This window comes from Microvirga tunisiensis (assembly GCF_009296175.1).
Classification (GTDB): domain Bacteria; phylum Pseudomonadota; class Alphaproteobacteria; order Rhizobiales; family Beijerinckiaceae; genus Microvirga; species Microvirga tunisiensis.
This window is the reverse complement of sequence record NZ_VOSK01000009.1, coordinates 1-57,032: the sequence shown is the minus strand read 5'-3', so window position 1 is coordinate 57,032 and position 57,032 is coordinate 1. Positions and strand designations below refer to the sequence as shown.

The following is a 57,032-nucleotide window of genomic DNA, read 5'->3' as shown; positions in this document are numbered from 1 at the left end:
TGCTGTCGAAAAGTGGCGAGTTGAGATCCATGATTCAGCGATTATGAGTGGCTTGGGGCCTTGAGCCAAGGCCTGAACGCTTTTCGCCGCAGACCTGTTCAAAAAGGTTTACAAAACAGCATGACCCTTCAGCACTGGATCACACAAAATTTGCAGGAGAGCCTGCAGCCGACCGAACTGACCGTCACCGACGAATCAGAAAAGCATCACGGCCATACCGGATGGCGGGAGGGCGGAGAAACTCATTTCCAGGTTTATATCGTATCGGAAGCCTTTTCCGGCAAGAGCCGGGTCGAGCGCCACCGCCTCGTCAACGACACCCTGAAGGGTGCCTTCGACAGGGGTCTCCACGCCCTGGCCATTCAGGCCAAGGCGCCGGGGGAATAGGGATAGCGCCGGGCGCGCCTCCCCGCCGGGGAGGGAAGAAATGCGGCGCCTATTTGATCCGCTCGAGCACGCTCACGTAGTTCGCCACCGCGGCGCCGCCCATGTTGAAGATGCCGCCCAGCACCGGGTTCCTCACCTGGATGCCGCCGGCCTCCTCGCAGAGCTGCATGGCGGACAGGGCATGCATGGAGACGCCGGTCGCCCCGATGGGGTGACCCTTGGACTTGAGGCCGCCGGAGGGATTCACCGGCAGCTTGCCGTCGCGATTCGTCCAGCCTTCCTTGATCGCGGTGGCGCCCTGGCCCCGGGGGGTCAGGCCCATCGCCTCGTATTCGATGAGTTCCGCGACGGTGAAGCAGTCGTGAGTCTCGACGAAGGACAGATCCGTCAGCTGAATGCAGGCCTGGGACAGGGCCCGCCGCCAGGCCTCGGCGCAGCCCTCGAACTGGATGATGTCACGCTTCGACATGGGCAGGAAATCCTGCGCATGGGCTGTGGCCCGGAAGGCGACCGCGCGCTTCATCCCAAGCGCCGTTTCGGTATCGGCCAGGACCAGTGCTGCGGCACCGTCCGACACGAGCGAGCAGTCGGTGCGCTTCAAGGGGCCTGCGACGAAAGGATTCTTCTCGCTCTCGGCGCGGCAGAAATCAAATCCTAAGTCCTTGCGCATCTGAGCGTAAGGATTGTCGACGCCGTTCTTGTGGTTCTTGGCGGCAATCATCGCCAGCGCATCGGACTGGTCGCCGTGACGCTGGAAGTAAGTCCCTGCGATCTTGCCGAACACGCCGGCAAAGCCGCCCGGCGTATCGCCGTCCTCGGGCAGGTAGGAGGCCTTGAGGAGAATGTTGCCGATCTCGGGACCCGGCGTCTTCGTCATCTGCTCCACGCCGACCACCAGCACGGTCTTGGCGCGCCTGGCCTCGATAGTCTTGATCGCCTGATGCACGGCGGCCGAGCCCGTCGCACAGGCATTCTCGACCCGGGTCGCCGGCTTGAACCGGAACTTGTCATTGGCCTGGAAGACGAGGGAGGCGGTGAAATCCTGAGCCGAGAAACCGCCGTTGAAGTGGCCGAGCACCACCTCGTCCACATCCTCGACGGCCAAGCCCGCATGCTCCAGCGCCTCGTTGGCGACGCGGACGATCAGGCTCTCGACGGTCTCGGTATCGAGCTTGCCGAAGGGGGTGTGCGCCCAGCCGACGATGCAGGCAGTCATGGATGTCTCCTCGAGGATTGTGTTGTTGGAAGACAAAGTGGCCCTCTTTGGGGCATTCAGCAAGCCACATGAGCGCATGTCAGACACGCCCTTGAACATGGTCTTGAGCTTGGCCTCGTCCTGTCGTTCATCGATACATGACGCGAATCACGAAGGAAAATCCCATGCGCCTGTGTGTCTTCTGCGGTTCCAGCAGCGGCCAGGATCCGATTTATCTCGAGACGGCGCGGGCGCTCGGCGAGACCATGGCGGCCCAGGGGATCGAGCTGGTCTATGGCGGCGCCTCCGTTGGCCTGATGGGAGCGGTCGCCGATGCGGCTCTCGCCAAGGGCGGCCATGTGATCGGCGTGATGCCGCAGGCGCTGGTCGACAAGGAGATCGCCCATGGCGGATTGAGCGACCTGCGGGTGGTGGGCTCCATGCACGAGCGCAAGGCGCTGATGGCGGAACTCGCGGACGGCTTCATCGCCCTGCCCGGCGGCCTCGGCACCTTCGAGGAATTGTTCGAGGTCTGGACCTGGGCGCAGCTCGGCTACCATCGCAAGCCCTGCGCGCTCCTGAACGCCGGCGGCTTCTACGACAAGCTGACGGATTTCCTGGACGACGTGGTCGCGCGCGGTTTCGTGAAGCCGATTCATCGGGCGATGCTGATCGTCGAGAACGAGCCTGCCGGCCTGATCGAGGCTGTTCGTGCCTATGAGCCGCCGAAGGTCGACAAATGGATCAAGGCCGGCGAGCGGTGATCGAGATCGTCACGGCCCTCGTCCGCAACGAGCGTGGCCATGTTCTGCTCGTGCGCAAGCGCGGCATGGAAAGCTTCATGCAGCCCGGCGGCAAGCGCGAACCGGGCGAGAGCGACCCGAATTCGCTCGCGTTCATGCCTTGTAGGCGCCCACGCCCTCGCCGAGATGGGCATTGTTCGCCTCGCGGATCCTGGCGGCCTCCTCGTCATAGAGGAAAGGCAGGAAGGCGAAACGGCGCCCTTGCGTGACGCGGGACACCGCATGAAGAAGCGGGCATGAGAACACCACGGCGCCGCCAGCGGGAGCCTTGTAGCTGCGCGGTCCGTATTCCGGGAAGCTGACCTCGCCGCCCTCGAAATCGCCGTTGAGGTTGATCGAGACCGCAAAGCGGCGATGAGCCGTGCCGCTCGTCGTGTTGTCCCGGTGCGCACGGAAATGCCCACCGTCTTCGGCCGCGTAGCAGGAGACGATGTAGCGCTCCATGCGCGAGGGCTTGAAGAAATGCACACGCTCGATCTCCGGATTGATGCGGCGGACGATGCGGTGCTGCACCTGCCGGACCAGGTTCGGATCCGTGATCGTGTAATCCTTGCGCCGCTTGTGGTTCGGATCGTGGGTGGCGACGGTCTTGCCGTCGATCTCGCGCATGAAGCCCGATTCCTCGCCGCCATGCTGTTCATAGAGGCCGATCAGATGGCGGCAGAATTCAGGCTCGAACACGTCCGGGATGACCAGCACGGGGGCGGGTATCTCGAAACCGGCGAACTGGCTCACCGGTGGCAGGGCGCGCAGGTAAGCGATCACCTTCCCACGATCGCTGCCATCCTGTTCGAACGGGAAGATGGCGCGCACGCGCAAGGTGGGGTTGAGCACCATCCAGAAGCGGCGGATCGGGATCTGCGACTGGGCCGGCAATGCATTGCGCGGAAGAGCTCCGTAGAGGCGTCCGACCGCGCCGTCGAAATCCCAGAAATGGCGGATGCCGGGGATGATCTGCTTCGCCCGCATGTCCGACTCGTCCGCCGGATCGACGCTTACGCCGAACAGGGCGATCCTGTCGTCGTCGAACAGGTCGCGATGCTCCTCCTGGAATGAGGCCAGGGTCGCGCGCCCGATCTCGTCGGAGCCCGTTCCGTAGAAGCACAGGACCACGTAGCGGCCGGCCGCGGTGTCGAAGCTGTATTGCGGATTGCTGGTCGAGTTCTGCTTGAACCACGGAACCGGATCGCCGACCTGGAGGACGCGATAGGCGGGTTGAGCAGTCTCAGGGGCAGCGGCATCGGTCATGAAAGGTGGACCCGAACACGTTCAGATAAACTGTAACTTTGTTCGTTATCATGCGACTGCCGCACCGACAAGCTACCGCTGCGCCAGCAGCAGCAGGCCGACGCCGGCAAGGATCAGCAGCATGCCGGCCAATTCCCGTCGGGTCGTCGCCTGCGCCAGGAATCGGTGAGACACGGCCTGCGCCATCAGCACCTCCACGAGAGCAAGCGTGCGCACATTTGCGGCCGTCGTGAGCGCGAAGCCAATGAACCAGAACTGGGAGGCGAGCGCGCCGAGAAAGCCCGCTCCCAGCGACGGACGCCAAGCTTTGAAGCTCGCCATCAGCGCCTTGCGGTCGAACAGTCCGAGCCAGATCAGGAGAATGGTCGTCTGCAGGCCCAAGCCCCAGACCAGGGTCGTGGAAGCCCGGATCAGGGGGGAGCCCTCATCGAGCGACAGGATGGCGCCGCGAAAGCCGATCGCCGCCAGAGCGAAGAAGGCTCCCGACGCGAGGCCGAAGAAAATCGGCTTCACGCCCGATGACGTGAGGCTCGTGCCCGGCTTCACGGACATGAGCAGGACTCCTGACGTCGCAACGGCAATGGCCAGTCCCATGGCCGGCGTCAGATGATCCCCGAGCAGCACCAGACCGAACAGGGCCACCTGGACCGGCTCGGTCTTGGTATAGGCCGTGACCACCGAGAAGGCACGCTCGCGCATGGCCGCAAGCATGAGGGCCGTGGCAAGGATCTGGGTGACGGCACCGGTGAGGGCATAAGTCAGGAAGGTTGCGTTGGGCCCGGGAACAACCTCACCGGTCACAAGGTTCATCACAGCCAGGGCGAGAAGCGCGAAGGGAAATCCGTAGAGGAACCGGACCTGGGTCGCCCCGACGGTCCCGATGGTCTCGGTCAGACGCCGCTGCGTCGCGTTGCGGCCGGTCTGCGCGGCCGCGGCGGCCAGTGTTACCGGAATCCAGAGAAGGGATGTTGTCATATCGATTTTCAAACCGCACCGCTCTTGCCACTCTCTTGCCACGGATTTCGTTAAGAAGGGCGGTACAAACAAGCAAAAAGCCCCCCAGCCTAGCCAAGGTCAAGGTTTGGGACTAAAAGTAGCCCAGCTGACAGGCGGGGCTTGATCGAGATCCTCTCCTATCGTTGGACGAAGCCAAGGAGTCGTTCCGCATGAACGTTAGCCGAGCCCTCCGCGTGACAGCCTTTGCCTTTGCCGCTCTGATGAGCGGTTCGGCTCTGGCCGCCGGCGGCCCTGCTCTTGTCGTTGAACTCGAATCCGGCCGCGTGCTGCACGTGGAGCGGGCGACCGACCCCTGGTTTCCGGCCTCGATCACCAAGCTGATGACGGTCTATGTGGCCCTCGACAAGGTCCGCTCCGGCCAGATGAGCATGGAGACGCTGCTCACCGTGACCGACGGCGCGGCGGCCCTGCCCCCGTCCAAGATGGGCTTCAAGCCCGGCACGGAGATTCGTCTCGACAACGCCCTCAAGATCTTGATGGTCAAGTCGGCGAACGATATTGCCGCGACCATCGCCGAGAACATCGGCGGCTCGATCGACGGCTTTGCGGAATTGATGAACGCCCAGGCCCAGCGCCTCGGCATGGTCAGCAGCCACTTCGCCAACCCCCATGGCCTTCCCGACGAGCGCAATCAGACCTCGGCCCGCGACATGGCGATTCTGGCCCGCGCGCTGCTGCTGGAATTTCCCGAGCATAAAGATCTGTTCGACATCGGGGCGGTCCAGTTCGGCCGGCGCATCATGCGCAACACCAACGGGCTCATCGGCCGCTATCCCGGCGCCGACGGCATGAAGACCGGCTTCATCTGCTCGGCCGGCTTCAACGTGGTGGCGAGCGCCACACGCAACGGACGCCATCTGATCACGGTCGTGCTCGGCGCCCAATCCGCCAACGAGCGCACGATCAAGGCCGCCGAGCTGTTCGACCGCGGCTTCAACAGCAAGGTGAACTTCACCAATCCGGAACTCACGGCCCTGCCCGCCTCGGCCAATACCACGCCGCCCGACATGCGCCCCGTCATCTGCGACCGACGCGGACCGATGCCGCAGGAAGAGGACGCTCCGGCTGTCGCCGAGACCGACAGCAACATCCCGAACCTGTTTTCCTCCGAGGTCATGGCCTTTGCCGGGAGCTCGGCCGAGAAACCGGTGCGCACCGTGCTCGGCCCCCGCACCACTGTCCAGCCGGAACGCGTCTGGATCGGGCTTAATCCCCCCTCCGAGGCCGAGCTTGCCGCTCAAGCCGCAGCGGAAGAGGCTGCCGAGCAGGCCCGCAAGGCGAAGACCAAGAAGGCCACTGCTTCCAAGAAGACGCCGGCCAAGGATGCCAATGCCAAGGACGCTGATTCCAAGGACGCCGATTCCAAGACGTCGGACGATAAGAAGGCGGCCGACAAGGAGCCCGTGAAGGCCACGGCGAAGGGCAAGGAGCAGCCGCGCGCCAGCGTCGCCGTCAAGCCGGTGACCGGCAGCGCCAAACCCGCCTCCAAGCCTGCTGCCAAGGCCCCCGCCGACACGAAGGCAAAGGCTCCTCAAAAGGCCGATGCCGCCGCGAAGCCCAAATCCGTCGCGAACTGATCGGCGAGACAAAAGATCTTCCGCAACGCCCGGTCGTCGACCGGGCGTTTTGCTTGCTCCCTTGCTTTCGCAGGCGATCCGCGCGAACGGTGCAGCGTCCCAATCCAAAATGTCGTGATGACTCGCTCCTCCTCTCCCGCCAACGGCCTCCTCTTCGCCCTTGCCTCGGCCAGCCTCTACGGCTTCAACATCGTCTATGCGCGCATCGCTTCCTTCGCGGGCGCCAGCGGCTCGGCCATCGTGGTCTACCGGGTCTTCCTGATGCTTGTGCTGGTCGGCATCGTCGCCGCTGTCACGAGAAGCTCCCTGAAGGCGGCGCGGGAGGAGCGTGGCACACTCCTTCTGCTCGGGGTTTCCACCGCCTTCGTGGGCCTCTGCTATCTCTCGTCGGTGGCCTTCATCCCGGTCACCGTGGCAGCGGTGGTGTTCTATACCTTTCCGATCCTGATCGTGCTCGCGAGCCCCTTCGTGGAGGGAACCAGGCTCACGCCCGCCCTGCTTGGCGTGGTGGCGCTGGCCACCCTCGGCGTCGCCCTCGTCGTCGGACCCGCCTTTGGAGTTCTCGACTGGCACGGTCTGGCGCTGGCCTTCGCGGCAAGCATCGCCACGGCGATCCAGTTCTTCGCCGCTGCGCGCTGCTGCAGGACCGGCATCATCGCCAAGACCTTCTGGATTCATCTGCTCGTTTTCCCGACCGCAGCCCTCATCAGCCTGGCGGCGGGGCAGCTCGCGCCACCTTCCGCACTGGCTCTCGCTCCCTTCGCGGTCGCCATGACCATCGGGGGCTATATTATTGGCTTCGTGCTGCAGTTTGTGGCGCTCGGGCGCATCACGGCGGTGGCGGCCGGGATCATCTACTGCGCCGAGCCCGTGGTGGCGGCTCTGTCCTCGGCCCTCATCCTGAACGAGACCCTGGCTCCTCTGCAGGTTGCGGGCGGGGCTCTTGTGCTGGCAGCCATCATTGCCAAGGTATTGTTGGACCAGCGACACCTGAAGGACGCACCTCTGGTGCCGATTGCGGATTGATATGACGACGACCATGACCCCTCCCGCGCCGATTCCGCTCACCATCCTCACCGGCTTCCTGGGCTCCGGGAAAACGACGCTGCTCAATCGGCTCCTGAAGGATCCGGCGCTGCAGGACACGGTGGTCATCATGAACGAGTTCGGCGAGATCGGCCTCGATCACCTGCTGGTGGAAACCATCGACGAGGGCATGGTGCTGCTCTCCGCCGGCTGTCTCTGCTGCACCGTGCGCGGCGACCTCATCGCGACGCTCGAGGACCTGCTGCGCAAGCGCGACAACGACCGCATCCTGCCGTTCAAGCGCGTGATCATCGAGACCACGGGCCTCGCCGATCCGGCACCGATCCTCCACGCCGTGCTTTACCACCCCTATCTTTCGATGCGTTACGCGGTCGAAGGCGTGGTGACGGCGGTCGATGCGGTCAACGGCTCCGCCACCCTGAATGCCCATCGTGAAGCCGTGAAGCAGGCCGCCGTTGCCGAGCGGATCGTTATCACCAAGGCCGATCTCGTTCAGGACCAGGAGAGCCTCACGCGGCTGCGTGAGAGATTGCACCAGCTCAATCCAGGCGCTGCACTTCTGGAAGCGAGTGCCCCGGCCGAGGCGGTGATTGCGGGCGGCCTCTTCGGCCTCGACGGCAAGATCGCCGACGTGGCCGAATGGCTGAAGACGGAGGCCGTGGAGGCGGCGGAACGCGAGAGCCATGCGCACCAGCACGGACATCACCCCCATCACGACCACGATCACCACCATCATCATCACGACGTGAACCGGCACGACGAGAGAATCCGCGCCTTCTGCCTCACCAGCGACCAACCGATCCGCCAGGGCACGCTCGACATGTTCCTGGATCTCCTGCGCTCGTCTCAAGGATCGAAGCTGCTGCGTGTGAAGGGCCTCGTGGCCTTGGCAGAGGATCCCGAACATCCGGTCGTCATTCACGGCGTCCAGCATGTCGTCCACGTTCCCGCCGTACTACCGTCCTGGCCGAGCGAGGACCGGCGCAGCCGCATCGTCTTCATCGTCGACGATCTGGAGCGCGAGACGGTGGAAAAGCTCTGGAACGCCTTTCTCGGGCGCCCCGCCGTCGATCAGCCCGATGCGGCGGCATTGTCGGACAATCCGCTGTCGTTGAGGAGGTAAGACTTGGATCGCGTCTTCGCAGAAGGCAGACCCTCCGCACGTCATCATCGGCCTTGTGCCGGTGATCCCGATTGCGAAAAGCCCAGGGCTCTTCCGATCGGGACGGGCGGGACGAGCCCGGCCATGACGTGACAGCCTAAGCCGCTCGATAGCTCTTTAAAAGGCGAGAGCGTATTTCACGCCGCCATCTGCGAGCGCTGCGCCCAGCCGGTCATGGAGCGCTCCGCATAGGCCGTGATCGCGTACATGACGACGCCGAGCACCGCGAGCACCAGGAGGGCTGCCCAGACGAGGGGCACCTCGAAGGCCGCGGACGCGCGGGTGAGCAGGTTGCCGATGCCGACATTCGAGGCGTTCTGCTCGCCGATGACAGAGCCCACATAGGCGAGCGTGATCGCGACCTTCATCGAGCCGAAGAAATACGGCATGGCACGGGGCAAGCCGACCTTGAACACGATGTCGCGCTTCGAAGCGCCGAGCGCTCGCAGCACGTCCTCCATTTCCGGCTCCACCGTGGAAATGCCCGTGGCGACGTTCACCACGATGGGAAAGAACGAGATCAGGAAGGCCGTCATGACCGGCGGCACCCAGCCGACGCCGAACCAGAACACGAGGATCGGCACCACGGCCACCTTCGGGATCGAGTTGAAGCCCACGAGCAACGGGTAGGAGCCGGCATTGATGAGGCGCGAGGAACCAAGCACCATGCCGAGCAGCAGGCCAAATCCGACCGCAAGGCCGAAGCCTGCCAGCGTCATCCAGAGGGTGTGCATGGCATGGTAGGCGAGCTGGCTCCGGTACTCCCACACGGCGAGAAGGATCGTAGAGGGCGCCGGCAGGATGAAGCTCGACACTTTGAGCCCGCGGCAGACGATCTCCCAGAGCACGAAGAACCCGATGGTGAAGACCCAGGGTGCAAGGGCGAGCTGATTCTTGGTTTTCATGGGTCTCTCAGGCCGCCTTGCGCGCCTGCGCGATGTGGCCGCGCAATTCATGGACGAGAGCGGAGAATTGCGGCGTGTAGGTGATTTCGAGATCGCGCGGCCGCGGGAACTCCACCTCCCGCTCGGCAACGATCCGGCCCGGCCGCGCGCTCATGCAGAAGATCCGGTCCGACAGGAAGGCGGCCTCGCGCAGATCGTGGGTGACGAGGATGATCGTGACATTCTGCGCCGCGTGGAGATCGCGCATCACGCACCACAATTCCTCGCGGGTGAAGCTGTCGAGCGCACCGAAGGGCTCGTCGAGCATCAGGAGCTTCGGCTCATGGATCAGCGCGCGGCAGAGGGAGGCACGCTGCTGCATGCCGCCGGAGAGCTGCCAAGGAAACCTATGCCCCTGCCCTTTCAGGCCTACCTGGGCAAGAAGGCTCTCGGCCTTGGCGACATATTCCGCCTTGTGACGGCGCAGCCGTGAGCGGTGCGGCTCCACGATCTCCAGCGGTAGGAGAATGTTGTCGAGAGTCGTGCGCCAGGGCAGCATGGTGGGATTCTGGAAGGCCATCCCGGCGAGTTTGACAGGAGCTCCCACTTCCCTGCCATCCACGATCACAGTGCCTTCGCGGGGAAACTGCAATCCGGTGGCGAGCTTCATGAGCGTGGACTTGCCGCAGCCTGAGGGGCCGACGATGGCGGCGAACTCGCCCTCGTTCACCTTGAGGTTCAGGTCTCTGACAGCGGGCAGGCCGTCTTCCGCCCGCGCATAGACGTGGGTGACGTCGTGAATGTCGACAAAGGGTTTCATGAAATAAAGCCGGTGAGCCAAAAGAAGAGCCCGGCTGCCGTGACAGCCGGGCTCGCGATATCAGTCTATTTTGCGCTGGTCGGCAGCCGGGAGGAACTCCTCCGTAAACACGGCGCCGACCTCAGGCTTGGCCTTGTAGGCGAAGGTCAGGCCGATCTGGTCGAGGGCCTTGGCGAAGCGGTCCTTGTCGATGCCGCCGAAGCCATTCTCCTTCACCCAAGGAGTGATCATGTTCTGCTCCAGCACCATCTTGAGGCGCTCGAGTTCCACGTCCTTCTTGGCCACGTCGTTGCGCTTGATCACCGAATCGACCGCACTCGACGGGTCCTTCACCGTGTCCTGCACACCCTTCATGATCGCGCGCAGCAGGCCCTTCACGGCCTCCGGCTTCTCCTGGGCGAATTTCTGCGAGACGATGATCGTATTGCCGTAGAGATCGACACCATAATCGCTCATGAGCATCACGACGATATCTTCCCCCGGCACGCCACGGGATTTCAGGTTGATGTAGGAGGACATGGAGAAGCCGAACACCCCATCGACTTCGCCCTGCGCCAGCATAGGCTCGCGGACCGGGAAGCCCACGTTCTCGAACTTCATGGTGGAATCGTCGATCTTGTTGACCGTCTTGAAGATCGGCCATTGCGCATAGGCGCCGTCGGCCGCGGGAGCGCCGAGCTTCTTGGCCTGAAGGCTCGATACCTCCTTGGTGATGCCGCGGCTCTTGCGCCCGATGATGGCAAAGGGCGGACGATCGTAGATCACCATCACGGCCTTGATGTCGGTGCCCGGGTTCTCGTCGCGGAAGCGCACGAGGGAGTTCACGTCGCCGAAGCCCACATCGTAGGTGCCGGAAGCCACGCGGGAGATCGGCTCGCGGGAGCCCGCCGCCGGATCGATCGTCACATCGAGCCCCTCAGCCTTGAAGTAGCCCTTGTCGATCGCAACGGCGAAGGGGGCCGCCGGCCCCTCCCAGCGCCAGTCCAGGGAGAACCGCACCGGCGTCTGAGCCTGGGCGGCAGCGGACCCGAGAAGCGCTGCCGCACCTGCCAGCATCCCCCTGATCCACGTCGCCTTCGTCGAACGATCCGCAAACATCACCGTCACCTCTGTCTTTATGGTTTGGAGCCTCGTGGCACTCTTTTTGGCCGCCTGCCCGGTTCTTAACCATGCAATCAGATCGGCTCTCCGGGTCAAGTCTCTTGCCCGGGCATCCCTGCCCTCGGGGCGGGCACTTGACGCAAAATTGAGCAGAAGTTCTCAGGTTCGAGACCCTTGAAGGCTGCGAGAACGCTTCCCACGTTGGACCCATCGGCGCCCGGGCCCCTCTGGCAGGACGTAAGCATGCGACTGTGATGTCGGAGCCGATGCTTGAACAGAAGCAATCAAAGGTCCGGTTATGCCAGAATTCCTACTCGTGGAATGGCTGGGAAAGCCCGTCTGGATGTGGACGGCTTTCCTGAGCCTTGTCGTTTTTCTCCTCGCTTTCGATCTCGGTGTCCTGAACAGAAAGGACAAGGAGCTCGGCGTGAAGGAGAGCCTCCTGCTGTCCGCCTTCTATATCGGCATCTCGGCGCTTTTCGGCGCCTATATCTGGTGGTCGTTCGAGACCGGCCTCCTGGTGACCCAGGACGGCAGCCATGCGGGCATCGCCTACTTCACGGGGTTCTTCATCGAGAAGTCCCTGTCCATCGACAACGTCTTCGTGATCTCGCTGATCTTCAGCTACTTCGCGATCCCTCAGAAATACCAGTACCGCGCCCTTGTGTGGGGCATCATCGGCGTCATCGTTCTGCGCGGCATCATGATCGCGTTGGGCGCCGCCTTGGTGCAGGAATATGCCTGGATTCTCTACGTCTTCGGCGCCTTCCTGATCGCGACCGGCATCAAGATGCTGGTCGTTCCCGAAAGCGATCCCGACATCGAGAAGAACCCGCTCGTCCGTTCCCTGCGCAAGCACATGCGGGTGACGAACTGCCTTCACGGTCAGCACTTCTTCGTGCGCGAGCCCGATCCGAAAACGGGCAGGATCGTCACCTGGGCAACACCGCTCTTCCTGGCCCTGGTTGTGATCAACGTCGCCGACCTGATCTTCGCGGTGGACTCGGTGCCGGCGATCTTCGCCATCACCACGGACACCTTCGTGGTCTATACGGCCAACATCATGGCGATCCTCGGCCTGCGGGCGCTCTATTTCGCCTTGGCCGCCATGGTGCACCGGTTCCACTACCTGAAATACGCTTTGGCACTGGTGCTCATCTTCATCGGTGGCAAGATCTTCTGGAACCAGATCGTGGGCAAACTCGATCCCACCATCTCGCTCGGCGTGACTCTCGCCCTGATCGCCGGCGGCGTCGTCTTCTCCCTCTGGAAGACGAAGGACGAGGAAAAGACCGCTACCGGCTAAATGCGCCCTTTTTGATCGTCATCACCGGCCTTGTGCCGGTGATTCCCATCTGCATTTCCAACCCCTCCGCCCTCATCCTGAGAAGGTCACGGAGCGACCGTCTCGAAGGAACATCCAGAGTGCACCGGATCCTCCTTCGAGACGCAGCCTCACGGCTGCTCCTCAGGATGAGGTAAGAGGACGCAAAAGCGGCAAGGCGAAGATGGCCGGGACTGATCCCCGGATCGAGTCCGGGGATGGCCACGACATGGTGCGGAGGTCACACCGGCAGCATCCCGTCGCTCTTCACCTCCTCCATCACCGCATAGGTGCGGGTCTCCTTCACGCCCGGCAGGGCGAGGAGGATCTCGCCGAGAAAGCGGCGATAGGCGGCCATGTCGGCCACACGGGTCTTCACCAGATAATCGAAGCCGCCCGCCACCATGTGGCACTCGAGAACCTCGGGGGCCCGCTTCACGGCAGCGGCGAACTTCTCGAAGACGTCGGGCGTCGTCTTGTCGAGAGAGACTTCGACGAAGACCAGGAGCTCGAGGCCGAGCCGGTGCGGATCGAGCCTCGCGCCGTACCCGGCAATGACCCCCTCGCGCTGGAGACGTTTCACACGCTCGCCGGTGGAGGTGGGCGACAATCCCACCTTTTCGGCAAGCTCCACAGTGGCGATGCGGCCATCGGCCTGAAGAGCTTTGAGGATCTTGCGATCGATCCGGTCCAAATCCGTCATTTTCACGGTCTTCCTACAGTCTTACCGCCGCTCCTAAGGCAAATCCGGCAATTTTGCCATCGAAACGCGGCCATCAGCCTCATATATTCCGGGAACCATCCAGAGGATTTCCGATGAGCCCTGCCCCCAGCGCCGCCCTGCCCTTCAACCCGCCCTTCGCGGAAGACGACAAGGCCATTGCGGCCCGGCTTCTCGCCGGTTCGCGTCTCTCGCCGGAGCGGGAGAAGCGCGTGGACGATCAGGCCGCCCGCCTGATTGAGGCGATCCGCGCCAAAGGCGGCGGCCTCGGCGGCGTCGAGGAGATGCTGCGGGAATACGCGCTCTCCACCAAGGAAGGCCTTGCCCTGATGGTTCTCGCCGAGGCCCTGCTGCGGGTGCCGGATGGGGCCACCGCCGACCGGCTGATCGAGGACAAGCTGGGTCAGGCCGATTTTGCCGGTCACGAGTCGAAGTCGGATGCCTTCCTTGTCTCGGCCTCGGCCTGGGCGCTCGGCATTACGGCGCGCATCATCCAGCCCGGCGAGACGCCGGAGAGCATTCTCGGCCAGCTCACCAAGCGCCTCGGCCTTCCTGCCGTGCGCACCGCCACCCGTCAGGCCATGCGGGTCATGGGCAACCACTTCGTGCTCGGCCAGACCATCGAGGAGGCGTTGAAGCGCGCCACGTCGTCCAAGGGCCGCCTCTACCGCTATTCCTTCGACATGCTGGGCGAGGGCGCCCGCACGGCCGAGGATGCGCGCCGCTATTTCCAGTCCTACGCCTCCGCCATCGACGCCATCGGCCGCTCGGCCGGCAACGAGCCGCTCCCGCATCGTCCCGGCATCTCGGTGAAGCTCTCGGCCCTTCATCCGCGCTATGAAGCCACGAGCCGCGACCGGGTCATACGCGAGCTGGTGCCGCTCGTGATCGAACTGGCTCGACAAGCGAAGTCCTACGACCTCAACTTCACCATCGATGCCGAGGAAGCCGACCGGCTCGAACTCTCGCTCGAAGTGATCGAAGCCGTGCTCGCCGATCCGTCCCTCGCCGACTGGAAGGGCTTCGGCCTCGCCATCCAGGCCTATCAGAAGCGCGCCGGCTCGGTGGTCGACGCCATTGCCGCCATGGCGGAGCGCTACGACCGTCAGCTCATGGTGCGCCTCGTGAAGGGCGCCTATTGGGATACGGAGGTGAAGCGCGCCCAGGAGCGCGGCCTCGACGATTATCCGGTCTTCACCCGCAAGGCGATGACGGACCTGCACTACATGGCCTGCGCCGAGAAGATGCTGAGCTTGCGCCCGCGCATCTACCCGCAATTCGCCACGCACAACGCGTTGACCGTCGCATCCATCATCGAGCGCGCCGGCGGCACGGAGGGCTACGAGTTCCAGCGCCTGCACGGCATGGGCGAGGCCCTCTACGCGCGCCTTCTGGAGGACAATCCGGGCTTGGCGTGCCGCGCCTACGCGCCGGTGGGCGGCCATCGCGATCTTCTCGCCTATCTCGTGCGCCGCCTGTTGGAGAACGGCGCGAATTCCTCCTTCGTCTCGGTCGCGGCCGATACCAACGTTCCGATTCAGTCCCTCTTGAAGCGTCCGGCCGACATCATCGTGTCCGCCGACAAGGCGCGCCATTCCAGGCTTCCCCTGCCGCGTGATCTCTATGGCCCCGAGCGTACCAATTCGAAGGGCGTGGAGTTCGGCCGCCATGCCTCGCTCGATGCGTTCCTCGCCGAGATCAAGCGCAGCGCGCAGCAGAGCTTCAAGGCCGAGCCGCTGATCGATGGCAAGGCGGCATCCGGCTCGTCACGTCCTGTCATCAGCCCCATCGACGGCACGACGGTGGCCGGCCAGGTGACGGAAGCCTCACCTGAAGTGGCCGACCGCGCCATGGCTGCGGCCAGTGCCGGCTTCGCCAAGTGGAGCCGCACGGACGCAAATGCGCGTGCCAAGGTGCTCCAGCGCGCCGCCGATCTTCTGGAGGAGCGACGCGGTGCGCTGCTGCACCTGCTGCAGGTCGAAGCCGGCAAGACCCTCGACGACGCGCTCTCCGAGGTACGCGAAGCGATCGATTTCCTGCGCTACTACGCCGTTCAGGGTCGCAGTCTCTTCGGCACAGGCGAGGCGATGCCGGGGCCAACGGGCGAGAGCAACGTGCTGCGCCTGCGCGGCCGCGGCGTGTTCGTGGCGATCTCGCCCTGGAATTTCCCCCTTGCCATCTTCCTCGGTCAGGTCGGCGCCGCGCTGATGGCCGGCAATGCGGTCGTGGCGAAGCCTGCCGAGCAGACGCCGCTCATCGCGGATCTCGCCGTGCGCATCCTGCATGAGGCGGGAGTGCCGAAGGCGGCGCTTCATCTTGTGCCCGGCGATGGACGCGTGGGTGCGCGTCTCGTGGAGCACAAGGATGTGGCCGGTGTGGTCTTCACCGGATCGACCGAGGTGGCCCGCATCATCAACCGCACGCTCGCGAACAAGGATGCGGCTATCGTGCCGCTGATCGCCGAGACCGGCGGCATCAACGCCATGATCGTCGATGCGACCGCTTTGCCCGAGCAGGTCGCCGATGATGTGGTGATGTCCGCCTTCCGCTCCGCCGGTCAGCGCTGCTCGGCCCTGCGCCTGCTCTGCGTGCAGGACGATGTGGCCGATCGCATGATCGAGATGATCGCCGGCAATGCGCGCGAATTGAAGATCGCCGATCCACGCGAAATCGCGACCCAGGTTGGTCCCGTGATCGACCGCGAGGCGAAGGACAAGCTCGATGCGCATGTCGAGGCCATGAAGCGCTCCGCCAAAGTGCATTATGCCGGCGAGGCTCCTTCGGTCGGGACTTATGTGGCGCCGCACATCTTCGAACTCAACAAGCCCCACGATCTCGCGCAGGAGGTGTTCGGACCGGTTCTGCACGTCGTGCGCTACAAGGCGGATCGCCTGGAGGACGTGCTGCGGGCCATCGAGGGCTCCGGCTATGGCCTGACGCTCGGCGTCCACTCGCGCATCGACGCGACCGTGGAGCGCGTCGTGCAGGCTTTGTCGGTGGGCAATGTCTACGTGAACCGCAACATGATCGGTGCTGTCGTCGGCGTGCAGCCCTTCGGCGGTCACGGGCTGTCCGGTACCGGCCCTAAGGCCGGCGGTCCGCACTACCTCCTGCGCTTTGCGACCGAGCAGACGGTGACGATCAACACGGCGGCCGCCGGCGGCAACGCGAACCTAATTGCGATGGGGGAGTGAGGCGTAGCGCCTTTCCCCGATCCTTCGGTGTTCTATACCTGTTTCACGTCATCACCGGCCTTGTGCCGGTGATGACGATTTGTCGGACACCGGAGCTTTTCCTCGTCGAGATGGCCGGGACAAACCCGGCCATGACATAATGGACTCATGGTGTGAACCGGAAAGCTCGCACGCGCTCCCAGGGCCCGCCGCGATACCACCACAACTCCAATCCGACGGCCTCGGCCCGAAACGGCTCGAAACTGTCGCTCAGCTCCTCCAGAAGAGCCCTCGCGGCAGTCGGATCGACCTTGTTCTGCACCGTCACATGCGGCAGGTGGTTCTGGCGATCCTGAGGTTTGAGCCAGTCATTCCATTGCATGGCAAGATGCCGGCGCATCTCAGCCAGCTCAACGGACTCAAGCGTGTAGGCGACACCGCGTCCGAGGGAGCGCAGGCCTTTCACATGGAGCGTGAAGGGATGCTGACGTGATGCATAAGCCTCGACGTCCTGCCGGATGGTTCCGGCGTGCTCGCCGGGCAGATGATGGAACAGTGTCAAATGCGCCGGGATGAAGTTCCGTTCCGGCGGAAAGTAGCGCCGCCTTTGCTCGTCGAAGAACGCGAAGGAGGGTTCGTCGAACTGGAGCGTCAGGATGAGCGGTGCGGCGTGGTCCATCAAAGAAAAACCCGGCTCGGGGCCGGGTTGTTTCAAGCTTTAGAAGTTCAGGGCAGCCTTCGCCTCGCGCAATTGCGCGACCGCCGACTCCGCCGCGTGCTTGGCGGCCGGATCATTGGTGGCATCGTAATGCATTTCGGCCGTCAGGATTTCCTGGTCGAGGATATCCTGGGTCAGCTCTTCCTCAGGAAGAGCGCGTTCGGCGAGAACCGTCAGGCCGTTCTGGTTCACGTCGGCGAAGCCGCCGCGGACGAGAACCCGCCGTCCATTGCCAGGGGTGCTGGTAATGACGAGGAACCCGGTCTTGAGGGCCGTCATCACGGGCGAGTGGCCGGCCAGAACCGTCATGTCGCCCTCGGTCGCCGGCAGCACGACGGCATCGACGTCGCCGGAGAACAGCACACGCTCGGGAGACACGAGTTCGAAGTTGAAGGTAGCCATCTGAGCTCCTCGTCATCCCGATGAGTGATCGGGAATCGTTTGGGAGATACGCTTTGGACAAAGTGATCCCGGAGTGTGCAGGCACGACTCCGGGACAGCACGAACTTTGATTAAGCCGCTTCGGCCGCGAGGCGCTGAGCCTTCTCGACCGCCTCTTCGATGCTGCCGACCATGTAGAAGGCAGCCTCAGGCAGATGATCGTACTGGCCTTCCACGAGACCCTTGAAGCCCTTGATGGTGTCTTCGAGAGCAACGAGCTTGCCCGGCGAGCCGGTGAACACTTCGGCCACGAAGAAGGGCTGCGACAGGAAGCGCTCGATCTTGCGGGCGCGGGCCACGGTCAGTTTGTCCTCTTCCGACAGCTCATCCATGCCCAGGATCGCGATGATGTCCTGAAGCGACTTGTAGCGCTGCAGGATCTGCTGGACCGAGCGCGCCACGTTGTAGTGCTCCTCGCCGAGGATCGCGGCGGAGAGCATGCGCGAGGTCGAGTCGAGCGGATCCACCGCAGGATAAATACCCTTCTCGGCGATCGAGCGCGAGAGCACGGTCGTGGCGTCGAGGTGGGCGAAGGAAGCGGCCGGAGCAGGATCGGTCAGATCGTCGGCGGGCACGTAGATGGCCTGCACCGAGGTGATCGAACCCTTGTTGGTGGTGGTGATGCGCTCCTGCAGCATGCCCATGTCGGTGGCCAATGTCGGCTGGTAGCCCACCGCCGAAGGAATACGGCCGAGGAGCGCCGACACCTCGGAGCCCGCCTGCGTGAAGCGGAAGATGTTGTCGACGAAGAACAGCACGTCCTGGCCCTGGTCGCGGAAGTTCTCGGCAACCGTCAGGCCGGTGAGCGCGACGCGGGCGCGGGCGCCCGGGGGCTCGTTCATCTGACCGTAGACGAGGGCGCATTTGGAGCCTTCGCCGCCGCCATGCTTGTTCACGCCCGACTCGATCATCTCGTGATAGAGGTCGTTGCCCTCGCGGGTGCGCTCGCCGACGCCGGCGAACACGGAGTAGCCGCCGTGAGCCTTCGCGACATTGTTGATGAGCTCCATGATGAGCACGGTCTTGCCGACTCCCGCGCCCCCGAACAGGCCGATCTTGCCGCCCTTGGCGTAAGGAGCGAGCAGGTCGACGACCTTGATGCCGGTGACGAGGATCTGAGCCTCGGTGGCCTGCTCGGCATAGGACGGAGCGGGCTGGTGGATGGCGCGGACGCCTTCCGACGGGATCGGACCGGCTTCGTCCACCGGCTCTCCGATGACGTTCATGATGCGGCCGAGCGTTCCGGCGCCGACCGGCACCGAGATCGGCGCGCCGGTGTCGGTGACCGGCTGGCCGCGCACGAGGCCCTCGGAAGTGTCCATGGCGATGCAGCGCACCGTGCTCTCGCCGAGCTGCTGAGCCACTTCGAGCACGAGGCGGTTGCCGCCGTTGGTGGTCTCGAGAGCGTTCAGGATCTCCGGCAGGTGGCCTTCGAACTGCACGTCGACGACGGCGCCGATGACCTGGGTGATGTGTCCGGTTGCGATGCCGGGGGTAGTGGCGGTGTTGGCCATAGGTGGCTCCTCTCGGATGTCGTCAGAGCGCCTCGGCGCCCGAGATGATTTCGATCAGTTCCTTGGTGATCATCGCCTGACGCGACCGGTTGTAGGTCATCGTCTGCTTCTTGATCATTTCGCCCGCGTTGCGGGTCGCATTGTCCATGGCGCTCATGCGGGCGCCCTGTTCGGAAGCGGCGTTCTCAAGCAGCGCGCGGAAGATCTGCACGGTGAGATTCCGCGGCAGGAGCGTCGTCAGGATCTCGCCTTTATCGGGTTCGTACTCGTAGACCGCGTCGGTGGCACCGGCGCTGGCCTCGAGCTGGGCCGGGATGATCTGCTGCGCCGTCGGGATCTGGGCGATCACCGAGCGGAAGCGCGAGTAGAACAAGGTCGCCACGTCGAACTCGCCGGCCTCGAAACGGGCAAGCACCTTCTGGGCGATCATGTCACCCTGCTCGAAGCCGAGTTGGCGCACAGAGCGCAGGTCGATGAGCTCGATGATCTGTTCGGCGAACTGCCGACGCAGGATGTCGTAGCCCTTCTTGCCGACGCAGATGATCTTGACCGTCTTGCCCTCGGCGAGCAGCCGGTTGGCATGGTCGCGGGCAAGACGCGCGATCGAGGAGTTGAAGGCACCGCAGAGACCACGCTCCGCGGTGCAGACGATCAGCAGATGAACGCGGTCGGAACCGGTGCCGGCGAGCAGGCGCGGCGTCTCGGGTCCGACGGTGATGCCGGACGCGAGGTTGCCGAGCACCACAGCCATGCGCTCCGCGTAAGGACGCGCGGCTTCCGCCGCGCTCTGCGCGCGGCGCAGCTTTGCGGCGGCCACCATCTGCATGGCCTTGGTGATCTTCTGCGTCGCCTTGACCGAGGCGATGCGGTTACGAAGGTCTTTTAAGCTCGGCATCGAGCGGCCCTACCCTCTCCGGTAATCCGGCTGGATCTTGCGAGAACGGAAGTCTTTACGAGAAAGACTTGGCGTAGTTCTGGACGACGTCCTTGAGCTTCGCCTCCGAGTCGCTCGACAGGTCCTTCGAAGCGCGAACGGCTTCGAGAAGATCGGTGTGCTTGCCGCGCAGGAGCGAGAGCAGGCCGCCCTCGAACGCACGGACCCGGTTGAGAGGCAGGTTGTCGAGGTAGCCGTTCACGCCGGCATAGATCACGGCGACCTGCTCTTCCATCTTCAGCGGCGAGAACTGCGGCTGCTTCAGGAGCTCGGTCAGACGCGAACCGCGGTTCAGCAGGCGCTGGGTCGTGGCGTCGAGGTCGGAGCCGAACTGGGCGAAAGCCGCCATCTCGCGGTACTGGGCCAGCTCGCCCTTGATCTTGCCCGCGACCTTCTTCATCGCCTTCGTCTGGGCCGAAGAGCCCACGCGCGACACCGAGAGGCCGACGTTCACCGCCGGGCGAATGCCCTGGTAGAACAGGTCCGTCTCGAGGAAGATCTGGCCGTCGGTGATCGAGATCACGTTGGTCGGGATGTAGGCCGACACGTCGTTCGCCTGCGTCTCGATGACCGGCAGAGCGGTGAGCGAACCCGAGCCGTTGTCCTCGTTGAGCTTCGCCGCGCGCTCCAGGAGCCGCGAATGCAGGTAGAACACGTCGCCCGGATAGGCCTCGCGGCCCGGCGGACGGCGGAGCAGCAGGGACATCTGGCGGTAGGCGACGGCCTGCTTGGACAGATCGTCATACGTGATCACGGCATGCATGCCGTTGTCGCGGAAGAACTCACCCATGGCGCAGCCGGCGAAGGGCGCCAGGAACTGCATCGGGGCCGGGTCCGAAGCGGTGGCCGCGACGATGATGGAATATTCCAGCGCGCCGTTCTCTTCGAGAACCTTCACGAATTGGGCAACCGTGGAGCGCTTTTGGCCGATGGCCACATAGACGCAGTAGAGCTTCTGGCTTTCGTCGTCGCCCTGGTTCAGCGGCTTCTGGTTGAGGATCGTGTCGAGGGCGATGGCGGTCTTGCCGGTCTGGCGATCGCCGATGATCAGCTCGCGCTGGCCGCGGCCGACCGGGATGAGGGCGTCGATGGACTTGAGGCCCGTCGCCATCGGCTCGTGAACGGACTTGCGCGGAATGATGCCGGGAGCCTTCACGTCCACGCGGCGGCGCTCGGTGGCCACGATCGGACCCTTGCCGTCGATGGGGTTGCCGAGCGCGTCGACGACGCGGCCGAGCAGGCCCTTGCCGACCGGCACGTCAACGATGGCGCCCGTGCGCTTCACGGTCTGGCCTTCGGCGATCTCGCGGTCGGAGCCGAACACCACGATGCCGACATTGTCGGTCTCGAGGTTGAGGGCCATGCCCTGCACGCCCGACTCGAACTGCACCATCTCACCGGCCTGGACATTGTCGAGGCCGTAGCAACGGGCGATGCCGTCACCCACGGACAGGACCTGCCCGACTTCGGTGACTTCAGCCTCGGTGCCGAAGTTCTTGATCTGCTCTTTGAGGATCGCGGAGATCTCAGCGGCTCGAATGTCCATCAGTGGACCTCTTTCATCGCTAGACGAATGGAATTGAGTTTGGTGCGCACCGAGGCATCCACCATGCGGGAGCCCATCTTCACGATGAGACCGCCGATGAGGCTCGGGTCGATTTTGACGTCGACGGAGACGTCAGCCTTGGCGACGTCGCGCAGCGCCGCCTTGATTTCGTTCAGGACTGTGTCGGACGGCGCTTCCGCCAGGGTGACCTGCGCCCGGACAATGCCCTTCGCATCGGACACGAGGTCCTGATAGGCGCGGATCATGTCGGGCAGCACGAAGAGCCGGCGCTTGGCCGCCACGAGGCGGATGAAGTTGCCCGCAAGACCCGAAATGGCGGCCTTGTCGAGAATGGCTCCGATCGCGTTCGACTGCTCTTCGACCGTAAAGATGGGGTTTTGGATCAGGCGCTGCAAGTCGTCGCTGCCGCGGATCAACTCACCGAAGCGGGCGAGATCGCCGGCAACGGCATCCACGGCATTCGCTTCCCGAGCGAGTTCGAACAGCCCCGACGCATAGCGCAATGCTACGCCCGACAGGAGGGGTCCTTCTTGCGAACCGCTTTGCGCCACGTAACCGTCTCTCTCGTGTCTTAACGGGCCTCGGACCGGGAAAGCCTGCGAACGAGGCCCTCGGGAAACCCGTCAGGTGTGGAAATGAGCCCGGAGCGAAAGCCTTCTCCGCCCGTCAGGCGAGGGTGCACTAGCATGGGTTTTTCCGAGGCGCAAGGCGAGCTGGGCCCTGTCTGGCCGGGAAAAAACCAGGCAGCCGGTTAAGGTAAAGGTCCAGAGGAGCCCCTTCGCCGAAAAATGCTCTAGAGCTCCAGGGTGGCAACTTCGCAGTTGTTCAGAAATCGTCCGGTGAGCTTGCTGAAGAAGGTGCCGTGCCCGACGACGGCGATCATGCTTTCCGGCCGCTCGGCGAGCCAGCCGCGGAACCGCTCGACCCGCTCCTCGAACACATGGGCCGGCTCGTAGACGAAGCCCCGCTCGTTCACCTCGCCCTCGTTGTGCCACCAGACCTCGTCCAGGTGCCCGAAGGACAGATGGGGGAACTCCTGCGACAGATGAGAGACGGCCCGCCCCACGTCGCAGCTGCTCTCCAGATACTCACGGTGGAGGCATTCCACGAGGATCGACGGAGAGGCGGGATGGTCCCCGAACAGACCCATGGTGGTCTGGATCGCCCGGGTCAGCGGCGAGGTCACGACGAGCTCATAGGGATGCTGGCGCAGCTCGGGCGCCCGCTCGGCCACCTGGCGCCGGCCGAGCTCGGTCAGGGGCGCATCGATGTGGAGCGGATCCTCGCCGTGTTCGGCCCAGTGCGCGTTGAAGGTGGACTGGCCGTGGCGGATGCAATGGACGATCTTGGTCATGGTGCCTTGTCTTGATGATGCGCTTTCGCTTGATCACAAAAAGCTCTGCGGGTCCACGTCGATGGAAACGCGGGTGTTGCCGCGGATCTTCGGGCTGCGGGCCATCCAGCCGCGCAAATAGGCTTGGAGATCCACCTCCCGCTCGGTCTTGACCAGGAGCCGGAAGCGGTAGCGGCCGCGGATCAGGGCGAGCGGCGCTTCGGCGGGGCCGAGCACCGTGACGCCGGGCGGCGGCTCCGCCACCAGGGCCATGGCGCGGGCATGGGCTTCCGCCGCCTCGCGCTCGGCGGCCGAGACGATGAGGGACGCCAAGCGCCCGAACGGGGGCAGGCCCGCCATTTCGCGGACGCGGGTCTCCTCCGCGTAGAACCGCTCCGCATCGCCGGAGATCAGCGCCGCGATCACCGGATGGTCCGGCTGCCAGGTCTGGACGAGGGCCCGGCCCGGTTTCTCCCCACGCCCGGCGCGGCCCGTGACCTGCTGGAGCATTTGGAACGTGCGCTCGGCCGCGCGCGGATCGCCGGAGGTGAGGCCGATATCGGCGTCGAGCACGCCCACCAGCGTCATGAGCGGGAAGTTGTGTCCCTTGGCGACGAGCTGCGTGCCGATGACGATGTCGAACTCGCCGGCGGCGATGGCGGCGAGTTCCGTCCGCAGGCGCTCCGTGCCGCCGGGAAAGTCGCTTGAGAGCACGATGCAGCGCTTGTCCGGAAACAGCTCCGCCGCCTCCTCGGCGATCCGCTCGACTCCGGGGCCGCAGGGCACCAGCGAATCGACGCTGCCGCATTCGACGCAGGCGTGCGGCGTGCGCTCCACATGGCCGCAATGATGGCACACGAGGGAGCGCCGGAAGCGGTGCTCCACGAGCCAGGAGGAGCAGTTCGGGCATTCGTAGCGATGGGCGCAGGCCCTGCAGAGGGTGAGCGGGGCATAGCCGCGCCGGTTGAGGAAGAGCAGCGCCTGCTCGCCTCGGGCGACCGTGTCCTCCACGGCCGTCACCAGGGCCGGCGAGAGCCAGCGCCCTTTCGGGATGGCTTCCCTGCGCAGGTCCACGGCCCGGATCTGCGGCATGGACCGCCCGCCGAACCGCTCGGGGAGGCGCACATGACGGTAGCGCCCGCGCTCCACGTTGACCCGGCTCTCGATGGAGGGCGTCGCGGAGGCCAGCACCACCGGGGCATTCTCGATCTTGCCGCGCACCACCGCCATGTCGCGGGCATGGTAATGCACTCCGTCGTCCTGCTTGTAGGCGGTCTCGTGCTCCTCGTCGACGATGACGAGGCCGAGATCCGCGTAGGGCAGGAACAGGGCCGAGCGGGCGCCCGCCACGACCTTCACCTCGCCCGCCGCGATGGCCGCATAAAGCCGCTCGCGCCGGCGGCCGGTCACGCCGGAATGCCAGGTGGCGGGCTTGACGCCGAAGCGAGCCGCGAACCGGTCGAGGAATTGCGCCGTGAGGGCGATTTCCGGCATGAGGATCAGCGCCTGCCGGCCCGCCCGCACGGCCTCGGCGACCGCCTCGAAATAGACCTCGGTCTTGCCGGAGCCCGTGACGCCTTCGAGCAGGATTACGGGCGGGTGCTCCTCGCCCATGGCGGCGACGAGTTCGTGCGCCGCCTCGCGCTGGCCATCGGAGAGGGCCGTGTGGCCGAAGGCGGGATCGGGCATCTCGGCGACGGGCTCGGCCAGAAGCGCCACGGTTTCCAGGGTCCCCTCGTCGATGAGGCCGTTGACGACGCCGCTGCTGACGCCCGCCGCATGTGCCAGCTCGCTTTTGAGCCGCACGATTCCATCCTGGGCGATCTCGACCACCTTCTGCCGCGCCGGCGTCATGCGCTTCGGCAGGGCGCCCGCCAGCCTCACGCCGACGCGCGCCACCTCCTGCCGGTCGGGATCCGGGATCTTCAGCCCCATGGCGAGGGCCGAGCCCTTGGGCGCCAGGGTGTACCACGCGATCCAGTCGAGGAACTTGCGCATCCGGGGCGACAGGTTCGGCGCCTCGATGACGCCGGTCACCTTCTTGAGGTTTCCCCCCTGCCCGTCCCGCAAGCCCCAGACGACGCCGGCCACCTCGCGGTTGGCGAGCGGCACCTGCACCACGTCGCCCTCCTCGAGGGCGAGGCCGTCCGGCACGGCATAGGAATAGGCCGTGTCCAGCGCCAGCGGGATGAGGACATCGGCGATCTTGGAAGCCATCAGCGAGAGAGCACGAGCAACAGGGACATGGCGACAGCTTAGACCCGATTTTCCTTCTCGAAAGCAAGCATGGTCCAGCTCACATCCCTGCGGCCAAGCATATCGCCGAATTCGTACTTCCGACGAAGCGCAAGTCCCATCGATTGCGCCTGCGACACCAATGGATCGATCGGAACCTCGAACATCCTGCGGCCCGTCGGCACCGGACCTTTGCGGATGGTCATGAATATCCGGCCTCCCCGGGCGAGCAGCCCGGCAATCCGAGTCAAAGCATGACTTCGCTCGCGTTCGTCGAGATGCATCCACACGGCCGTCATCAGGACGAGATCGAAACGCTCGCCGCTGTCGTAAACCTGCGCCAGATCCGGTAGGCCATCGTCGATCCAGACGATGCTCGGATCGGGATGGAAGCGCTGCGCATGATTCCGCAGTTCTGGCGTCGGCTCGACCGCATAAACCTGAAAGCCGCGCCGCGCCAAGGCCGCCGCGTCGCGGCCCGTACCGGCACCGATATCGAGGGCCCTGCCGGTCTCGGGCAGTAGCTCCAGGAGGGGACGATACAGGTCGTCGAAGACGATGCTTTCATATGAATCGACGAGTCCATCGGCCTGCTCTCCGTACCCCTCCGTTCCCGGAACGCTGCCTCCTGCTTGGCTCACGCTGTTTTCCTCACTCAAGCTCATCTGGTCCGAACATTATCTTGTCCAGTCGCATTTGGCCTTTCCGGTTTCACACTTTGGCAAGGTCATGAACAGATAGTGTGGTTGTGTCGGACGCAAAAAAACCATCCTCGATCCTCGATCTCGTCCTTCCCGGCGCGGATGACACCCGCCGCGAGGCGATGGCGTGGCTCGCCTCGCTCGCCAAGGAGCGGCGGCTCTCAGGCAAAACCGTCGAGGCCTACGGGCGGGATCTGCGCCAGTTCCTGGCCTTCTTGACCAACCATCTCGGCGAGCCGCCGAGCGTGAAAGGCATCCTGGGCCTCAAGCCTCTCGACATCCGGGCGTTTCTCGCCGCCCGTCGGATGGATTCGGTCGGCAGCCGCTCGCTCATGCGCCAGCTCGCGGCCCTGCGCTCCTTTGCCCGCCATCTGGAACGGGAGGGCTTCGGGACGGCCTCGGCCTTTGCGGCGATTCGCACGCCGAAGGTGGACAAGAACCTGCCGCGCCCCCTCTCAGCCTCCTCGGCCGTCGCGGTGACGGATGCCGGGACGCGGGCGTCCGAGAACCGCAAGCCCTGGATCCTGGCGCGCGACGCCGCCGTGCTCTCTCTGCTCTACGGCGCGGGCCTGCGCATTTCCGAGGCGCTGGGGCTGCAGCGGCGCGATGCCCCGGTCAACGGGATCGACACGATCACGGTCACCGGCAAGGGCGGCAAGATGCGCAGCGTGCCGGTCATCTCGGCCATCCAGCGCGCCGTGGAGGAGTATCTGCAGCTCTGCCCCTATGCGATCCCGCCCGAGGGTCCGCTCTTCGTCGGGGCGCGGGGCGGTCCGCTCTCGCCGCGCATCATCCAGCTCGCCGTCGAGGAACTGCGTGGCGCGTTGGGTCTGCCGGACAGCGCCACGCCTCATGCCCTGCGCCATTCCTTCGCGACACATCTTCTCGCCAAGGGCGGCGACCTGCGCGGCATCCAGGAGCTCCTGGGCCACGCCTCGCTCTCGACCACGCAGCTTTACACGAAGGTGGATGCCGCCCGTCTGATGGATGCCTTCAACGCGGCCCATCCGCGGGCGAGGGTGAAGCAGGACGTTTCGTAATGCCGGCCATCGGACAGACGGGGATGGCATCTCCCGCTTTGTCATCACCTCCCCGGGCTTGATCCGGGGATCGGTGCCGGTAATCCCGATGGATGGCCGGCGTCTGGTTCCGCTAGCGGTTTCATTGGGGCCCTCGCACCCTCCGACAGCCCCCTCCCCGTCATCACCGGGCTCGTCCCGGTGATCCCGATGATGAGAAGCGCCGCGCCTCACCGCATCGGGATGGCCGGGACAGGCCCGGCCATGACGGGAGAGGGTGTCACGGGCCGTGATCCCGATCGTCTCGCTCGGCCTCATCCTGAGGAGCCGCTGCAAGCGGCGTCTCGAAGGAGGAGTTCAGCGCTTTTCCGGACCCTCCTTCGAGACGCAGCCTCACGGCTGCTCCTCAGGATGAGGGCGATGGGTCTGGAAGCGTCATGGCCGGCACAAGCCCGGCCATGACGAAGGAGAGGATGCACGGGGACCAGCGGATGTCCTTCCCGCCAGACGCGCAGAGGAGGGAACGGAGTCCATCACGCAGGTCGCAGCAGTGGATCCCGTCCCGGCCTGCGGACCACCGGAGACGACGCGCATCGGATGACCTTCGGGACGACCCGGCGGCGCGGTCGTCTGGCCCACGTGGGGCGAGGGCCGGTCCTTATTCCGCCGCCACGGGCTGGGCCAGCAGCTGCCGCGCGGCAGGGCCGATATCGCCCTTCGTCCAATGGGGGCGGCAGACGGAGACGTAGCGGCCCTCGCCGCCGATCTCGACCACCTCGCCCGAGCGCACGGCCTCGCCGTTGCGGGCATATTTGAGAATCATCGTCGCCTTGCGGCCGCAATGGCAGAGCTGCTTGATTTCCTGGAAATCGTCGGCGAGCGCCATCATGGCGATGATCGCGTCGCTGAACAGCGTGCCGTAGACGTTGTTCTTGAGCCCGTAGGCCATGACCGGGATCCTCAGCTCGTCGACGATCCAGGCCAGTTGGCGGACCTGGTCCGCCGTCATGAACTGGACCTCGTCGATGAGAACCGCCGTCACCGGCCGCCTCGCATGCTCCGCCGCCACGACGTCGTGGATGGCGTCTTCCTTTCGCAGCGGGATGGCATCGGCTTCCAGGCCGAGGCGTGACTTGACCTTGCCGATTCCGAAGCGGTCGTCGATCACACTCGTGAACAGCAGCACGTGGCCGCCGTTCTTGATGTAATTGTAGCGAACCTGCAGGAGATGGGTGGTCTTGCCTGCATTCATCACCGAGTAGAGGAAGTGGAGCTTTGCCATCCGGCGATCTTACATATGGATCGCGCGCTTTTCGACCGCCAGCGCCGCTTCCTTCACAGCTTCCGCAAGCGTCGGATGCGCGTGGCAGGTGCGGGCCATGTCTTCGGACGATCCGCCGAACTCCATGGTGATCGCGGCCTCGTGGATGAGGTTGCCCGCCTCCGCGCCGATGATGTGGACGCCCAGCACCTTGTCGGTCGTCGCATCGGCCAGGATCTTCACGAAGCCGTCCGTGGTGCGGTTGACCTTGGCGCGTCCGTTGGCCGTGAAGGGGAACTTGCCGATGTTGTAGGCGATGCCCGCGCTTTTGAGCTCCTCCTCGGTCTTGCCGATGGAGGCGACCTCGGGGAACGTGTAGACCACGCTCGGGATCACGTCGTAATTTACGTGGCCCGCCTTGCCGGCGATGATTTCCGCAACGGCAACGCCCTCGTCCTCGGCCTTGTGGGCAAGCATGGGGCCGGCGATCACGTCGCCGATGGCGTAGATGCCGGTGACGTTGGTGGAGAAATGCGCGTCGGTCTGGATGCGGCCGCGATTGTCGAGCTGGACGCCCACATGATCGAGGCCGAGGCCCTGCGTGTACGGCACGCGGCCGATGGCCACGAGCACCACGTCGGCCTCGATGGTCTCAGCCGCACCGCCGGCAGCCGGCTCGAAGGTGAGCGTCGCGCCCTTGGCCGTCTTCTCGACCTTGGTGACCTTGGAGCCGAGCTTGAACTGGAAACCCTGCTTGCTGAGGATGCGCTGGAAGTTCTTGGCGACCTCGCCGTCCATGCCGGGCAGGATGCGGTCGAGATATTCCACCACCGTCACCTCGGAGCCGAGGCGGCGCCACACGGAGCCGAGCTCCAGGCCGATCACGCCGGCGCCAATGACCACGAGGCGCTTCGGCACGCTCTCGAGTTCGAGCGCCCCGGTGGAGGACACCACGATCTTTTCGTCGATGTCGATGCCGGGGAGGCGCGTCACGTCCGAGCCCGTGGCGATGATGATGTTCTTCGTCTCGAGCATCTGGTTCGAGCCGTCCTCGCCCGTCACCTCGACCTGACCGGCCGCCGCGATGCGCGCGGTGCCGATGAAGGCATCGATCTTGTTCTTCTTGAGCAGGAACTCGACGCCCTTGGTGTTGCCGTCGACGCCTTCCTGCTTGAAGGCCTGCATGGTCTTGAGGTCGAGCGTCGGGGCGCTGACGCCGATGCCGAGGCCGGCGAAATGATCGCGCGCCTCCTCGAACATGTGCGAGGAATGCAGCAGCGCCTTCGACGGGATGCAGCCCACGTTGAGGCAGGTGCCGCCATGGGTCTTGCGTTTCTCGACGACGGCGGTCTTCAGGCCGAGCTGCGCGGCGCGGATGGCGGCCACGTAGCCGCCGGGGCCGGTGCCGATGACGATGACATCGTAGGACATTGCTTGTCTCCACTTAACGGCATGCCCGGAGGTGATCCGGGCATCCACGTCTTTAGCGTTGCGTTTGAAGGCGTGGATGGCCGGGAGAACCCGGCCATGACGCTGAAAGGATTGTTGTTCTTAGAGATCGAGAACGAGGCGGGCCGGATCTTCCAGCGCTTCCTTAACCCGCACGAGGAAGGTCACGGCTTCCTTGCCGTCGACGATGCGGTGATCGTAGGAGAGCGCGAGATACATCATCGGGCGCACGACGACCTGGCCGTTGCGAACCACAGGACGGTCCTCGATGCGGTGCATGCCGAGAATGCCCGATTGCGGCGCGTTGAGGATCGGCGTCGACATCAGCGAACCGTAGATGCCGCCATTGGTGATGGTGAAGGTGCCGCCCTGCATCTCGTCGATGGAGAGCTTGCCGTCACGGGCGCGCTTGCCGAAATCGGCGATCTTCTTCTCGATGCCGGCGACCGACAGATCGTCCGCGTCGCGCACCACGGGAACCACGAGGCCCTTCTCGGTGCCGACCGCGATGCCGATGTGGTAGTAGTTCTTGTAGACGAGGTCCTGCCCGTCGATCTCGGCATTCACGGCCGGAACGTCCTTGAGCGCCTGGATCACCGCCTTGGTGAAGAAGCCCATGAAGCCGAGCTTGGTGCCGTGCTTCTTCTCGAACACGTCCTTGTACTGGCTGCGGAGCTGCATCACCGCGCTCATGTCCACGTCGTTGAACGTGGTGAGCATGGCGGCACTGTTCTGGGCATCCTTCAGGCGGCGCGCGATGGTCTGGCGCAGCTTGGTCATCTTCACGCGCTCTTCGCGCTCGGCATCGACGGGAGCCGAGGGGGCACGGACCTGGACCGGAGCGGCAGGCGCGGGAGCAGCAGCCCCGCCGGTGGCGATGGCCGCGAGCATGTCACCCTTGGTGACGCGGCCGTCCTTGCCGGAGCCGGCGACACCCGCCGGGCTCACGCCGCTCTCGGCTGCCAGGCGGGCGACGGCCGGACCATTGTCGCGGGACGCTGCTGCAGCCGGAGCGGGAGCCGCTGCGGGAGCGGGAGCAGGAGTCGGTGCAGGGGTCGGTGCCGCCTTGGGAGCCTCGGCCTTCGGAGCGGGAGCAGCCGCAGCGCCGCCCTCGAGGATGGAGCCGAGGACCGCGCCGGGGCTCACCGTCTCACCGTCCTTGGCAACGATGTCGCCGAGGGTGCCGCTCGCGGGAGCGTTGACCTCGAGCGTCACCTTGTCGGTCTCGAGTTCGAGCACGGGCTCGTCGGCCTTCACGGGATCGCCGGGCTTCTTGAACCAGCGGCCGATGGTGGCCTCTGACACGGATTCGCCAAGGGTGGGTACGCGGATTTCGGTTGCCATGGTCGTCTTTGGGTCTTGCGGGACTCGGTGGAGCCCCTCGGAGTCGGGTGAGAGCCGCCGCGGTTTTTAAGCCGCGTAAGCCTCGTCGAGGAAGGCCTGCAATTGGGCCGTATGCTTGGACATGAGGCCGGTGGCGGTGGCGGCGGAGGCGGGACGTCCCACATAGCGCGGACGATCCACCTTGGAGCCGGCCGTCTTGAGCACCCATTCGAGATAGGGCTCGACGAAGGTCCAGGAGCCCATGTTCTTGGGCTCTTCCTGGCACCAAACCACGTCGGCCTTCTTGAAGCGGGAGAGCTCGGCGGCCACCGACTTCGCCGGGAACGGATAGAGCTGCTCGACGCGCAGCAGATAGACGTCGTCGATGCCCCGCTTTTCGCGGTCCTCGAGAAGGTCGTAATAGACCTTGCCCGTGCAGATCACCACCCGCCGGATCTTCTCGTCCTTCACCAGCTTGATGCCCTCGGAGCTGCGCTGCGCATCATCGTGCAGCACGCGGTGGAACGAGGTTCCCTCCGCGATGTCGGCGATGGTCGAGGTGCAGCGCTTGTGGCGCAGCAGGGACTTCGGCGTCATCAGGATCAGCGGCTTGCGGAAATCGCGCTTCAGCTGACGGCGCAGGATGTGGAAGTAGTTCGACGGCGTCGAGCAGTAACCAACCTGCATGTTGTCCTCGGCGCACATCTGGAGCCAGCGCTCCAGGCGGGCGGAGGAATGCTCCGGTCCCTGGCCCTCGTAGCCATGCGGCAGCAGGCAGACGAGGCCCGACATGCGCAGCCACTTGCGCTCGCCCGACGAGATGAACTGGTCGAACACCACCTGGGCGCCGTTGGCGAAGTCGCCGAACTGGGCTTCCCACAGGGTCAGCGCGTTGGGCTCCGAGAGGGTGTAGCCGTACTCGAAGCCGAGCACCGCCTCTTCCGACAGCATCGAGTTGATGACCTCGTAGCGGGCCTGGTTCTCGCTGATGTGGTTGAGGTTGGTGTAGCGCTCCTCGTTCTCCTGGTCGATGAGCACCGAGTGGCGCGACGAGAAGGTGCCGCGCTCCACGTCCTGACCGGAGAGGCGCACGCGGTGGCCTTCGAGCAGGAGCGACCCGAAGGCGAGCGCCTCGGCCATGGCCCAGTCGAATCCTTCGCCGGTCTCCAGCATCTTCTTGCGGTTGTCGAGGAAGCGCTGGATCGTCCGGTGGAGGTGGAAGCCCTCCGGAATCGTGGTGAGCGCCTTGCCAATCTGCTGCAGGGTCTCGACCGACACGCCGGTCTGCCCGCGACGCGGATCGTCCTGATCCTCGCGCACCGCCTTGAGGCCAGACCAGCGTCCGTCGAGCCAGTCGGCCTTGTTGGGCTTGTAGCTGCCAGCGATGTCGAACTCGGCGTCGAGCTTCGAGCGCCAGCCCGACTTCATCTCCTCGACATCGGTCTCGGTGACGACGCCCTCGGCGACGAGCTTCTTCGAGTAGAGCTCCACGATGGCCGGATGCGACCGGATCTTGCGGTACATGAGCGGCTGGGTGAACGCCGGCTCGTCGCCCTCGTTATGGCCGAAGCGGCGGTAGCAGAACATGTCGATGACGACGGGCTTCTGGAAGCGCTGGCGGTATTCCGCCGCCACCTTCGCGGCGAACACGACGGCTTCCGGATCGTCGCCGTTCACGTGGAAGATCGGCGCCTCGACCATCTTCGCCACATCCGACGGATAGGGCGAGGAGCGCGAGAAGCGCGGATCGGTGGTGAAGCCGATCTGGTTGTTGATGATGAAGTGGATCGAGCCGCCGGTGCGGTGACCGCGCAGACCCGACAAACCCAGGCACTCCGCCACGACGCCCTGGCCCGCGAAGGCGGCATCGCCGTGGATGAGGAGCGGCATGACGGCGACGCGGTTCTCGGGCGTGCAGCCGTGCTGGTCCTGCTTGGCGCGGACCTTGCCGAGCACCACGGGATCGACAATCTCGAGATGCGACGGGTTCGCGGTCAGCGACAGGTGGACGTTGTTGCCGTCGAAGGTGCGGTCGGACGAGGCGCCGAGGTGGTACTTCACGTCGCCCGAGCCTTCCACGTCGTCCGGCGCGAAGGAACCGCCCTTGAACTCGTGGAACAGCGCCCGGTGCGGCTTGCCCATCACCTGGGTGAGCACGTTGAGGCGGCCGCGATGGGCCATGCCGAGCACGATTTCCTTCACGCCGAGATTGCCTCCGCGCTTGATGATCTGCTCAAGCGCCGGGATCAGCGACTCGCCGCCGTCGAGACCGAAGCGCTTGGTGCCGGTGTAGCGGACGTCCAGGAACTTCTCGAACCCTTCCGCCTCGACGAGCTTGTTGAGGATGGCGCGCTTGCCTTCCTTGGTGAAGGTGATCTCCTTGTCCGGCCCCTCGATGCGCTCCTGGATCCAGGCCTTCTCGACCGGATCGGAGATGTGCATGAACTCGACTCCGAGCGTCTGGCAATAGGTGCGTTCCAGGATCGCGACGATTTCGCGGATCGTGCCGAACTCGAGGCCGAGCACGTTGTCGAGGAAGATCTTGCGGTCCCAATCGGCTTCCGTGAAGCCGTAATGGGACGGATGCAGCTCCTGGTCGTTCGGGCGCGGATTGATGTCGAGCGGATCGAGCTTCGCATGCAGGTGGCCGCGCACGCGATAGGCACGGATCAGCATGATGGCGCGAATGGAGTCGCGGGTCGCCTGCTGCACGTCGATCTGGCTGATCTCGACGCCCTTGGCTTCCGCCTTCGCCCTGATCTTGTCGCCGACCGCCTTCTCGACCTGGGCCCAGTTGCCGTCGAGGGCGGAGACGAGTTCGCCGTTGGCGTGGATCGGCCAGTTCGGCTTTTCCCAGGACGGGCCGTTGGCCGCCTTCTCGACAGCCCGCTTGTCGTCCCTCAGGGCGCCGAAGAAAGCCTGCCACTCGGCATCGACCGAGGAGGGATCCTTCTCATAGCGGGCCTGAAGATCCTCGATATAGGACGCGTTCGCCCCGTACAGGAAAGCGGTGTTCAGGAGGTTTTGGTTGGCGTCTTGGCGTGCCATGGCAATTGTCGATCCAAATGAGGGATGGCCGCCCCGGAGTCGGGGCGGCTCATTGCTTGGTTATTGGCCCTTGAGAACCTCGACCAGGGTCTTGCCGAGGCGAGCCGGCGACGGTGACACGCGGATGCCCGCGGCCTCCATGGCGGCGATCTTGTCCTCGGCGCCGCCCTTGCCGCCGGAGATGATCGCGCCGGCGTGGCCCATGCGCCGTCCGGGAGGAGCCGTGCGGCCGGCGATGAAGCCGACCATCGGCTTCTTGCGGCCCTTCTTGGCCTCGCGGGCGATGAACGCGGCCGCCTCTTCCTCGGCCGAGCCGCCGATCTCGCCGATCATGACGATCGACTCGGTCTTGGGATCGGAGAGGAACATGTCGAGCATCTCGATGAACTCGGTGCCCTTCACCGGGTCGCCGCCGATGCCGACCGCCGTGGTCTGGCCGAGGCCTTCATTGGTGGTCTGGAACACGGCCTCGTAGGTGAGCGTGCCGGAGCGCGACACGATGCCGACGGAGCCGGGCTTGAAGATGTTGGCCGGCATGATGCCGATCTTCGACTCGCCCGCCGTGACGATGCCGGGGCAGTTCGGGCCGATAAGGCGCGACTTGGAGCCCTCGAGCGCACGCTTCACGCGCACCATGTCGAGCACCGGAATGCCTTCCGTGATGCAGACGATGAGCGGGATCTCCGCCTGGATCGCCTCGCAGATGGCGTCCGCCGCGCCCGGCGGCGGAACGTAGACGACCGAGGCGTCGGCGCCGGTCTTCTCGCGCGCTTCCATGACCGTGTCGAACACGGGCAGGTTCAGGTGCGTGGAGCCGCCTTTGCCCGGCGAGGTGCCGCCGACCATCTTGGTGCCGTAGGCGATGGCCTGCTCGGAATGGAAGGTCCCATTCTTGCCGGTGAAGCCCTGGCAAATGACCTTGGTGTCTTTGGTGATGAGGATGGACATCAGCTCGAAACCTTACTTTCCGCCGCGCACGGCGTTCACGATCTTCTGGGCGGCGTCGTCGAGGTCGTCCGCCGGGATCACGTTGAGGCCGGATTCGCGGATGATCTGCTTGCCCTCTTCCACGTTGGTGCCCTCGAGGCGCACCACCAGCGGAACCTGCAAGCCGACCGTCTTCACCGCCGCGATCACGCCGCGGGCGATGACGTCGCACTTCATGATGCCGCCGAAGATGTTGACGAGGATGCCCTTCACGTTCGGATCGGCGGTGATGATCTTGAACGCCGCCGTCACCTTCTCCTCGGACGCGCCGCCGCCGACATCGAGGAAGTTCGCCGGCTCTTCGCCGTAGAGCTTGATGATGTCCAGCGTCGCCATGGCGAGGCCTGCGCCGTTGACCATGCAGCCGATGGTGCCGTCGAGCGCGATATAGGCGAGGTCGTACTTGGAGGCCTCGATTTCCTTCTCGTCCTCCTCCGTGATGTCACGCAGGGCGATCACGTCGGGGTGACGGTAGAGGGCGTTGCCATCGAAGGAGATCTTGGCGTCGAGGCACTTGAGGTGTTGGTCCTTGGTGACGATCAGCGGGTTGATCTCCAGCATCTCCATGTCCTTCGCGACGAAGGCCGTGTAGAGCTTGGTCACCAGATCCTCGGCTTCCTTGGCGAGTGCCCCCTTCAGGCCCAGCGCCTTGGCGACCGTGCGGCCGTGGTGAGGCATCACGCCGGTGGCCGGATCGACGGAGAAGGTCAGGATCTTCTCAGGGGTGTCGTGAGCGACCTGCTCGATGTCCATGCCGCCTTCCGTCGACACGACGAAAGCGACCTGGCCGGTGGCGCGGTCGACGAGCATGGAGAGATAGAGCTCGGTGTCGATGTCGGAGCCGTCCTCGATATAGAGACGGTTGACCTGCTTGCCGGCCTCGCCGGTCTGGATCGTCACCAGGGTGTTGCCGAGCATCTGACGGGCGAATTCCTTGACCTCGTCGATCGACTTGGCGAGACGCACGCCGCCCTTTTCGCCGGCGGCGGCTTCCTTGAACTTGCCCTTGCCGCGGCCGCCCGCGTGAATCTGGGACTTCACGACCCAGAGCGGGCCGCCGAGTTCCTTGGCCGCGGCCTCCGCCTCGTCGGCGGAGAAGATGGCCTTGCCGCGGGAGACAGGCAGGCCGAATTCCTTCAGGACTGCTTTGCCTTGATATTCATGGATGTTCATTCGTTTCTCTCCGCATCAGCGGTTGAAGGTGCTGTGGCCGGGTCGAGCCCGGCCATGACGTCCTTGAGGAATCTTAGGCGAGGGCCGAGTTGATCTGCTTGCAGGCGTCGACGAGGCCCTGCACCGAAGCGACGGACTTCTCGAACATGGCCTTCTCGTCGGCGGAGAACGCGACCTCGACGATACGCTCGACGCCGTTCTCGCCGATCACGATCGGAACGCCCACGAACATGTCCTTCACACCGTACTGGCCGTTCAGGTAGGCCGCGCAGGGCAGGACGCGCTTCTTGTCCTTGAGATAGCTCTCGGCCATTGCAATCGCCGAAGCGGCGGGCGCGTAGAAGGCGGAGCCGGTCTTGAGCAGGTTGACGATCTCGCCGCCGCCCTTGCGGGTGCGCTCGACCATGGCGTCGAGCTTCTCCTGGGAGGTCCAGCCCATCTTCACGAGATCGGGCAGCGGAACGCCGGCAACTGTGGAATAGCGCACCAGCGGCACCATGTCGTCGCCGTGGCCGCCGAGCACGAAGGCGGTCACGTCCTCGACCGACACGTTGAACTCTTCCGCGAGGAAATGACGGAAGCGGGCGCTATCCAGCACGCCGGCCATGCCGACGATCTTTTCCGGCTTCAGGCCGGAGAACTTCTGGAGCGCCCACACCATGGCGTCGAGCGGGTTGGTGATGCAGATGACGAAGGCGTTCGGGGCATATTGCCTGATGCCGTTGCCGACCGCTTCCATGACCTTCAGATTGATGCCGATCAGGTCGTCGCGGCTCATGCCGGGCTTGCGCGGCACGCCGGCGGTGACAATGATGACGTCGGCGCCCTCGATGGCCGCGTAGTCATTCGCGCCCTCGTACTTGGCGTCGAACCCATCGACCGGGGCGGATTCCGCGATGTCGAGACCTTTGCCCTGGGGGATACCTTCCGCGATGTCGAAGAGAATGACGTCGCCGAGTTCCTTCAAGCCGACGAGATGGGCGAGCGTTCCGCCGATCTGGCCTGCACCGATGAGCGCGATCTTTTTCCGGGCCATGGTCTGTCCTTGGGTTTTGGCATGCCTTGGGTTTTGGCATGCCTTTTTTGAGGTGGCGCTGTTTGCCATGAGAAATGGGCCGCCATCAAGCGACCAAAAGGTTAACAGGCACGGCTTTGAGCCCTCATGAAAGTCTCGACAAGCTTAACGTTTCGGAAATACTTTGCCTTTACAGCAACTTGAGCGGCCTTAGACGTTATGAATTTTCTTGTTACAAGTTTCGAAAATTGTAACTGATGTTACACGCTACCATTCGCCAGCGCCCGCAGGATGGCCCGGATCATGGTGGCGAGACGCTGGTCGAGGATATCCTGCGGCACGTCCGCATCGAGCCGGACGGTGAGCGGGTTGATGAAGCGATAGACCGCGTCGGTGATGAAGGCATGCGCCTTCTCCCGGTCCCGGGGGTCGAACTTTCCGGTCGCGATGCCCTCGTCCAGCACCCGCTCGATCAGAAGGCGCATGCGGGACCGGTGCTTGCGGATGAGGGGCCGGGCCGTCTCGGTGGCCGTGCAATAGACGTCGAAGAGATGCCGGTCCGCCTTCAGGAGGTCCCGATGGATCCGCGCCCAGGCCTGGATCAGGCGTTCCAGCTTGTCGTCGGCGGGATCGGGGGAATCCGCGATGTCCGCAATGGTCGCCTCCATCCTGCGCAGCCATTGCCCGGCGACCGCATCGATGAGGGCCGCCTTGTTGGCGAAGTAGCGATAGACATTGGCGTGAGTCATGCCGGCCGCATCGGCGATCCCGACGACCGTGATGTGCTTGGGCCCGAATTCCTTGAGCTGATCGGCCGCAATGGCGAGAAGCCGAGTATCGGCCGGAGAGGCTTCCGCGATCCGCACCGCTCCGCCGGTAGGCCGCTTCATGTCTCGGCGAGCCCGGTCATGCTGCCCGAGGCTTCCGAATCCGAGCGCCCATGCGGCAGGGACAGGTATTCCTCGGAGCGCATCTCGATGAGGCGGGACACGGTGCGGTCGAACTCGAAGGCTTCGCGGCCGGTATCGGCGTGATAGAGTTCCGTCACCTCGGCCTCGGCAGAAGCGAGGAGCTTCACATGGGCATCGTAGAGGGCGTCGATGAGCATGATGAAGCGCTTCGCCTCGTTGCGACGCTCGAAGGACATCGTCGGGATGTTCTCCAGGACGATTGTATGAAACTCCTCCGCAACAGCGAGGTAATCGGCGGCCCCGAGCGGTTTGGAGCAGAGATCCTCGAAGGAGAACCGTGCCACGCCGCCGGCGGCCTGCGGCACCTCGACCGGATGCCCCTTGACGGTGAGGATCAGGGACTTGCCCTGATCGCGGCCCGTCAGGCTCTTGAAGGCGCGGGTGAGCGCCGAACGGGAGTGCTCGTCGGCCGGCGTATAGAAGACCGGGCTGCCGGCCAGCTTCTCGAGCCGGAAATCCGTGCGGGATTCGAGCTTCACCACCGCCATCCGCTCCTGCAGCAGCCCGATGAAGGGCAGGAAGAGCGAGCGGTTGAGGCCGCCTTCATAGAGCCGGTCGGGTTCCACGTTGGAGGTGGCGACCACCACCACGCCACGGGCGAAGAGAGCCGTGAACAGGCGTCCCAGGATCATCGCATCCGCAATGTCCGTGACGGTGAACTCGTCGAAGCAGAGGACCCAGGCCTGGTCGGCCAGCGCCTCCGCCACGGGACCGATGGGGTCGTCGCCGGAGACCTCCCCGCTTTTCAGCCTCTGCCGGTACTCGTGGATGCGCTCGTGCACATCGGCCATGAAGGCGTGGAAATGGACCCGGCGCTTGCGCCGCACCGGCAGCGCCTCGAAGAACAAGTCCATCAGCATGGTCTTGCCGCGTCCGACCGAGCCCCAGACATAGAGGCCTTTCGGGGGTGCGGCGCTCTTCTTGCCGAAGAGCCAGCCGAGCGCGCTTGGCTTGCGGGCCAGACGGTGGTTGGCGAGGCTCCCGGCGAGCGCCTCGAGCCGTTTGAGCAGGGCCACCTGCGCCGGATCGCGTTCGATGGCGCCCGACGTGACCAGGGCGTTGTAGCGGGCCGTGATGGATTGAGGCGAGGAGAAGGGGGTGTCGTTCACAGGATGACCGATACCCCTCCGCGCCTTGGAGCGCAAACGTCTTGAGGCCGTTTGTCTTGAAAAAGCAGCCCACTTTTAAAACCTGTCCGACATTCATCCCTTCGTCATCACCGGCCTTGTGCCGGTGATCCCGATTGCTTAAAGCGCCGCGCCTCACCGCATCGGGATGGCCGGGACAGGCCCGGCCACGACGACAGAGGTTCGCTCGCGGAAGGCTGATGCGTCCTTGTTGCCTGATCGTCAGCGCGCCAGCGTCAGCGGTGCGCCGGATTTGGCGAGTACGCCGCTGAGCGCCGAAGACGATCCGCGCAGGCGCGCCGTCACGGCGCCGCCCGTCTGGTAGAGGTAGACCTCGCCGTCGCGGTAGTCCCAGGCATTGACCTTGGACAGGTCCTGGTTCGAGCAGCCGGAAGCCGACGCCCGGTAGAGATCGAGCGCGGGCGAGCTCGAAAGCTGGAGGCGGCAATTGCCGCCCGACGTCTGGACGCTCCAGTTGCCGACCATGGCGGTGCGGCTGGACGGAGCCGGGGCGGGCGCGGGAGCCGGCGCCGCGACGGTCGGCGGCGGGGGCGCCGGCGGCAGTCCGGCGATTTCGGTTCCGCCGGCCGGGGGAGCCATCATCTCGGGCGCAACGGGCGCTCCGGCGAGCGGCGGCAGCGGAGCCGCCTCGATCGGCCCCGACGGCACGGCTTCGACCGGCGGCACCTCGGTGATTGGCGCCATCCCGGCCCCGCGAGACGGCGGCCCGCCGAGGCGGGTCGAGGAGCACGCGCCGAGCGCCAGGGCGGAGCAGATTACAGCAGTCGTCAGCCACAGCGGCTTCGTCATCTTGGTCCTCGTGTGCATGTCCGTCCGTTCGGACGGGTGATTGTCTAGAGCATCGGACCCATAAGTGGAGTGCACTTATGGGTCCGATGCTCAATCCTTTAAGCGGCGCATCGTTCTTCGCGGAAGACCGGGTCCACTTTTCGCTGACGCGGACCTCCGGTTCCGCACGATGCGTCAGCCCAGGCTACAGAGAGGAATATGAACCCAGGCCAACATGGTTTCGGCTTCGACATATGGGATCGCAAACCACAAAAAAAGGCGCCCGAGGCGCCTTTTCGTGAAGTTGTTGCAAGGAAGCGTCACCGACGTTACGTCACACGACCCGCGCGATCATCATCTTCTTGACCTCGGCGATGGCCTTGGCCGGGTTGAGGCCCTTCGGGCAGGTGTTGGCGCAGTTCATGATCGTGTGGCAGCGATAGAGCCGGAACGGATCATGCAGGTTGTTGAGGCGCTCGCCGGTGTTCTCGTCCCGGCTGTCGATAAGCCAGCGATAGGCCTGGAGCAGGGCCGCGGGACCTAGGAACCGGTCGCCGTTCCACCAGTAGCTCGGGCAGGAGGTAGTGCAGCAGGCGCAGAGAATGCACTCGTACAGGCCGTCGAGCTTCGAGCGCTCTTCCGGCGTCTGGCGCCATTCGGTCTCGGGCGCGGGCGTCTCCGTCTGGAGCCAAGGCTCGACGGAGGCGTGCTGGGCGAAGAAGCTCGTCAGGTCCGGCACCAGATCCTTCAGCACCGGCATGTGCGGCAGCGGATAGATCTTGATCGAGCCCGATCCGCAATCGTCGATGCCGAGCGTGCAGGCGAGCGTATTGCCGCCCATGATGTTCATGGCGCAGGAGCCGCAGATGCCTTCGCGGCAGGAGCGGCGGAAGACCAGCGTCGAGTCGACGTTGTTCTTGATCCACAGCAGCGCGTCGAGAACCATCGGGCCGCAATCGTCCCGGTCGACGTAATAGGTGTCGATGCGCGGATTGGCGCCGTCGTCCGGGTTCCAGCGGTAGATGCGGAATTCCTGAAGGTTCGCGGCCCCGGCCGGCTTCGGCCAGGTCTTGCCTTCGGTGTACCGGGAGTTCTTGGGAAGGGTAAATTGGGCCATTTAGGTCTTACCTTGCCTCTACTTCGTCATGCCCGGCGCTTTAAGCCGGGTATCCACGCCTTTGCTCCGCTCCAGCGTGGGAAGACGTGGATGGCCGGGGCGAGCCCGGCCATGAAGGGTGTTGGTTAGTACACGCGAGCCTTGGGCTCGATGTACTGGATGTCGTTCGACATGGTGTAGGTGTGCACCGGCCGATAATCGAGGGTCACCTTGTGGGAGGTGTCGTCGAGCCAAGCCAGGGTGTGCTTCATCCAGTTCTTGTCGTCGCGCTCGGAGAAGTCCTCGCGGGCATGCGCGCCGCGGGATTCCTGACGGTTCGCGGCACCCTCCATGGTGACCACGGCCTGGCCGATCAGGTTGTCGAACTCCAGGGTCTCGAGGAGATCGGTGTTCCAGATCAGCGAGCGGTCCGTAACCTTGATGTCGGCAGCCGCATTCCAGACGTCGTGGATGAGCTTCCGGCCCTCCTCCAGAACCTCGCCGGTGCGGAACACCGCGCAGTTGTTCTGCATGGTCTTCTGCATCTGGAGGCGCAGGTCCGCGGTCGAGGTCGAGCCGTTGGCATAACGGAACTTGTCGAGGCGCGAGAGCGAAAGCTCGTCGGCGTTCTTCGGCAGATCAGCGTGACGGGCGTTCGGCTCCAGGATCTCGGCGCAGCGCAGGCCCGCCGCGCGGCCGAACACCACGAGGTCGATGAGCGAGTTCGAGCCGAGACGGTTCGCCCCGTGCACGGACACGCAGGCCGCTTCGCCGAGCGCCATCAGGCCCGGCACCACCGTGTCAGGGTTGCCGTTCTTCAGGGTCAGCACTTCGCCGTGATAGTTCGTCGGGATGCCGCCCATGTTGTAATGGACGGTCGGCAGGACCGGGATCGGCTCCTTCGTCACATCGACGCCGGCGAAGATCTTGGCGCTTTCCGAGATGCCGGGCAGGCGCTCGTGCAGGATCTTCGGATCGAGGTGGTCGAGGTGGAGATAGATGTGGTCCTTGTTCTTGCCCACGCCGCGGCCGGCGCGGATCTCCATGGTCATCGCGCGCGAGACCACGTCGCGGGAGGCGAGGTCCTTGGCGGAGGGCGCATAGCGCTCCATGAAGCGCTCGCCTTCCGAGTTGGTGAGGTACCCGCCCTCGCCGCGCGCGCCCTCGGTGATGAGGCAGCCCGAGCCGTAGATGCCGGTCGGGTGGAACTGCACGAACTCCATGTCCTGCAGCGGCAGGCCGGCGCGCAGCACCATGGCGTTGCCGTCGCCGGTGCAGGTATGGGCCGAGGTCGCCGAGAAATAGGCGCGTCCATAGCCGCCCGTGGCGAGGATCGTCATATGGGCGCGGAAGCGGTGGATCTCGCCGGTCGACTGGTTGAGGGCCACGACACCGACGCAGCGGCCGTCGGAATCCATCATCAGGTCGAGGGCGAAATACTCGATGAAGAAGTTGGTCTGGTTGCGCACCGCCTGGCCATAGAGCGTGTGCAGGATCGCATGGCCCGTGCGGTCGGCGGCCGCGCAGGTGCGCTGCGCGGTGCCCTTGCCGAAATCGGTCGTCATGCCGCCGAAGGGGCGCTGGTAGATCTTGCCCTCGGCCGTGCGGGAGAAGGGAACGCCCCAGTGCTCCAGCTCATAGACGGCCGCGGGAGCATTGCGGACGAGATACTCGATGGCATCCTGATCGCCGAGCCAGTCCGAGCCCTTCACGGTGTCGTACATGTGCCAGCGCCAGTCGTCCGGCCCCATGTTGCCGAGCGAGGCGGAGATGCCGCCCTGAGCCGCCACCGTGTGCGAGCGGGTCGGGAACACCTTGGTGATGCAGGCGGTGCGAAGGCCGGCCTGCGAACAGCCGACGGTGGCGCGAAGACCCGCGCCGCCGGCGCCGACGATCACCACGTCGAAGGTGTGATCGATGATCGTATAGGCCTTGCCGTTGGTTGCTTGAGCCATGAGAGAATTCCTTAAACGAGGATGCGGCCGAGGCTGACCTTGAGGATGGCGTAGAGGCAGGCCACCCCGACGATCACGGCGTAGAAATTGTTCGCGATGACGGCAGCGATCTTCGGGCCCTTGTCGTGGACGTAGTCCTCGATGACGATCTGCATGCCCAGGCGCATGTGGTTCGTGACCGAGAGCACCGCCAGGATCAGGATGATCGCGATCAGCGGATGCGAGATGATGGCAATGGCTTCCTCGTAGGAGCTGCCGGCCAGTGCCGCGATGATGATCACGAAGGAAATGATGAGCGGGATGTTCGACACCGCCGTCATGCGGTGGATCCACCAATGCTCGACGCCGTGCCCGGAAGCGCCGAGGCCCTTCACGCGGGCGAGCGGGGTGCGCATGGAAACGCGGGTGTCAGCCCTGTTGTCGGCCATGGTCCGGTCTCCTTAGAAAGCAATGAAGGCGACGACCCAGATCGCCAGCGTGAGCACGATCGAGCCGACGAGGGTGAAGCGGGCCATGTTGATGCGCTGCGCCGGCTCCATGCCATGGCCGAAATCCCACACCAGATGGCGCACGCCGCCCAGCATATGGTGCATCAGGATCCAGGTATAGCCGAACAGGATCAGGTAACCGACGGGCGAGCCGAAGAACCCTTGCACGGTGTCGAAAGCCGAAGGGCCGGAGGCCAGCGCCACGAGCCAGATCGCGAAAAGCGCGATGCCGCCATAGAGCGCGATGCCCGTGATGCGGTGGGCGACGGACATCGCCATCGTCCAGCTCCACTTGTAAACCTGAAGATGCGGGGACAAGGGCCGCGGGGCCACTTTCGCCTCAGCCATGGTGTTCACTCCTGATCGGCGACGTCGGCCGCCCGTAGTTTGGAATGGTTCGTAACGGAAGCGCGGCAACACCGCAATGCGCCTTCTGCCCAACCGGGCGACAGGAGACACACTTCGTCAGCCGCGAAGTTTGATACAGGCTCGCTTATCGCACAATTTTTAATTATTCTTATCTCCCTTCGCAAATGACGAAGGATAACTATGCAATTCGATCTCACCGATCTGAGCGTCTTCCGGCACGTGGTCGAGGCCGGCAGCATCACCCACGGAGCCGAGCGGGCTCATCTGGCGCTGGCGGCTGCGAGCACCCGCATCCGCAACATGGAAAAGTCCCTCGGCGCTCCCCTCCTGCTGCGAACCCGGGCGGGGGTGACCCCGACGCCCGCCGGTCGGACCCTGCTCCAGCATGCCCGCGCCCTCCTCGCCCAGGCCGAGCGCCTGCGGGAGGATCTGGGCTCCTATACGGGCGGACTGACCGGCCAGATCCGGATCCTCTCCAACACCAACGCCCTGACAGAGTTCCTGCCGGAAGCGCTCGGCGCCTTCCTCGCCGGGCACCCGCAGGTCTCCATCGACCTGGAGGAGCGCCTGAGCGACGAAATCGTCGGCCTGATCGCCGAAGGCGTCGGCGATCTCGGCATCGTGGCCGGCACCGTCGACACGGGGCGGCTCGAGACCTACCCGTTCCGCAGCGACCGCTTCGTGCTTGTGGTGCCCAAAGGTCATCCCCTCGCCTCCCGGCCCAGCATCTCCTTCGCCGAGGTGCTGGAGCACGATTTCGTCGGCCTCGACCGGGCGAGCGCTCTCCAGCGCTTCCTCGCCGGCAAGGCGACGCGCATCGGCAGGCCCATCCGCCTCCGGGTGCAGCTGCGCAGCTTCGACGCGGTCTGCCGCATGGTGGAGGCTGGCGTGGGCCTCGGCATCGTGCCCGAGACCACCGCCCGCCGCGCCGCCCGAACCACGGCCATCATCCCGGTCGAACTAGAGGACGCCTGGGCTGCGCGCGATCTCACCCTGTGCATCCGGTCCTTGAAGGATCTGCCGACTTCGGCGCGACAGCTCATCGAGCATTTGCGCAAGGAAGCGTGACCGATCACGCAATTGGGAACTCACCTCCCTGCCTGTCCGCCGTCAAAACGCCGTGAGGAGGGAATGATTCTTCTCCCAGGATCGTCTATAGAACCGTCCGTCTCGAACAAGGACGGTCTCAATCCATCACAGGAGGAAACAATGCGCGGAACGAATGGCGGTTGGCTTATCGCCGCAATCGGGTTTTTGCCCTCGCTCCCATGGGTGCTGCTCAGGCCCAGAGCGCCCAGGATACCACGTTCTTCGTCACCAGCGTCGGTTCCGGCAAGGGCGCGGATCTCGGCGGCCTCGAAGGAGCGGACCGGCATTGCCAGACCCTGGCCGAAGCCGCCGGCATTCGCGGGAAGATGTGGCGCGCCTATCTCTCGACTCAAGCCGTCGCGGCGGAACGGCCACGAACGCGAAGGACCGCATCGGACGCGGCCCCTGGCAGAACGCCAAGGGCACTGTCATCGCCAAGGACGTGGTGGACCTGCACGGCGCCAGCAACAATCTCACCAAGCAGACGGCCCTCACTGAGAAGGGCGAGATGGTGAAGGGGCGCGGCGACCAACCGACCCAGCACGACATCCTCACCGGCTCTCAAGCAGACGGCACCACCTTTACCGGCAACGAGGACATGACCTGCGGCAACTGGACGAAGAGCGGCACCGAAGGCGCCGCCATGATGGGGCACCACGACCGCACGGGCCTGGACGAGTCGCCGCCGGCCAAGTCCTGGAACTCGTCCCATGCCTCACGCGGCGGATGCAGTCAGGACGCCCTGCGCGGCACCGGCGGGGCCGGCCTGTTCTATTGCTTCGCGGCGAACTGACGAGCCCGTCGAACGGATCCCAAAAGTGGAATCCACTTTTGGGATCGATGCTCAGGCGGCGAAATCCACCGCCGGCATCGTGATCCCGCGCCGGAGGCAGGCGGCCTCCAGGGTGTTGCGCAACAGGCACGCGATGGTCATCGGGCCGACGCCGCCCGGCACCGGCGTGATGGCGGAAGCGACCTTGGCCGCTTCCGCATAAGCCACGTCGCCGACCACCTTGGTCTTGCCTTCGCCGGCAGCCGGGTTCGGCACCCGGTTGATGCCCACATCGATCACGATGGCGCCCGGCTTGACCCAGTCGCCGCGCACCATCTCGGGCCGCCCGACGGCGGCCACGAGGAGATCCGCGCTGCGGCAGACCTCGGCAAGATCGCGGGTCCTGGAATGGGCCACCGTCACCGTGCAGCTCTGGGCGATGAGCAATTGCGCCATGGGTTTGCCGACGATGTTGGAGCGTCCGACCACGACAGCATTGAGCCCGGCGAGATCGCGCCGCACCGACTGCGCGAGCAGAAGACACCCTAAGGGCGTGCAGGAGACGAGACCGGGCACGCCGGTCATGAGCCTCCCGGCATTGATCGGATGGAAGCCGTCCACGTCCTTCGCCGGATCGATGGCCTCGATCACCTTCTGCGCATCGACCTGCTTCGGCAGCGGCAATTGCACGAGGATGCCGTCCACCGCCGGGTCGGCATTGAGCCGGGCGACGAGATCCAGAAGCTCCGCCTCGCCGGTGGAGGCCGGCAGCGTGTGCTCGAAGGAGCGCATGCCGACCTCGACGGTCTGGCGCGCCTTATTCTTCACATAGAGCTGGCTCGCCGGATCCTCGCCGACGATCACCACGGCAAGGCCGGGCGTCACACCCTGCCGCGACAGGCCGGAAACGGCATCGGCGATGCGGGCGCGCAGGCCCTGGGCATAGGCTTTTCCGTCGATGATCGTGGCGCTCATGGGTCTGTCCGTCCTGTCAAGGCGGCGAAGGCGGCGGCCAGCGCCTCGCCTTCGCCTGAAATCACAAACGTCTTCAGCCGGGCCGTGGCGCCGGTCTCGAGGCTGACCGCCGAGGCCGGAACCTTGAGCGCCTTCGCCAGCAGGCGCCGGACCCCCTCGTTGGCGGCCCCATCCTCCGGCACGGCCCTGACCCGGACTTTGAGCACCGACTTGCCGTCCGAGAGAGCCTCGACTCCGTCGATGGCATCGCGCCCGCCCCGGGGCGTCACCCGGACCCGGACTTCGAGCCCGTCGGGGCGGATGCGCCAGGCCACGCGGCGCGCCCTTTTAGAAGGCGATCGGCATCAGGTAGTCGACGATCAGGTTCTGGATAAAAATGATCAGCAGAATCAGGATGATGGGCGAAATATCGACCCCGCCGAGATTGGGCAGGATGCTCCGGATCGGCCTCAGGACCGGCTCCGTCACCGCATCCAGGAAGTTCCAGATCGAGCGGACGAAATTGTTACGGGTGTTGACCACGTTGAAGGCCACCAGCCAGCTCAGGATCGCCGAGGCGACGATGAGATAGGTATAGAGCTGCAGAGCCAGCAGAATGACGTTGAGAAGCGCGCGCATGAGGAACCTGTCAGGGATCGGCGTTGCTCATGTAGCGTTTGAAGCGGGGCTGAACAACCCATAACCGCCTCGCAGGGCCGCCCCTTCCCGCCCCGATGCCATCTCCAGCCCCTCACCGACCGATTGACAGACCAAAGCCGGCAGGCCTAAAACTTGCGCCACTTGGCTCGATGGAATCGACCGGGGCTGTAGCTCAGATGGGAGAGCGCTGCAATCGCACTGCAGAGGTCAGGGGTTCGATTCCCCTCAGCTCCACCAAGTCTCACTTAGGCTGTTGATTTCTTTAAAAAACGTTTGATTTCAATGGATTCATTGTGCTGTTTGGTACATAGCTTTGGTACACAACAGACCCACGAACCCTTATGGCCCGTCGTCCTGAACACCTCCAGCTTCGCGGCAGCATCTATTGGTTGAGGGTGCGTGTTCCGGATGAGATCAGGCCAATAATTGGCAAACTGGAGGTCAGGCGCTCCCTTAAAACTTCTGATGCTGCAGAAGCTAAGCGACGTGTTCGGATTGAGCGGCTCAAAGTTGAGGCTGAGTTTGACGATGCGCGCATCAAACTAGCCCGATCCAACGAGGCCGCCGGCAACTCCCGCGCGATTGATCTCACCGACGAGCAGGTATGGACACTTGCTACTCGCTGGTTCGTAGCAGCTGAGAAGAAGAATGCCTCTCGTCAGCTCGACCCAGACGAGACCCTAATCCACGAGGAAGACCTTGGATTTATTGAGGATTGGGAGGTGGTATCCGCAAGCGTTCACGAGCAGGTGCGGACGCTTCTCTCAGAAGTCGGCATTCCCGACCCTGCAGAACAGGGTATCATTTCACCGTGGCGTGCCAAGCTGGCTCGTGTGTTGCACGAAGCAACGATCGAAAGTGAGCGGCGGCTTATAAACCGCTCGTCACGTACCGCCCTTTACCCTCTGGACCACCGTTTCACCAATCTATCTGCCGTTACGGCTGTGAACCCGGTTTCAATCTCGGCCGTTACGCTGTCCGACCTGATACAAAGATATGACCGTGATCCTACGCGACCGCGTCCCTCCCCGAAGACGAAGTTGAAGCAAGAGGCTCAGCACCGGCTGTTCAAGGAAGTTATTGGAGCCAAGACCCTCGTTACCGCCATCGACCGCGAGAAGGCACGCAAACTCCTCGACACGGTAAAGGCGCTCCCCTCGAACGCTACCAAGCGCTTTCCGAAAAAAACGACGGGAGAGGTCCTGCGGCTTGCCGAGGCGCGCGGTCTCAAGCCGATGTCCGTGACGACAGCCAACAGCTACATGAGTGCGTTCGTGTCGCTGATGGACTTCGCGGTAAAGGAGCACCTGATCGAGAAGAACCCGGCTACCGGCCTGCGGCTGGCCGGCGACGGTCTGCGGCGGAAGGACCGCCGCCTGCCTTTCACCTCGTCTGACTTGGCCTGCATTTTCGCAGCGCCGCTTTACACGGGCTGTCTCGACGACGAGCGGGGGTATGCCTGCCCCGGACCCGATCGGCCGCGACGGGGCCGCTTTTGGGTTCCACTGATCTCGCTCTACTCCGGTATGCGCCTCAACGAGGCGTGCCAGCTGAGTGAGGATGACATTGTCGTCGAGGATGGAACTGACATCATCCTGATCCGATCGGACGAGGACGGGCTCAAGCGCGTGAAGACGCATGCCGGACATCGTTTCGTGCCGGTTCACCCCGAATTAAGGCGCATCGGCTTTCTGGAATACGTGGCCAAGATTAGAGCCGACCATCCACCTAAAGCGCGCCTCTTCCCTGAGCTGACGGTCGCCAGCACAGGCTACATCTCCGACAACTTCAGCAAATGGTTCGCCCATTTCCTCGATAAGGTTGGTATCCAGGAAGGCCGCAAGAATTTCCACTCGTTCCGTCACACGTTCCGAGATGCCCTCCGCAACGCCGAAGTCCCGCAGGATCGGGTGCGGGAGCTGGGCGGCTGGTCGAGCAGTAGCACCGAGGACGATTACGGCTCAGGCACACGGCCCAGCATGCTTGCCAAAGATATTGCGAAGGTCGGGTACGATGGGCTCGATCTGCGACATCTCTACCCGAGCAGCGAAACATAAATTCCGAGCCCTGTTGGTACGCAGTATCATTCACGTTCGAGTTGAGCCTGAGGCTGGATCGCTGATCGACCCCTATGGGCGTTAAACGAGAGCTTTCGCTCGACCGAGCCTGATAAGGGCATTAGTAGCCACGTGCGGACTGGCGTTGGCAACAGCGGGTCCCCTCAACCTGCCTGGCCCTGTTCAGAACCTCATGACGAATTCCTTTCCCAGTACCCGCCCTGTTCCCTCCATAGGGGACCCCACAGAGATCAAAACCACCGGAGGTCATGCTCGGAGACGCGTCCGCCCTGGCTTGCACTTGCTCAGCGATCAGCAGGTGAACCCAGCCTTCGGCCGCCACGACAAGATCGAACTCACCATGCAGGGCGTGGTCACTTCCCCTGACGATCAGGTTTTCGAGCATCTTGTGCGTCGTCAGCACGCCCAATCCTTGGAGTGGGGAAACGTGTTTTCCGCCCCGCGAGGGCGTGGCCGATCCTCGGTTTTGCAACCCGTTGCAAAGGGGTGGCTGTTTTCTGGAGAAGTTCGCTATGTGCGGGCGGAGCAAACTAACCAGCGTCAGGTCTTTTTGACGCTGAGCATCAATCCGACGCGCTTCGCGGCCTATGCCCGCCGGTTCAATCCAGACAGCGTCCAAGCCCTGCGAGCGATCGAGCCGCACCGACTGCTGCAGATCGACCCCGATGAGCAATCTGCTTTGGAGGCAGGAGCCCTCTCGGATTGGGACAACTACCTGCCGGGCGATCGCTGGCTTTCGCTCGTCACTCAACAATGGGACGAACTCGTTGCACTCTACGTCGAGGCCATCACCCGCCACATCGTGACCGATTTCAGCCGCCGATCAGGGGCGGCTTACCCAATGATGGAGCGCCCACAACTAATCCTGCTGCCTCCCACCGAACAGGTTCCGCAGCTCCATCATGTGGAAGTGCACTGGGAATTCCCGCTCGACGACGCCCGGCTGTCTTTTGCTGGGTTAGAACTTGCCCTACGAGCGGCAGCCCCAAACTTCGAAATTACAGAAGAGTACACCCTCAGAGAGGGCCGAGAGGCTTCGTCGAAGTGGCTTGCGATCAACCTTCGCACAGGTCTCAGCCTCAAGGTCTATCCGAAGCTCTCAACCCGGTTGAGGATTGAGGTGACCTACAATGGCCGGACCCGTAGCGTTGGCGACCTGGTAAACCCAGAGTTTCGGTTCAGCGAGGACCTGTCCTTCTGGCAGCGACTTGAGCACGTCCGCCTCGATGGCGCGCGGCGTTTGAACCATATTCTGGCTGGACTGCCTAACCTTGCAAGGCAAGAGGCGGCTAATGAAATGATAGAGCTTGCATGCGCCTTCGCTGAGATCACCAAACGTGCAAAGGGGGATCAGGACCTGATCCGCGAGGTCCTCACGCAACTCACCATCGATGGAGCTATCGACGCGCGACCCCGCACAAGCCTGTTGCGAGTAGCCAAAGCCCTCGCAAAGGCTGGTGTTCTGGAGAAGGTGTCATTGATCGAGAGGTCCTCAAGCCAGCGGTACGTCTTGCTAGAGCCTCTAGCCTCCACATTCCACCGGTTCCGCGATCGCCTCATCCATGGAGGAGAAGGATGATGGATGTGATAGGGTTTTGGAAAATTAGCTTTTCTGGCGAGGAAAAATGAACCCGGTTTCACGAATTGAGGGACTGTATCCTTTGCAACGAAAGCATAAGGATGGGCGATAAGGTGCGGAGCATCTATGAGGTTATCGACGTAGCGAAAGCGCTAGCAGTTGAATACAAGCAACTAACCGGCAAGCCGCTAGGGATTTCTGGCGAAGTGGCCGAGATCGAGGCCCATCGACTACTTGGGCTAGAATTGGCTCCAGCACGAACCCCCGGCTACGACGCAGTCCGTCATCCCAAGGAGTTAATCCAGATCAAAGGGCGTGCGGTGAACGTGCAGCATCCTCGAGTTGGCCGCGTCCCCCGCATCAACCTCGAACACGAGTTCCATAGCGTTCTCTTAGTATTAATCGACGAGAGTACAATGGAGCCGTATGAGATATGGGAAGCACCACGCGACAGCGTAAGTGAGCGGCTCACGGCACCTGGCTCTAAGGCTCGCAATTTGCGCGGTAGCCTCGGCATCGCACAGTTCTGCACAATTGCGAAACGCGTTTGGCGTTCAGACCTGAGTGTTGCAATCGAGAGTGCTAAGCGCGACCGCTTGGAGAGCAAAGTTGCCGCGCGTGTTTCTCCGCGTTCAGCACCGGTTGATGCTTTCACCCCAGAACGTCGCGAGCGTTGGAAAAGGCTGGTGAAGGACGGGCCTTTTAACATTTGGCTTAGTGATCAGGTGCGGTCTCCCGATGGCACTCTGGACCTTGAGAGGCTTTACACAGTTGCACGACAGTGGGGCATTAACGAGCGGTATGACCATCTCAATCCTGGCATGGCTCGAATGAACATCGGTAACCGGCTACGCGCCGTTGTCCCTCGCGAGGTCTATGAGCCGAGCTTCAAGCGCACGGTTCCGAGCAGTGGCGAAGGCGCTTAGTCCGAGTGAGCCTTGATCTAGGCATTTGAGACACTGATGGTCATTCTGGCAGCCCTACAATGACGGTCCCAACCTTCCCGTAAGCCTCCAGTGCTATCTTCAGAAGTAGGTAGCCGTTGGCGGACCCGTGATTATAGGTTCGACCTAAAACTGTGGTGATAATCTCTATGTCGTATTCAGGTTCAGTTTCTTCTGCCGATTTTGCAGTATCTCTCCCCCGGTTGGGTTCCTTGCTTGGGCAACTGACCGAGATCGGAGCAACCCCAGTCTTGTTCCGTGTCCTTGAAGCGGCTGAGTTTGATCGGGATCAGTTCCGAGGAGACTGCTTCGTCAGTCCTCAATCTACAGCGCCTCGTGTTGCAATACTTGAGGTGGAGTACGACGGAAGTTATGCGAAATTCAGTCAGGCGTTCGAGTTGATCTACGGACATCTTGGCATCCAGCGTACGGCTGTGTCCCGCCCCCTGCCTCCAGATATTCCGGATGACGCGATTTGGATGACTATTCTGGCTGTGCCTGTGGCATCAGTTCGAGTGCGGACCAAGCGCGTCGACCCATATAAAGTACGGCGAAAAGTTCAGCTCGGGTGAACGTCTATCGCTTCTCCATAGAAGACAGCGCCTTCAAAAACGGAGAACCCAGATGACGCTCACAGCCCACGATGCTCTCGACCATCTCCTTTCTCAGCCTCTTCGTCGCTTTGATGACATGCCCGACGCAGTCGGCCTCTACGGGCTTGGTGACCACGAGGGCAAGCTTCACTACTTCGGCATGACCGACAGCGATAGCTTCAGGGATCGCATCTGGAGCCGCCACATCACCGGGTCCGAGGAGCGCAGCCATAAGCTGGCCTGCAACTATTCAGTTGGCCGCCTTTGGCACGATCGCCACCATCCCAGCACGAATGCCCGCGATGGGGAGATTGCTCGCCGGGTGCGGCAGGCATTTATCCGCAAGCATTGTGGTTTCGTGTGCCTGCCTCTCAAACCGACTAAAGATGAGTTGCGCCGGCTGGAAAAGGGCGTGATTGCCCTCGCTTGGCCACATATCGCCGACTGGAACAAGACCCGGAAACGTGTAGCCACGTTCGAGGAACCCAAGGAAATGGTCAACGAGATCATTCGCGAGCTGGGGTTGGGTGTCAGCGAGATAGCGGCATTGGAGCGGCAGAATGCGATTTACCGCCGTCTTTGACGACCGCATGCATGCACCTAGGACCCGCGCCCAAGTTACCCGTGCTCTCGAAGTCTTCGAGAGAACCGTAACTGACTGGTGGGCCAAGGCTTGCGAGGTTAGGCCAAGACGAGCCGGCATTCAATCATTTCGAAGTATCTGCCGAAGCTCATCCGGACTTAGCCAAGGCTGCGCTGAATGGATCATCCGATGGCAGTTAGCACAGAGGAGGGCGAGGTCGCCAAGGCTTGTTTTGGTAGCCTCCGAAAGTGTGTGCAGGGGTTTGAGATGATGCGCCTCTATGAACCCTCTTCCTCGCTCTCCGTACTTTTCCTCGAAGTCGAAGTTACAAACCTCGCAGGAGAGCCGCCCTGACGCCGCAAGGACAGAGGCTTTCTTTTGGGCGACCAGCTCAGGGCGTCGCTCACGGAACCGATGAAGGCGTGTGAGAATGCGCCCCTCCTCTGCCTCCGCGCCGTCTCCGTCACCAGAAGTCTGTGAGGCGCCTTCCATATTGCTCTCGGCGGCAGTCCGGATCGCCTGGGCAACTTGGGCGAGCCTCTCTTGGTCATGAGCGAATTCATGCCAAACAGCCTCCTCCTCCCTTCCGCCTCTCGTGAGGCCAACCTTGCCGGCAGCCGTGAACAAGGGGTCGAAACGGCGGAAGTTCATCATCTTCATGTAGACGCCGTTTGGGTTACGATACTCCTGCCCATGACCAGCGTTGAGCCGCCCCAGCGTGTTGAGCAGTGAGGAGAGGCTCAGAACCTCATCACTGGATTTGCCTGGAGGTGAGCTCGGATTTCTCATGTAGAGATCGAGGGCAAGGATGAGTTCATCCCTGGACCAGCTAGGGTTGCGGCGCGGCTGGTCCATGGGCACAGTTGCAAGCTCCGGCAGCGGCAGAACGCGATCGGGCAGAGGCCCGCTAATCGCAATTCCGGCTCCTTCTACCTTATCCCAGAATTTGGACGTCAACTGCAGGTGGGTGATAACGCCTTTGCTATCGGTCACTTCAGCAGCGAACTCGCCATTCAGGAGGAACGCTGCTGCGCCTGCGTCGAACCAATACACTTTCCCGGCCGGTGTTGAGAACGCCCAAGGAAGGGCCGCCGCTCTGTTGCCGGCTGCCATACTGCCCAGAACACCCTCAATCCAGTGCTGGCGCTCAGTATCCGCGCCACCCCTCACAGCCAATTCGTCTCGGCGGAACCACCGAGGCTCATTTGTGAGCCCTTTGGTCCGGAGGGGAGCACTGGAGCCCGGATACTCTGGGATGTTCACAGGGATTGTCGGTATAGCGAGGTACTTGGCCCTACCCTTTGTCGGTTTAGATGGCATGAATTCTGGCTACCCCTTGTGCCGCTCGTAAAACCCAGCCTTAAGAAAACCAATGGCTTGCTATGGGCTAGCGGACCTTTTGCACTACGTCGTTCAACGTCCACAGCAGCCAATGTACTTCAGCCGCATAACTCCCTGCGCCGTCGTCCCTCGACGGTGGGAAAACCTCCTCCACCATTGCATTCACTTCAGTCATCACGGTCCGCCCAAATATGTTGGTCGGCGTTGCGACGTGCGCGACCAAAGCCGCCTGGGGTGCAACACGAGGGCTCGCCTGAAGGTCTGCCAGAAGGTCGTGGGAATGATTAAGGTGAAGGTCGTTGGTGTAGTTAGCTACCTGCGATACCAGTTGCTCGCGCGCCTTGTCCCAACCGAAGATGTGCATCGTCTGTCTGATCAGATCATGGTCGATAACATTCTTCATGTTAAGGACAACCATACCCTTGTCGACGCTCGAAGCATTGATTTGCTTGATGCCACCGCGCATCAGCCTGCTCATATTACTCGGAACGTTTACAGGATTGCTTACACGCGCCAGCGTCTTGAGCGCGAACCCCCATTTTATCCCGTCCGTCGCGGTAGCTATAACATCTGGGTTCTTGCCGCCGGATGAGTTCACTGGATCATCCAGATCAACCTTCATCCCGGCGATGATGCACAAGCATGCCCAATACAGCTCGATGATCTTGTCAGCGTCGTCGTGTTGACGCCCGTTCGCGCCATCAGCGGTCCAACGATCATTGACAGCGTTTTGGGTAATAAACTTGGTTCCGGCCAGGAGCTTGAGATGAGGCTCAAGGGTACCTCGCTCCAGGGGGAAGTGGTCCCATACTGCGCAAATCTTTGCAGACAGGTCATGCACACCAGCGCCAACAACTAGCTTATCGATAAGTGCCTGATCCGCCGTCTGAGGCGGGTCTTTTAGGACCTCTAGGATGTCCCACATTGTGAGGACACCCTCCTCGACACCGCCGCTGCGATCGGTGGTCAAGGACAGTTCCTTCGTCAAGATTTCGTAAAGCCGCTCCACATTCTTTGTGATCTGCTTTGCTGTGATGAACAATTGGCACCTCTCACACTCGCGGTGTCTTTAAACATCCTGCTCGTCAGCTATCAAGCTGCACTGTTAACGGATGACTTCGCCACGTGCCCGATTATAGGGGCGATCATTCGTGCAGCTGGATTTGCACTCTTCTCGTTCCACTAGACCCTGCCCATATGGCAGAGCTTGGTGTGGACAATTCTGGGTGCCAATGAAGTGGTTCTTGCCTTTTGGCATAGTCTCTGACTCAATGTCTTAGACCTCAATGGCAGGAACACACATGACAATGCTGGTGGGCTACGGACGCACAAGCACCCTGGATCAAGTTGCTGGTTTGGAAGCTCAGGAGCGAGACCTGAAGGCCCTTGGGTGTACCAAGGTGTTCTTGGAGCAAACATCCTCTGTGGGTCACAGGAAAGCCCTGGATGATGCTCTGGACTATGTTCGTGAGGGTGACACGCTGGTGGTCACCAAACTGGACCGTCTCGCCCGTTCAGTGGTCCATCTGGGTCAAATCATTGCTGCCCTGGAAGCTAAGAGGGTTGCCCTCCGCATCTTGGACTTGGGTATCGACACCAACACCCCGACAGGAAAGCTGATGCTCAATGTCTTGGGCAGCGTGGCTCAGTTTGAACGCGAAATGATGCTGGAACGGCAGCGTGAGGGTATCGCTAAGGCTAAGGCGGAGAACAAGTATAAGGGGCGCGCCCCGACCGCACGGTCCAAGGCTGGCGAGATAAAGGCTTTGGCCTCTCAGGGACTCACCAAGAGGGAGATTGCCCAGCATCTTGGTGTGGGTGAACGCTCTGTGTTCAGGGTGCTAGCTGGGTGAGTAATTGCTGAACGATGACCCGCGTAGAAGGCGTGATCCTATGAACTATAAAGCAGCATTGTTCTAACCATCAGAGGTGAGATTGATTCCCAAGAGTTTGCTAATCGCTCTCATAGCCCTGTTGGGTTTTGGTGTGTGGCACAGGACCATTGGTAATGCTGACTTCATGGCGGATTGTTCTCCTGAAGACAGGATCAACACACCAGAACAGGCAATTGCGTTCGCCAAGCAGTTAATCAGCCCACAAGGGAAACCAAGTGATGTGCGGAAGTTCGTCAGTCCTGAGGACTATGTTGCCGTTATTGAGGCAGACCCAACCTGTTGCTCTGGAGGGTATGGCAAGCGCGTTGCAGAGGGTGGCGCGGCGGGATGGGGCTGGAGTGTGACAAGGAAGCATCTAGATCCTTAGCCGTTCTTATGCATGGGAAGGTTGATGAAGGCTGGCGAGTGTAGCTTAAGCACTTGAAGCAGCGTAGGATTTGGTTGCTGAGACTAATCCCTGCCACCAATTGCCCTGTGCCACACTCGCCATGCCGGACGATACACCTGCCACCTTCCCGTTTCCAGCCGTTGGCCGCAAGAAGATCACCGCTGCTTTCGACGGTGGGCGCCTG

General features: G+C 63.5%; 50 protein-coding genes, 1 tRNA gene and 2 pseudogenes (1 of these 53 running past the window's edge). 17 read left to right on the top strand and 36 right to left on the bottom strand.

Annotated features, from left to right (window positions below):
- On the bottom strand, positions 1–31 hold the beginning of the coding sequence (locus tag FS320_RS05360) for a J domain-containing protein (protein WP_152710033.1). Its footprint begins 599 nt before the window's first position; only the first 31 of its 630 coding nucleotides appear in the window; the start codon lies at positions 29–31; the stop codon falls past the left edge of the window.
- Between the two features lie 89 nt (positions 32–120).
- Here FS320_RS05360 and FS320_RS05355 point away from each other — a divergent pair, with 89 nt between their 5' ends.
- Complete coding sequence (locus tag FS320_RS05355) at positions 121–387, top strand: BolA family protein (RefSeq protein ID WP_152710081.1); 267 nt, start codon at positions 121–123, stop codon at positions 385–387.
- Between the two features lie 49 nt (positions 388–436).
- On the opposite strand, the gene FS320_RS05350 is transcribed toward FS320_RS05355, so the two are convergent.
- Positions 437–1,603: an acetyl-CoA acetyltransferase gene (locus tag FS320_RS05350; RefSeq protein ID WP_152710031.1), complete on the bottom strand. Its 1,167-nt coding sequence runs from the start codon at positions 1,601–1,603 to the stop codon at positions 437–439.
- Between the two features lie 164 nt (positions 1,604–1,767).
- Here FS320_RS05350 and FS320_RS05345 point away from each other — a divergent pair, with 164 nt between their 5' ends.
- Positions 1,768–2,346 (top strand): LOG family protein, encoded by a 579-nt coding sequence (locus tag FS320_RS05345; RefSeq protein ID WP_152710029.1) that lies wholly within the window; start codon positions 1,768–1,770, stop codon positions 2,344–2,346.
- Between the two features lie 132 nt (positions 2,347–2,478).
- On the opposite strand, the gene FS320_RS05335 is transcribed toward FS320_RS05345, so the two are convergent.
- Positions 2,479–3,633 carry a 2OG-Fe(II) oxygenase gene (locus FS320_RS05335; protein ID WP_152710025.1) on the bottom strand — a complete coding sequence of 385 codons (1,155 nt, stop codon included), beginning with the start codon at positions 3,631–3,633 and terminating at the stop codon, positions 2,479–2,481.
- 72 nt (positions 3,634–3,705) lie between these two features.
- Positions 3,706–4,608 carry an EamA family transporter gene (locus tag FS320_RS05330; protein ID WP_152710023.1) on the bottom strand — a complete coding sequence of 301 codons (903 nt, stop codon included), beginning with the start codon at positions 4,606–4,608 and terminating at the stop codon, positions 3,706–3,708.
- Between the two features lie 191 nt (positions 4,609–4,799).
- Here FS320_RS05330 and FS320_RS05325 point away from each other — a divergent pair, with 191 nt between their 5' ends.
- From FS320_RS05325 to FS320_RS05315, 3 genes are all read left to right on the top strand, one after another.
- The gene (locus tag FS320_RS05325; protein ID WP_152710021.1) at positions 4,800–6,227 is read left to right on the top strand and encodes a D-alanyl-D-alanine carboxypeptidase family protein; all 1,428 of its coding nucleotides are present in this window, start codon (positions 4,800–4,802) and stop codon (positions 6,225–6,227) included.
- A 117-nt stretch (positions 6,228–6,344) separates the two neighbouring features.
- The gene (locus FS320_RS05320; RefSeq protein WP_152710019.1) at positions 6,345–7,253 is read left to right on the top strand and encodes an EamA family transporter; all 909 of its coding nucleotides are present in this window, start codon (positions 6,345–6,347) and stop codon (positions 7,251–7,253) included.
- Between the two features lie 13 nt (positions 7,254–7,266).
- The gene (locus FS320_RS05315; RefSeq protein ID WP_244626981.1) at positions 7,267–8,397 is read left to right on the top strand and encodes a CobW family GTP-binding protein; all 1,131 of its coding nucleotides are present in this window, start codon (positions 7,267–7,269) and stop codon (positions 8,395–8,397) included.
- Positions 8,398–8,573: 176 nt separating this feature from the next.
- On the opposite strand, the gene FS320_RS05310 is transcribed toward FS320_RS05315, so the two are convergent.
- The 3 genes from FS320_RS05310 to FS320_RS05300 are packed head-to-tail and all read right to left on the bottom strand — an operon-like array spanning position 8,574 to position 11,238.
- A complete protein-coding gene (locus FS320_RS05310) occupies positions 8,574–9,341 on the bottom strand; it encodes an ABC transporter permease (protein ID WP_152710015.1) in 768 nt (255 codons plus the stop codon).
- A gap of 7 nt (positions 9,342–9,348) precedes the next feature.
- Positions 9,349–10,140, bottom strand: a complete 792-nt coding sequence (locus FS320_RS05305; protein ID WP_162002839.1) for an ABC transporter ATP-binding protein — start codon at positions 10,138–10,140, stop codon at positions 9,349–9,351.
- A gap of 60 nt (positions 10,141–10,200) precedes the next feature.
- Positions 10,201–11,238, bottom strand: a complete 1,038-nt coding sequence (locus FS320_RS05300) for an ABC transporter substrate-binding protein (RefSeq protein WP_152710013.1) — start codon at positions 11,236–11,238, stop codon at positions 10,201–10,203.
- Positions 11,239–11,539: 301 nt separating this feature from the next.
- Between FS320_RS05300 and FS320_RS05295 the strand changes: the two genes are divergently transcribed.
- Positions 11,540–12,547: a TerC family protein gene (locus tag FS320_RS05295; RefSeq protein ID WP_152710011.1), complete on the top strand. Its 1,008-nt coding sequence runs from the start codon at positions 11,540–11,542 to the stop codon at positions 12,545–12,547.
- Between the two features lie 259 nt (positions 12,548–12,806).
- Here the strand turns inward: FS320_RS05295 and FS320_RS05290 are convergent, their stop codons facing one another.
- Entirely contained in the window at positions 12,807–13,268 is a 462-nt protein-coding gene (locus FS320_RS05290; protein WP_099510218.1) for an Lrp/AsnC ligand binding domain-containing protein, read from the bottom strand.
- 113 nt (positions 13,269–13,381) lie between these two features.
- Here FS320_RS05290 and putA point away from each other — a divergent pair, with 113 nt between their 5' ends.
- On the top strand, positions 13,382–16,480 hold the full coding sequence (gene putA / locus FS320_RS05285; protein WP_152710009.1) for a bifunctional proline dehydrogenase/L-glutamate gamma-semialdehyde dehydrogenase PutA: 3,099 nt from the start codon (positions 13,382–13,384) through the stop codon (positions 16,478–16,480).
- 145 nt (positions 16,481–16,625) lie between these two features.
- On the opposite strand, the gene FS320_RS05280 is transcribed toward putA, so the two are convergent.
- The 9 genes from FS320_RS05280 to FS320_RS05240 form a co-directional block, all read right to left on the bottom strand.
- Complete coding sequence (locus FS320_RS05280; RefSeq protein WP_152710006.1) at positions 16,626–17,138, bottom strand: 2'-5' RNA ligase family protein; 513 nt, start codon at positions 17,136–17,138, stop codon at positions 16,626–16,628.
- Between the two features lie 39 nt (positions 17,139–17,177).
- A complete protein-coding gene (locus FS320_RS05275) occupies positions 17,178–17,579 on the bottom strand; it encodes a F0F1 ATP synthase subunit epsilon (RefSeq protein WP_152710004.1) in 402 nt (133 codons plus the stop codon).
- A gap of 110 nt (positions 17,580–17,689) precedes the next feature.
- Positions 17,690–19,132, bottom strand: coding sequence for a F0F1 ATP synthase subunit beta (gene atpD, locus FS320_RS05270; RefSeq protein WP_152710002.1), 1,443 nt, complete (start codon positions 19,130–19,132; stop codon positions 17,690–17,692).
- A gap of 22 nt (positions 19,133–19,154) precedes the next feature.
- Positions 19,155–20,027 (bottom strand): F0F1 ATP synthase subunit gamma, encoded by an 873-nt coding sequence (locus tag FS320_RS05265; protein WP_152710000.1) that lies wholly within the window; start codon positions 20,025–20,027, stop codon positions 19,155–19,157.
- Positions 20,028–20,082: 55 nt separating this feature from the next.
- Positions 20,083–21,612 carry a F0F1 ATP synthase subunit alpha gene (gene atpA, locus FS320_RS05260; protein ID WP_152709998.1) on the bottom strand — a complete coding sequence of 510 codons (1,530 nt, stop codon included), beginning with the start codon at positions 21,610–21,612 and terminating at the stop codon, positions 20,083–20,085.
- Positions 21,612–22,184, bottom strand: a complete 573-nt coding sequence (locus tag FS320_RS05255) for a F0F1 ATP synthase subunit delta (RefSeq protein ID WP_162002838.1) — start codon at positions 22,182–22,184, stop codon at positions 21,612–21,614. The genes atpA and FS320_RS05255 overlap by 1 nt, the downstream gene beginning before the upstream one ends.
- Before the next feature lie 242 nt (positions 22,185–22,426).
- Positions 22,427–22,987, bottom strand: coding sequence for a histidine phosphatase family protein (locus tag FS320_RS05250; protein WP_152709996.1), 561 nt, complete (start codon positions 22,985–22,987; stop codon positions 22,427–22,429).
- 33 nt (positions 22,988–23,020) lie between these two features.
- Positions 23,021–25,183 (bottom strand): primosomal protein N', encoded by a 2,163-nt coding sequence (locus tag FS320_RS05245; protein WP_152709994.1) that lies wholly within the window; start codon positions 25,181–25,183, stop codon positions 23,021–23,023.
- A gap of 38 nt (positions 25,184–25,221) precedes the next feature.
- Entirely contained in the window at positions 25,222–25,842 is a 621-nt protein-coding gene (locus tag FS320_RS05240; RefSeq protein ID WP_202882830.1) for a methyltransferase domain-containing protein, read from the bottom strand.
- Positions 25,843–26,024: 182 nt separating this feature from the next.
- On the opposite strand from FS320_RS05240, the gene FS320_RS05235 reads away from it, so the two are divergent.
- Positions 26,025–26,942 carry a tyrosine recombinase XerC gene (locus tag FS320_RS05235; protein ID WP_152710075.1) on the top strand — a complete coding sequence of 306 codons (918 nt, stop codon included), beginning with the start codon at positions 26,025–26,027 and terminating at the stop codon, positions 26,940–26,942.
- A gap of 637 nt (positions 26,943–27,579) precedes the next feature.
- Here FS320_RS05235 and FS320_RS05230 read toward each other — a convergent pair.
- The 14 genes from FS320_RS05230 to sdhC all read right to left on the bottom strand — a co-directional run bounded on the left by FS320_RS05230 (position 27,580) and on the right by sdhC (position 43,951).
- Positions 27,580–28,203, bottom strand: coding sequence for a thymidine kinase (locus FS320_RS05230; protein WP_152709990.1), 624 nt, complete (start codon positions 28,201–28,203; stop codon positions 27,580–27,582).
- A gap of 9 nt (positions 28,204–28,212) precedes the next feature.
- Entirely contained in the window at positions 28,213–29,613 is a 1,401-nt protein-coding gene (gene lpdA, locus FS320_RS05225; RefSeq protein WP_152709988.1) for a dihydrolipoyl dehydrogenase, read from the bottom strand.
- Between the two features lie 120 nt (positions 29,614–29,733).
- Positions 29,734–30,975, bottom strand: a complete 1,242-nt coding sequence (odhB, locus tag FS320_RS05220; protein WP_152709986.1) for a 2-oxoglutarate dehydrogenase complex dihydrolipoyllysine-residue succinyltransferase — start codon at positions 30,973–30,975, stop codon at positions 29,734–29,736.
- 66 nt (positions 30,976–31,041) lie between these two features.
- A complete protein-coding gene (locus FS320_RS05215; protein ID WP_152709983.1) occupies positions 31,042–34,002 on the bottom strand; it encodes a 2-oxoglutarate dehydrogenase E1 component in 2,961 nt (986 codons plus the stop codon).
- A 60-nt stretch (positions 34,003–34,062) separates the two neighbouring features.
- Complete coding sequence (sucD, locus tag FS320_RS05210) at positions 34,063–34,950, bottom strand: succinate--CoA ligase subunit alpha (RefSeq protein WP_152709981.1); 888 nt, start codon at positions 34,948–34,950, stop codon at positions 34,063–34,065.
- A gap of 12 nt (positions 34,951–34,962) precedes the next feature.
- Positions 34,963–36,162 (bottom strand): ADP-forming succinate--CoA ligase subunit beta, encoded by a 1,200-nt coding sequence (gene sucC / locus FS320_RS05205; RefSeq protein WP_152709979.1) that lies wholly within the window; start codon positions 36,160–36,162, stop codon positions 34,963–34,965.
- 73 nt (positions 36,163–36,235) lie between these two features.
- Positions 36,236–37,198 (bottom strand): malate dehydrogenase, encoded by a 963-nt coding sequence (gene mdh, locus FS320_RS05200; RefSeq protein WP_152709977.1) that lies wholly within the window; start codon positions 37,196–37,198, stop codon positions 36,236–36,238.
- A gap of 239 nt (positions 37,199–37,437) precedes the next feature.
- Positions 37,438–38,067, bottom strand: coding sequence for a TetR/AcrR family transcriptional regulator (locus FS320_RS05195; protein WP_152709975.1), 630 nt, complete (start codon positions 38,065–38,067; stop codon positions 37,438–37,440).
- A complete protein-coding gene (gene zapE, locus FS320_RS05190) occupies positions 38,064–39,257 on the bottom strand; it encodes a cell division protein ZapE (protein ID WP_338105291.1) in 1,194 nt (397 codons plus the stop codon). Before zapE ends, FS320_RS05195 begins: the two co-directional genes overlap by 4 nt.
- Before the next feature lie 240 nt (positions 39,258–39,497).
- Positions 39,498–40,160, bottom strand: coding sequence for an AprI/Inh family metalloprotease inhibitor (locus tag FS320_RS05185; RefSeq protein WP_338105290.1), 663 nt, complete (start codon positions 40,158–40,160; stop codon positions 39,498–39,500).
- Positions 40,161–40,398: 238 nt separating this feature from the next.
- Positions 40,399–41,181 (bottom strand): succinate dehydrogenase iron-sulfur subunit, encoded by a 783-nt coding sequence (locus FS320_RS05180; RefSeq protein ID WP_152709971.1) that lies wholly within the window; start codon positions 41,179–41,181, stop codon positions 40,399–40,401.
- Positions 41,182–41,306: 125 nt separating this feature from the next.
- Positions 41,307–43,115, bottom strand: coding sequence for a succinate dehydrogenase flavoprotein subunit (sdhA, locus tag FS320_RS05175; protein ID WP_152709969.1), 1,809 nt, complete (start codon positions 43,113–43,115; stop codon positions 41,307–41,309).
- 11 nt (positions 43,116–43,126) lie between these two features.
- Positions 43,127–43,543, bottom strand: a complete 417-nt coding sequence (gene sdhD / locus FS320_RS05170; protein ID WP_152709967.1) for a succinate dehydrogenase, hydrophobic membrane anchor protein — start codon at positions 43,541–43,543, stop codon at positions 43,127–43,129.
- 12 nt (positions 43,544–43,555) lie between these two features.
- Entirely contained in the window at positions 43,556–43,951 is a 396-nt protein-coding gene (sdhC, locus tag FS320_RS05165; protein ID WP_152709965.1) for a succinate dehydrogenase, cytochrome b556 subunit, read from the bottom strand.
- A gap of 201 nt (positions 43,952–44,152) precedes the next feature.
- Here sdhC and FS320_RS05160 point away from each other — a divergent pair, with 201 nt between their 5' ends.
- Both FS320_RS05160 and FS320_RS05155 read left to right on the top strand, forming a co-directional pair.
- Positions 44,153–45,040 carry a LysR family transcriptional regulator gene (locus FS320_RS05160; protein WP_152709963.1) on the top strand — a complete coding sequence of 296 codons (888 nt, stop codon included), beginning with the start codon at positions 44,153–44,155 and terminating at the stop codon, positions 45,038–45,040.
- A 200-nt stretch (positions 45,041–45,240) separates the two neighbouring features.
- Positions 45,241–45,854 (top strand): annotated as a pseudogene (locus tag FS320_RS05155) (hypothetical protein).
- A gap of 51 nt (positions 45,855–45,905) precedes the next feature.
- Here FS320_RS05155 and folD read toward each other — a convergent pair.
- From folD to FS320_RS05140, 3 genes are read right to left on the bottom strand one after another with little or no spacing between them, the layout of a single operon-like run.
- Complete coding sequence (folD, locus tag FS320_RS05150; RefSeq protein ID WP_152709961.1) at positions 45,906–46,808, bottom strand: bifunctional methylenetetrahydrofolate dehydrogenase/methenyltetrahydrofolate cyclohydrolase FolD; 903 nt, start codon at positions 46,806–46,808, stop codon at positions 45,906–45,908.
- Positions 46,805–47,122 carry a DUF167 family protein gene (locus tag FS320_RS05145; protein ID WP_162002837.1) on the bottom strand — a complete coding sequence of 106 codons (318 nt, stop codon included), beginning with the start codon at positions 47,120–47,122 and terminating at the stop codon, positions 46,805–46,807. Before FS320_RS05145 ends, folD begins: the two co-directional genes overlap by 4 nt.
- A 13-nt stretch (positions 47,123–47,135) precedes the next feature.
- On the bottom strand, positions 47,136–47,426 hold the full coding sequence (locus tag FS320_RS05140) for a YggT family protein (protein WP_152709959.1): 291 nt from the start codon (positions 47,424–47,426) through the stop codon (positions 47,136–47,138).
- 182 nt (positions 47,427–47,608) lie between these two features.
- On the opposite strand from FS320_RS05140, the gene FS320_RS05135 reads away from it, so the two are divergent.
- From FS320_RS05135 to FS320_RS05115, 6 genes and pseudogenes are all read left to right on the top strand, one after another.
- Positions 47,609–47,684 (top strand) — tRNA-Ala (locus tag FS320_RS05135).
- Positions 47,685–47,788: 104 nt separating this feature from the next.
- Positions 47,789–47,971, top strand: a pseudogene (locus FS320_RS50665) (DUF6538 domain-containing protein); the annotation flags it as partial.
- 516 nt (positions 47,972–48,487) lie between these two features.
- A complete protein-coding gene (locus FS320_RS45805; RefSeq protein WP_162002836.1) occupies positions 48,488–49,504 on the top strand; it encodes a site-specific integrase in 1,017 nt (338 codons plus the stop codon).
- A 361-nt stretch (positions 49,505–49,865) separates the two neighbouring features.
- On the top strand, positions 49,866–51,104 hold the full coding sequence (locus FS320_RS05125) for a hypothetical protein (protein WP_152709955.1): 1,239 nt from the start codon (positions 49,866–49,868) through the stop codon (positions 51,102–51,104).
- Positions 51,105–51,205: 101 nt separating this feature from the next.
- Positions 51,206–52,030: a DUF6998 domain-containing protein gene (locus tag FS320_RS45800; RefSeq protein WP_192926250.1), complete on the top strand. Its 825-nt coding sequence runs from the start codon at positions 51,206–51,208 to the stop codon at positions 52,028–52,030.
- A 642-nt stretch (positions 52,031–52,672) separates the two neighbouring features.
- On the top strand, positions 52,673–53,224 hold the full coding sequence (locus tag FS320_RS05115) for a hypothetical protein (RefSeq protein ID WP_152709953.1): 552 nt from the start codon (positions 52,673–52,675) through the stop codon (positions 53,222–53,224).
- A 120-nt stretch (positions 53,225–53,344) separates the two neighbouring features.
- On the opposite strand, the gene FS320_RS05110 is transcribed toward FS320_RS05115, so the two are convergent.
- Both FS320_RS05110 and FS320_RS05105 read right to left on the bottom strand, forming a co-directional pair.
- Positions 53,345–54,337: an HNH endonuclease gene (locus tag FS320_RS05110; RefSeq protein ID WP_202882829.1), complete on the bottom strand. Its 993-nt coding sequence runs from the start codon at positions 54,335–54,337 to the stop codon at positions 53,345–53,347.
- Positions 54,338–54,611: 274 nt separating this feature from the next.
- Complete coding sequence (locus tag FS320_RS05105) at positions 54,612–55,607, bottom strand: hypothetical protein (RefSeq protein ID WP_152709951.1); 996 nt, start codon at positions 55,605–55,607, stop codon at positions 54,612–54,614.
- 265 nt (positions 55,608–55,872) lie between these two features.
- Here FS320_RS05105 and FS320_RS05100 point away from each other — a divergent pair, with 265 nt between their 5' ends.
- Positions 55,873–56,418, top strand: coding sequence for a recombinase family protein (locus tag FS320_RS05100; RefSeq protein WP_152710069.1), 546 nt, complete (start codon positions 55,873–55,875; stop codon positions 56,416–56,418).
- Positions 56,419–57,032 lie beyond the last annotated feature (614 nt).

Excerpts from the sequence above, each read along its gene's own strand:
- FS320_RS05300 (WP_152710013.1), bottom strand. The coding sequence starts at position 11,238 with ATGTTTGCGGATCGTTCGACGAAGGCGACGTGGATCAGGGGGATGCTG.
- FS320_RS05325 (WP_152710021.1), top strand. The coding sequence starts at position 4,800 with ATGAACGTTAGCCGAGCCCTCCGCGTGACAGCCTTTGCCTTTGCCGCT.
- FS320_RS05115 (WP_152709953.1), top strand. The coding sequence starts at position 52,673 with ATGACGCTCACAGCCCACGATGCTCTCGACCATCTCCTTTCTCAGCCT.
- sdhA (WP_152709969.1), bottom strand. The coding sequence starts at position 43,115 with ATGGCTCAAGCAACCAACGGCAAGGCCTATACGATCATCGATCACACC.
- FS320_RS05310 (WP_152710015.1), bottom strand. The coding sequence starts at position 9,341 with ATGAAAACCAAGAATCAGCTCGCCCTTGCACCCTGGGTCTTCACCATC.
- FS320_RS05195 (WP_152709975.1), bottom strand. The coding sequence starts at position 38,067 with ATGAAGCGGCCTACCGGCGGAGCGGTGCGGATCGCGGAAGCCTCTCCG.
- FS320_RS05230 (WP_152709990.1), bottom strand. The coding sequence starts at position 28,203 with ATGGCAAAGCTCCACTTCCTCTACTCGGTGATGAATGCAGGCAAGACC.
- FS320_RS05110 (WP_202882829.1), bottom strand. The coding sequence starts at position 54,337 with ATGGCAGCCGGCAACAGAGCGGCGGCCCTTCCTTGGGCGTTCTCAACA.
- lpdA (WP_152709988.1), bottom strand. The coding sequence starts at position 29,613 with ATGTCCTACGATGTCATCGTCATCGGCACCGGCCCCGGCGGCTACGTG.
- atpD (WP_152710002.1), bottom strand. The coding sequence starts at position 19,132 with ATGGCCAACACCGCCACTACCCCCGGCATCGCAACCGGACACATCACC.
- FS320_RS05335 (WP_152710025.1), bottom strand. The coding sequence starts at position 3,633 with ATGACCGATGCCGCTGCCCCTGAGACTGCTCAACCCGCCTATCGCGTC.
- FS320_RS05100 (WP_152710069.1), top strand. The coding sequence starts at position 55,873 with ATGCTGGTGGGCTACGGACGCACAAGCACCCTGGATCAAGTTGCTGGT.
- FS320_RS05275 (WP_152710004.1), bottom strand. The coding sequence starts at position 17,579 with ATGGCTACCTTCAACTTCGAACTCGTGTCTCCCGAGCGTGTGCTGTTC.
- FS320_RS05215 (WP_152709983.1), bottom strand. The coding sequence starts at position 34,002 with ATGGCACGCCAAGACGCCAACCAAAACCTCCTGAACACCGCTTTCCTG.
- FS320_RS05350 (WP_152710031.1), bottom strand. The coding sequence starts at position 1,603 with ATGACTGCCTGCATCGTCGGCTGGGCGCACACCCCCTTCGGCAAGCTC.
- sdhC (WP_152709965.1), bottom strand. The coding sequence starts at position 43,951 with ATGGCTGAGGCGAAAGTGGCCCCGCGGCCCTTGTCCCCGCATCTTCAG.
- FS320_RS05345 (WP_152710029.1), top strand. The coding sequence starts at position 1,768 with ATGCGCCTGTGTGTCTTCTGCGGTTCCAGCAGCGGCCAGGATCCGATT.
- FS320_RS05315 (WP_244626981.1), top strand. The coding sequence starts at position 7,267 with ATGACCCCTCCCGCGCCGATTCCGCTCACCATCCTCACCGGCTTCCTG.
- FS320_RS05290 (WP_099510218.1), bottom strand. The coding sequence starts at position 13,268 with ATGACGGATTTGGACCGGATCGATCGCAAGATCCTCAAAGCTCTTCAG.
- FS320_RS05140 (WP_152709959.1), bottom strand. The coding sequence starts at position 47,426 with ATGCGCGCGCTTCTCAACGTCATTCTGCTGGCTCTGCAGCTCTATACC.
- sucC (WP_152709979.1), bottom strand. The coding sequence starts at position 36,162 with ATGAACATCCATGAATATCAAGGCAAAGCAGTCCTGAAGGAATTCGGC.
- FS320_RS05295 (WP_152710011.1), top strand. The coding sequence starts at position 11,540 with ATGCCAGAATTCCTACTCGTGGAATGGCTGGGAAAGCCCGTCTGGATG.
- FS320_RS05180 (WP_152709971.1), bottom strand. The coding sequence starts at position 41,181 with ATGGCCCAATTTACCCTTCCCAAGAACTCCCGGTACACCGAAGGCAAG.
- FS320_RS05330 (WP_152710023.1), bottom strand. The coding sequence starts at position 4,608 with ATGACAACATCCCTTCTCTGGATTCCGGTAACACTGGCCGCCGCGGCC.
- FS320_RS05265 (WP_152710000.1), bottom strand. The coding sequence starts at position 20,027 with ATGCCGAGCTTAAAAGACCTTCGTAACCGCATCGCCTCGGTCAAGGCG.
- FS320_RS05305 (WP_162002839.1), bottom strand. The coding sequence starts at position 10,140 with ATGAAACCCTTTGTCGACATTCACGACGTCACCCACGTCTATGCGCGG.
- FS320_RS05235 (WP_152710075.1), top strand. The coding sequence starts at position 26,025 with ATGGCGTGGCTCGCCTCGCTCGCCAAGGAGCGGCGGCTCTCAGGCAAA.
- FS320_RS05320 (WP_152710019.1), top strand. The coding sequence starts at position 6,345 with ATGACTCGCTCCTCCTCTCCCGCCAACGGCCTCCTCTTCGCCCTTGCC.
- folD (WP_152709961.1), bottom strand. The coding sequence starts at position 46,808 with ATGAGCGCCACGATCATCGACGGAAAAGCCTATGCCCAGGGCCTGCGC.
- FS320_RS05280 (WP_152710006.1), bottom strand. The coding sequence starts at position 17,138 with ATGGACCACGCCGCACCGCTCATCCTGACGCTCCAGTTCGACGAACCC.
- FS320_RS05250 (WP_152709996.1), bottom strand. The coding sequence starts at position 22,987 with ATGACCAAGATCGTCCATTGCATCCGCCACGGCCAGTCCACCTTCAAC.
- sucD (WP_152709981.1), bottom strand. The coding sequence starts at position 34,950 with ATGTCCATCCTCATCACCAAAGACACCAAGGTCATTTGCCAGGGCTTC.
- odhB (WP_152709986.1), bottom strand. The coding sequence starts at position 30,975 with ATGGCAACCGAAATCCGCGTACCCACCCTTGGCGAATCCGTGTCAGAG.
- FS320_RS05125 (WP_152709955.1), top strand. The coding sequence starts at position 49,866 with ATGCAGGGCGTGGTCACTTCCCCTGACGATCAGGTTTTCGAGCATCTT.
- mdh (WP_152709977.1), bottom strand. The coding sequence starts at position 37,198 with ATGGCCCGGAAAAAGATCGCGCTCATCGGTGCAGGCCAGATCGGCGGA.
- putA (WP_152710009.1), top strand. The coding sequence starts at position 13,382 with ATGAGCCCTGCCCCCAGCGCCGCCCTGCCCTTCAACCCGCCCTTCGCG.
- FS320_RS05245 (WP_152709994.1), bottom strand. The coding sequence starts at position 25,183 with ATGGCTTCCAAGATCGCCGATGTCCTCATCCCGCTGGCGCTGGACACG.
- FS320_RS05160 (WP_152709963.1), top strand. The coding sequence starts at position 44,153 with ATGCAATTCGATCTCACCGATCTGAGCGTCTTCCGGCACGTGGTCGAG.
- FS320_RS45800 (WP_192926250.1), top strand. The coding sequence starts at position 51,206 with ATGGGCGATAAGGTGCGGAGCATCTATGAGGTTATCGACGTAGCGAAA.
- sdhD (WP_152709967.1), bottom strand. The coding sequence starts at position 43,543 with ATGGCCGACAACAGGGCTGACACCCGCGTTTCCATGCGCACCCCGCTC.
- FS320_RS05355 (WP_152710081.1), top strand. The coding sequence starts at position 121 with ATGACCCTTCAGCACTGGATCACACAAAATTTGCAGGAGAGCCTGCAG.
- atpA (WP_152709998.1), bottom strand. The coding sequence starts at position 21,612 with ATGGACATTCGAGCCGCTGAGATCTCCGCGATCCTCAAAGAGCAGATC.